Source organism: Coxiella-like endosymbiont, from assembly GCF_030643785.1.
In the GTDB taxonomy this organism is placed as follows: Bacteria; Pseudomonadota; Gammaproteobacteria; order Coxiellales; family Coxiellaceae; genus Coxiella.
Genome location: NZ_CP094378.1, coordinates 692,058 through 749,728, shown reverse-complemented (window position 1 = coordinate 749,728; position 57,671 = coordinate 692,058). Strand labels below are relative to the sequence as shown.

Genomic DNA, 57,671 nt, shown 5'->3' with positions numbered 1-57,671 from the left:
GAAAATAAGGCGCCTCTTTTTTCCATAAACACTTTGGGCTTTTTCTGCTTCATTAATACCTGCAATAAAGGCAAGTTCCATACCAGGGGTTCTACCAATCTGCCAATCGATTCCTAATCCCATAGCACCTACCCCAATAAGGCTAACTCAATAAGTAACTGATGATTCAACGATGATTCAACAAAGTAACATAAAGAGGGAAAAATCATATTTTGACACCAAAAGATCCACTAGTATCTTATCCCACTTATCAGTGAGATTAATACCGTATATTCGATTGCACGGTATCATTACATCTTCTATTGTCATTTTCCCTAAATCTAAAATTCATAATAGCATTTGTTGATAACCCGAAAGATTTTTTCCTATTATTTTTCCTATTACTTTACGAACAATACTTCGCAACTCTTCGGGGCTTAAAGTCTTTGGTAAATGTGCAGCTACCTTGACGATAAAAATATGTAAGAAACCATTAGCAATAGTGTTGATCAACAAAACCAATGGGTAGAGCACACGTAATAAAATTTTAATCGGTAAGGCAGTTGGAAAAGCAACCTGCTGAGAATGTAAAGCGCCTAATGTTTTAGGCGTAGTTTCTGCAAGTATCAAAATCAATAAAGTTAAAATTACTGTCGCAACAATAACTCCCAAATATCCTAAAAAATGAATAGCAATAACGATAACAATCACCGAAAACGGTGGTAATCGCCGAAGCCAAAATATTGGCGAAAGTGTTACCAATCAAAATAACACTAATTAATCGATCCGGCCGTTGTAAAAGCTGCATTACTCGTTACGCCTTGACATTACCTTACCTTTACGGGCCAAATGACGCAAACGATAGCGGTTAATGGCCATCATTCCTGTTTCTGAGCCAGAAAAATCAGATATTAAAATAAATAAGAAGAGCAATACACCAAGGTATTGAACATCAACATGGGTCAATGGAGTCCTACCATAGTCAAAGGTTTCCAAGTAAAGGTCTTAATTAGAATTAATACTCCCGAATTAGAAGACAATAGAGCTCAAGAAAATTACTGAATCACAATTGATTGACTGCTAAAGTATAAAACTATTAATAGTAATCACCTAATAAAGTGCCGTAAATAGCCTTTTGTCCTCTCCAACACCATCTGTGTCGACCAATTAAAAGAACCACAAAAACCAAAACCAGGCTGACAATACTAAAATGGTTTTTCGCCATAAAAAAGTTACGCCCTAACTCTTGGTGAAAAAGTAAATGCTGGAACCTAATAAAATGCTTAAAAATAAAAATCCCAATACAATAGTATGAAAAACTGTTTTTTCCATGGTAATTGAAGGGGGGTAATTTTTAAATAAGTGAAGTGTGCCCGATGGGCGAAGTCGCAACAATCGTTCTTGGAGAGCTAACAATACAGTTTGAAGGCCAGCGACTACCAATATACCCGAAGTGACAATTAAAAGAACTATATGAGCCAAATCATAAATGTTTTCTGCTGTTTCAAGCACCGAACAACGAACGACCTGGAAATATAAAAGCCAAGGCCACCGATAATAAAATAATTGTGGTTGTCAATAATGAAACAACACTTCTATTCATAGAACTAATAAGCATACCAACTAATAAGCATACCATATGATATACTCATCTTCATGTTTAGTACTCTGACTGACCATTTAAACACGACTATTAATAAACTAAGGGGGTTAGGCCGTCTCACCGAAAAAAATATCCAATCTACCCTTGAAGACATTAGCACTACCTTACTAGCAGCGGACGTTGCCCAATCTGTCGTTAAGGAATTTATTGATCAAGTACGCGAAAAAGCGCTCGGCCAAGAAGTAATTGGCAACGTACGACCTGGCGAGGCATTGGTCAAAGTTGTCCAGGATGAATTAATTCATATACTCGGCGATGAACAGGCAGAAATTAATCTGAATGCCAAACCCCCTGTCGTTATTGTGATGGCCGGCCTCCAAGGTTCTGGGAAAACCACTACTGTCATCAAATTGGCACGATGGCTTCAAGAAATAAAGAAAAAATCCGTAATGGTGGTTTCAGCCGACGTTTACCGCCCTGCAGCAATAAAACAACTAGAAACCTTAGCAGGACAGATTAACGCACATTTTTTCCCTCGGAAACTAATAAAAAACCCACTGACATTGCCAAAAGAGCTTTAACTCAAGCTACTAAACAATTTATAGATATCTTGCTCATCGATACTGCGGGTCGTCTCCATGTGGATAAGGAATTAATGGAAGAGATGCAAGCCATTAGCGACACTCTCAATCCCACGGAACTTTTGCTCGTGGTCGACAGCATGATGGGTCAAGATGCAGCGAATGTGGCAAAGTCATTCAATGAAGCACTGCCGCTAACGGGGGTAATTTTAACAAAAGCTGACGGTGATGCTCGAGGGGGTGCCGCACTCTCTATGCGAATGATCACTCAAAAACCCATTAAATTTGTGGGCGTTGGTGAAAAAATTGAGGCCTTAGAACCTTTTGATCCTGATCGGATGGTCTCTCGTATTTTAGGCATGGGAGATATCATCAGCCTAGTGGATGAAGCAAAACGTAAAGTTGACCAAAAGCATGCTGAAAAAATTGCTCAAAATCTCAAAAAAGGCAAGCCTTTCGATTTTGACGATTTCTTAATGCAACTTCATCAAATGAAAAAAATGGGTGGAATGCAATCTCTTCTAGGGAAATTACCGAAGATGAGGCAATTACCTAAAGGAGTGTCCGCTTTCATGGATGATACATTATTAGTTAAAATGCAAGCCATTATTCAGTCGATGACACCTAAGGAACGACGCTTTCCCACTTTGATCAATGGCTCACGCAAACAGCGTATTTCAGGAGGTTCAGGAACTACCTTGCAAGATGTTAACAAACTTCTCAAACAATTCACTCAAATGCAAAAAATGATGAAGCATATGAAAGGTGATAAAATGATGAAGCACTTTAAACAAATGAAAGGCCAACAACTACCTGGTGACTTATTCAATCAACTTCCTCCTGATTGGCGTAATAAATAAGAGTTTCCGGGACTAATACTTGGGCTGGTGATTTTAAATGATTAGCAAAAGTAGAGCGAGGGAGTGGCAGGGCAAGTCTCTAAGTTGTCCTTTGCTCTTGCATATTGTTAGCAATTTCGCATAAAATGTTTGCCTTTCAACGAATACAGGTGCTTACATGGTAGTTATTCGTCTTGCTCGCGGGGGCAGCAAAAAGAACCCGTTCTACCACATCGTAGTAGCTAACAAGCGTATGCCGCGTGATGGTCGGTTTATCGAACGAGTGGGCTATTATAACCCTATCGCCCGAGGACATGATGTGCGATTGCGGGTCGAAAAAGACCGTGTTAACTACTGGCTGAGTCAAGGTGCTGCAGCATCTTTACGAGTAAAACACCTCTTCAAACAGCTTGAAAAATCGCCGGAAAAAGCCCAAAAAGCTGGCCCACGTAAAGGCGAGCTCAAACGGGCCCAAGCAGAGCAATCCGCAAAAACTCAAAAAGCTAAAATAGCGGAAGAAGCGAAGACCGAAGTGAAGACCGAAGCGAAGACCAAAGAAGAAGAAGCATAAGCCTTCTCCATCTTATGCAAAACAAAAAAGTTATTATGGGTCGTTTAGCACGCCCTTACGCCGTCCAGGGCTGGATAAAAGTCGTTTCTTTCACTGATCCTATCGAAAACTTATTAACTTATAAAAACTGGTTCATTCAACATCACGATGAATGGAAACTCTTTTCCCTCCGTACTGGGCAAATCCACGGTCCATTTTTAGTTATAAAGTTAGAAGGGCTCGATGATACCGAAACTGCTAAACAATACACGAATGATTTAATCGCTGTGGAACGAAATACACTTTCTCCTTTGGAAGAAAATGAGTATTACTGGACTGATTTAATAGGAATGCGAATAGTTACTACAAAAGGAGTCGCATTAGGAACCGTGAAATCCCTGTTTGAAACGGGGTCTAATGATGTGCTGATAACATCTAATCAAGGAGATGAACGATTGATTCCATATCTTTCACATGTCGTTAAATCTGTGGATATAGAAAACAAAATTATAGTGGTAAATTGGGATGCTGACTTTTGACACATCACTAAACATTGGCGTTATTACTCTTTTCCAAAAGATGTTCGAAGCACTTAAGTACGGTGTAATCGGACGCGCCCTTAAACACAATCTTTTAACCCTTCACTTTTGGAATCCACGCGACTATGCCACAGATATTCACTGTACCATTGATAATAGACCTTACGGCGGAGGTCCGGGCATGGTCATGAAATTTAAACCTTTAGCTGCCGCTATAAAGGCAGCCAAAGCAAAATTAGGCGAAAGTACCAAAGTCATTTACCTTTCTCCACAAGGCCAATTACTCAATCAGGAAGTAATAAAGAAAAAAGTACAAGATTCAACATCCATCATTCTTCTCGCGGGTCGTTACGAGGGGATAGACGAACGTTTAATCGAAGCTGAAGTAGATGAGGAATGGTCAATTGGGGATTATATTATTAGCGGAGGAGAGTTGCCAGCTATGATCTTGATTGATTCCCTAACTCGACTTTTGCCAGGAGCCCTAGGGCACGAAGATTCTGCCTCTCAAGACTCATTTACCTCCGGACTATTAGATTATCCCCAATATACGCGCCCAGAAAAAATTGACAACCGGCCTGTCCCTGAAGTGCTGCTCAGCGGTGATCATGCCGCAATAGCTCGTTGGCGACTCAAGCAAGCACTTGGTAGAACTTGGCAAAGACGTCAAGATCTGATAAAAAGACGTACCTTAAGCGAAAACGAGCGGCGGTTACTCGACGAATTTATTGAGGAGTCATCATGAATAAGATTATCCAAACCCTTGAGCAAGAACAAATTCAAGATAAAAAAATTCCCGCTTTTCGTGCCGGGGACAGTGTCGTGGTGCAAGTGAAAGTAAAAGAAGGTAATCGTGAACGACTGCAAGCTTTTGAAGGTGTGGTAATCGCTCGTCGCAACCGTGGGTTAAACTCATCTTTCACCGTTCGCAAAGTTTCTCATGGTGAAGGTGTTGAACGCGTTTTCCAACTTTATAGTCCCCTGATCGCTTTAATCAATGTAAAACGTCGAGGCGATGTGCGCCGCGCAAAACTTTATTATTTGCGCAATTTACAAGGCCGCAAAGCAAGAATTAAAGAAAAAATATAATTTTTTATGGTGGACCCCGCCTTAATTTATCAAGCCACCATCTCAACGCCGATCGGAAAAATTGGTATCCGCACCTCGGACAATTATTTATTAGGCATCAACTACCTGGGCGACAGTGAGCTGATTATTAAACCAAAAACCATCATCGCTAAAGAGACAGTCGAACAAGTTCTGTGTTATTTTGCCGATCCTGAATTTTCTTTTAAAATTCCTTTTAGTTTGAATGTAACACCCTTTCAAGAAACAGTATTACAGGCATTGCGAAAAATCCCCGTGGGAGCAGCCCGAAGTTATGCGGAATTAGCTCAACTATTAGAAACAAAACCACGTCCGGTGGGTAATGCCTGTCGTAAAAATCCAGTCCCTATTGTTATTCCTTGCCATCGCATTATCGCTAGCACTGGCATCGGTGGTTACGGCGGCGCTATTAAAGGTCCTCTTCTAGAAATTAAACGTTGGCTCTTGCAGCATGAGGACACACCACCTATTCCTTCTTCCTGAAAGGAATAATATTTATCGCCTTTTTTATTCTAAAGAAATTCACCTTTTCCTCTAACCGGCATCCATTTTGTTAAAATTCCTGCAATTAAAATTAAAATTGGAATTAAGGTTAATGCTTCTTGATAATTATGGATCGAGTAATATTCACCAGCATTTGTTGTAGAACGTGCTGTAAGATGCAAAACAAGACCAATAATCGGTTGCAATAAAGGAGCAGCGCCTACAGATAATGCATTCACTAAACCTAAACTTGTCCCGCGCATGTGGCGAGGGACAATTTCATTAGCAATACCAAACGTGAGTACATAGCCGCTGGCAAAAATGCCTAATAACATCATAACACCCATTGCCATTGGCAAGGGTAATTGCGGCACGTAAATAATAATCCCTATTAATCCTGCTGACACCAAAGAACAAGTCAAGAGAAGCCATCGACGATCCGCAATACGACCATCCAGCCAGCCCACCAGAGGACCCGCCAGCACTACTCCAATGAAAACCAGATTGCATACAACGCTAGCCATAACCAGGCTCAAATGATGCGCTAATTGCATGTAAGGAATAGCCCAAAGAGCGACAAATACCGTAATGATGGAAAACATCAACCCAGAATAAAGACCATTTAACCATATTTTTGGTTTTTTAATGAGTAAATAAAAATCTTGCCTCATGCTCTGAGGACTCTTTTCAGAAGAAGCTGAGATTGGGCTAGGAGACGCGTCACGGACAATCATCCAGACGAGCCCACCAATGACAGCCACAATGGCTGCAGCTCCAATCATCGAGTAACGCCAACCCATGCATTGAACAAAATCCGCCAGAAAAAAACCGCCCACAAGCGTTCCACTCATACCGATGGTTTCAGCTACCGCTGCCATTAGCGCGAATCGTTTAGGAGGAAACCATTTTGCAATAACATTCAAAGATCCAACGAAAGCAAAAGCGGCGCCAAAACCCATTAAAAGACGACCGATTATAGCCCAAATTAAAAGATGAGCAGAACCAAACAATAAACAGCCAAATGCACAAGTCAATGCCCCCAATGAAAGTAACCGTCGCGGCCCGAAACGATCGATTAACAATCCTGCAGGTGTTTGTAACACCACGTAAATATAATAGTAAGTGCTGGCCAACACGCCTCCGCCGAAGGCGCTCAAGGAAAAACTCTTCATCAAGCCATCAATAATCTCCCCTGAAGATAACTGTAAAAAGAACTGAAATAATACAAATAAGGCTGTCGCACCCCACATAAGCCATGCGAGAGCGATACGAGGAGCGCCTTGAACGGGTGGCCAACAGGTAGATGGATGATTGGCTCTGCCTGGAGTTTTCATGGTGGTTAACCTTTGCCCAACGATGAGCTGGCATGATAATGATTTCGGGTTAAAATGCAAGAGATGTTATAATCTTTTAGCATTATGCCAATTTACACTATTCCGCTTAATCATTTCGCAGCTATAGCCATCAACGGTGCAAATGCCACCACCTTTTTACAAGGTCAACTCACCTGTGACGTGCATAAGATTACTGAAACCCATGGATCACTTAGTGCCTGTTGCGATCCCAAAGGTCGAATGATTGCAAATTTTTATATTTTCCGCCAAGGAGAAAATTATTATTTTTTGCTACCAAAATCGATGGTTCCTTTTACCCTCGATCATTTAAAAAAATATGCCGTTTTTTCCAATGTTGAATTAGTAGCTGTCGATGATTTTTTCACAACGACAATTAGACCTCCCGTCGACATCGAAATAACCGAAATTAAGGAAAACGCCTGGCGCGCCCTAAATATCAACGTCGGATTGGCGTGGATTTATCCCCGAACCACAGCGACCTTAATTCCGCAAATGATAAATTTACAAAGGTGGGGAGCTCTTAGTTTTACGAAAGGATGCTATATCGGTCAAGAAATCATTGGGCGCACCCACTACCTGGGAAAGTTAAAACGTCATCTTTATCGCGCCGATGTTATTTGTCAAACTTTACCGGCACCGGGAGATGAATTAAAAAACCAAAACAATCAAAACGTGGGGATTATTATTGAAGCAGCCTCAAAAGGAAATAAAGAACACGAATTGTTAGCCGTCATTCTGGATACTGTTATTAGCAGCAACATTTTTTTTAATCAAGTTGCATTGAAAAAGGTTACTGCTATCCCAGCAAAAGCAGAAAGTTAAAAACTAAAAGGAGCTTCACTCTTAAACTATACACGAAGCGTTTAGAAAATTAAGTCATCGTAATTTTTGGATGTGGTTTCGGCACAGTGTAGCACGTCATCCCGAGCCCGGCGAGGGATCTCCTAAAAATAGCACATATTTGACGTAAAATTACAATAACCTATATTTAAACGCTTTGATTATAGTACGCAATCAATTTTTACTTTCATTTTTAATCCGCAACAGCGGAAATAAAATCACGTCTCGGATGGAAGGTCTATCGGTGAAGAGCATTACCAAGCGATCAATACCAATACCCTCGCCTCCTGTAGGCGGAAGGCCATATTCCAGCGCCGTAATGTAATCTTCGTCAAAGTTCATCGCTTCCAAATCACCTATATCACGAGCTTTTAATTGTTCACGAAAACGAGCTGCTTGATCTTCGGGATCATTTAATTCAGAAAATCCATTCGCAATTTCTCGACCTCCGACATAAAATTCAAAACGATCCGTAACAAAATCGTTAATTTCATTGCTTCGCGATAATGGCGATACTTCCTTAGGAAAATGAGTAATAAAAATAGGTTGTTGAAATTTTTCTTCAACGAGTTTTTCAAATAATTCTGTTTGAATTTTTCCTAAACCATAATGTATCGGGGTGGCAATCTCGTACTGATTAGCTAAGGCGCGTGCTTTATTAAGATCATCAATCTGGCCACTCTTTATTTCAGGATTAAATTTTAAGATTGCTTCACGTAAAGAAAGGCGTAGGAAAGACTTGCTAAGATCAATCTCTACACCTTGATAAGTCATTTGCAATCGACCAAAAATTTTTTCAGCTAAATACCGAATCATCTCTTCAGTAAGTAGCATCATTTCTTGATAAGTCGCATAAGCCTGATAAAATTCCAGCATGGTAAATTCCGGATTATGCCGGGTCGAAATGCCTTCATTACGGAAATTACGATTAATTTCATAAACCTTTTCAAAACCACCAACTACCAATCGCTTCAAATACAATTCGGGAGCAATACGCAAATATAAATCCATATTCATCCCATTATGGTGGGTTTCAAAAGGGCGCGCAGCTGCACCCCTCCTGCTAAGGGATGCATCATAGGGGTTTCGACTTCCATAAAACCACGATTATCTAAAAAATGACGAATTTGCGTCATAATCCGTGAGCGTGTTTGAAATAAATGACGCGATGTTTCATTAACAATTAAATCGAGATAGCGCTGACGAAAACGTTGTTCTTGATCATGTAGCCCATGAAATTTATTCGGTATAGGGCGTAGTGCTTTGGTTAATAATCGGATCTCTTTGGCTTTAACAGATAATTCCCCAGTTTTTGTTTTAAAAAGTTCACCTTCAACGCCAATAATGTCTCCAAGATCCCAATTTTTAAATTTTGAATAAACGCCTTCTGTCAAATTATCTTGGGTAACATAAATTTGCATTTGCCCCGTCATATCCTGAATATGAGCAAAACTGGCCTTTCCCATAAGTCGACGAGTCATCATGCGTCCGGCCATTTTGACAGAAATAGCTTCATACGCTAAAAGTTCCTCTGTATATTGATCATAAGCGGCATGTAAATCAGATGCTAAATGGTCACGTTTAAAATTATTGGGATAGGCCTGACCCATTTCGCGCAATTTCGCAAGCTTTAACTTGCGTTGTACAATTTGCTCATTTTCTTCTTTGATTTGTTCTTTTAATTCCATCTCATCACACTCATTAAAAGGGATTATCATAACGTACTTGAGAAGGGTTAGGAATCTAATGGCAGGATTATTCTGCTTGTTTCAAACACACTTCGATAAAGAAATCGATATCTCCATCTAAAACAGCCTGAGTGTTACTCGTTTCAACTCCAGTTCGCAAATCTTTTACCCGCGAAGCATCTAAAATATAAGAACGAATTTGGCTCCCCCAACTAATGTCTGACTTAGAAGCCTCAAGAGCAGCTTGTTTCTCACGCTGCTTTAGCATTTCCAACTCATAGAGCTTAGCTCGGAGCTGTTTCATTGCTTGATCTTTATTCTTGTGTTGTGATCGATCACTCTGGCATTGGACAACAATACCACTGGGCATATGAGTAATACGCACCGCTGAGTCTGTTCGATTTACGTGCTGACCACCAGCACCGCTAGCACGGTAGGTATCAATTCGCAATTCAGCGGGGTTAATTTCAATATCGATATCTTCTTCTACTTGCGGAGAAACAAATACAGAAGCGAAGGATGTATGCCGACGGTTGCCAGAATCAAAAGGCGATTTCCGAACCAAACGATGGACTCCGGTTTCCGTGCGTAACCATCCGTAAGCATACTCCCCCTGGAACTCAACAGTGGCACTTTTAATGCCAGCTACTTCCGCCGGAGAAACTTCCATTAACATGGTAGTAAATCTGTGTTTATCCCCCCAACGCAAATACATGCGCAAAAGCATTTCTGCCCAATCCTGCGCTTCCGTTCCGCCTGAGCCCGCTTGAATATCTAAATAGGCATTTCGGGAGTCCATTTCTCCAGAAAACATCCGTTGAAATTCCATCTCTCCAATTTTATTTTGCAGACGTTCGACTTCATTATTTAATTCTTTACGCAAATCAACGTCTGGTTCTTCTTTAAGAAGATTGATTAATTCAATAGCATCATTGATTCCTTGTTCAACTTCATCACATCGCCAAATAAGAGTTTCCAATTCAGATCGTTCACGGTTTAAGGATTGAGCTTTTTCAGGATTTCTCCAAAGAGCTGGATTTTCCAATTCACACTGAATTTCTAATAATCGCGTTTTCTTGACGTCAAGGTCAAAGATACTCCGCAAGGCTTGCGCACGAGCTTTGAGGTTATTAAGTTTTTCTACTAAGTAATTAATTTCTAAAATTTTTTTCTCTTAAAAAGAATGTAGCCCTTCCCTATCTTGAGCTAATCGAAGATTAATCGCAATTTTTTCCTCGTCAGATAAAGAATTCCACCGACAAACTTCTTCAAAAGTGCGCCCACAGCCAATACAAATTTCGTCACCCAAGGCCGTCGCACTACAAATACCAATGCAAGGGGAATCCGTAAAGTCGCGATCACCCAATATATTCACATTATTCTCCTTCTCATTTTTTTCACCGGCCACTCCGAACAAGTATATAATTTCTATAGTTGTCCTTCAAAAGGGATGTACAATGAAATTGAAATAAACTTTTAGTCCACTACTTACTACTACTACTACATTACTATTACACTACTACTATTCATATTTCTTATTTCAATTAATGAATGATTAGATCCGCTTGGTTGTTCGGGCCTTATTATGCAGCACAAACCGCAGGACCTGCAGCACTTATTTCATGGTTGATAGGCGGGGGCCCCCGGGGGGCCATGGTGTTAATCATCACTTTTACGTTTGCAGAATTCTCTACCATGTTTCCCGTAGCGGGAGGGAGTAGCACAAATTCCTCAGTACAGCCATGGAATGACTACGAGTTTTGTTAATTAGTTGGATTGCCTGGTAGTTGGATTGCCTGGCTTTCGTGAGTCACAATGCCACCAATTGAAGTTCAAGCCATTTTGCAATATAGCAGTATTTTTTCCTGAGCCTCACCGATCATCCCTAAGGCAACCAACATGGCCTTACGCACATAGGGCTATTTGGGCCACCCTAGATTAATGGTTTTCTTATGTTAGTTGAATATCGCACAAGTGTTTGTCATTTAGTCCGTTCGAATATGTTAATGACTGCTTTTAAAATTAGGATCATAATTAATTAGGATCATAATTCTCATTGCTATCAAACTATTATCAGTGAATTTTCATACCCAAAATTTTTACCTCTATGAAGGATTTGCTCCGCTGATATGGCATGGCATTGTTAATGCGGTTGCGATGGGTGGGATTGCCTTTGCTTTTACTGGGTTCCATCATGACGTCGAACTAGCAGCAGAAACTGAAAATTCTAATGACGCTATTACTCTCTCGTTCAAGTGGTGTTCATTGGGGTCTTCATAGTTTTCTTCCTTAATTTACTGGGTGGGCAAAATTGACTTACCATGGGGACAATGTTGGTCCTTTTTCGGGGTATATGGCTGCTCTATTGGGTTTGGGTTGGCTCGCATGTCTGATTTATGCTAACACTGTGGTTTCATCTTTGGAAAGTGGCTGGTTTATGTAACGTCGTTTATGTAACGTCTATGGAACGAGTAAACACCAATATTTCCCCTTCAATAAAAAATCAATTCCTATTTAGTGTATTGCATTAAATTTTTAGTAGGACTTTTTTTATTTTTGCCCCTTTCTGGGTGGCAGTAAAGCATGATTAATTTTGTGGATAGCAAGCAAAGCATAAAAAAATTATTTATTGCCATTCTAATTGGGATTGTCTTTTTTATATTTTTTCAAAAACTTAAATGGCGATCGCTTCGAGAAATTTAGTTTAAATCCAGTCTATGGTTAATTATCTATATTAAATGGCATAATTTTAAGTGGCATAATTTAATATCTTATAATTTAATATCTTAATTTAGAATCTATCGGAGGAGGTAATCGCTTTCGGTTAACGTTTTTGAATCATTGCATTTTTCAGCGCTATGACCTTACTTCTTGCTGTCAAATTCTTGAACCATCGTCCTTCGTTGGTTAAAGCGCAGATCACTAAAAGCTTACGACATTTGCTAATTCCCTTGCGTTTTTTTCCCTTAAGTTTATTCTCTTTAAAACCTTAATACGGACTTGATCCAATGCAACAGGTACCTCTAAAAAAATCACTCTATTTTCTGAACTTATTTCCCTATTCCTTTCATTTTCGGTGAAGGCCAATGAATACCTATGATTTTCAATTCATGAAAGAAAATAATAAAAAAATTAGTATGGTAACTTGCTACGATCATTGGTCCGCTTATATTATTTCACAGAGCCAAGTCGACTGTATTTTAGTAGGGGACAGTCTCGCTATGGTCATGTATGGTCATTCAACCACTCTCCCAGCAACTGTAGGCATAATGGTGCAACACATCCAAGCTGTGACGAAAGGCGCCTCTAATAAATTTCTCATTGGGGATATGCCTTTTTGCTCCTATCGTAAAGATTTAACTACTAGTATGACAGCCATCGAAAAGCTCATGCAAGCAGGAGCCAACGCTATTAAACTAGAAGGCGCCGACGGCAATTTAAAATTAATCCGCCACGTCGTAAAATCAGGCATCCCCGTTATGGGGCATCTCGGGCTGACCCCTCAATCCATCCATGCTATCAGTGGTTTTAAAGTTCAAGGTAAAAATCAATCGGCGGCTGATAAATTAAAAAAGGATGCTGAAGCACTAGCAAATTCTGGCTGTTTTGCTCTCGTATTGGAATGTATACCTACCAATTTAGCCAAAGACATAACAAATTCTATTGCCATTCCAACAATCGGTATTGGGGCGGGCCCTTATACTTCAGGGCAAGTTCTCGTATTACAAGATCTATTAGGCATGAATAATCAATTCAAACCTAAATATTTGAAAAAATTCTTAGATGGCTTTGAGCTCATTAAAGATGCATTAAATGATTTCAATCAAGAAGTGAAAACCTCTACTTTTCCTAATATTGAAGAACACTGCTATTAAGAAAAAATAACTTATGCTTGAAATAATTAATAGAATGGCTGAGTGGGTATCAATCCGAAAAACTTTACCAAAAGATACTATCGGCTTTATACCAACTATGGGAAACCTGCACGCCGGACATGCAAGCTTATTACAACGATCAAAACAGGAAAATGAGTTAACCATTTTAAGTTTGTTTGTTAACCCTACCCAATTCAATGACCGTAATGATTTTAAAAGTTATCCTCACTCGGTAGACCAAGACATTTCGTTAGCCAAAAACTGTGGCGTCGATTACATTTTAATACCCTCTTATAAGGACCTGTATCCTGACAATTTCGCTTATAAAATAATTAACACTACTCCACCATATCAAGAAGCGATGTTTCGTCCGGGTCATTTCGATGGAGTTTTAACGATTGTGATGAAATTGTTACTTCTGGTAAGACCAACTCGCAGTTATTTTGGCGAAAAAGATTATCAGCAATTGCAGCTCATAAAAGGGTTGGCTGCGGCCTTCTTCCTAGAGACTGAAGTTGTGGGATGTGAGACTGTTCGCACCGAATTTGGTTTGCCTTTAAGCTCACGGAATAACCGTTTGACAAAAGAACAATTTCAATTAGCAACATACTTTTCTAAAATTTTCCACTCGTCCCTTTCCTGTGATCAAATTAAAAATGCATTAATTCAAAAAGGAATAACTGTCGATTACATTGAAGACTATGAAGGACGGCGGTTTATAGCAATTCACATTGGCGATATCCGATTGATTGATAATATTCCTCTTTCAGAAGGAAAATAACCTTATGCTAATTACAATTTTAAAATCTAAAATATCCTACGCCACCCACTATCACTCAAAAAGAACTTTTTTATGTAAGGATTTTTATGTAAGGAATATATTAACTAATCTATTATGGAACAGGCTCATTTCATCGTTAATGAACAGGTGCATGTGGTAAACCTCAATGATGGTGAACGCTTTAAAACATATGTTATTCCTAACGAACGCCATAGCGGTATCATCGCTTTAAACGGGCCCACTGCTCGAAAAAGCGAAATCGGGAATCAAGTGTTTATATTTTATCTCCTGTATTAATCGACCCCCACCAAATTAGTAGATATGAAAAAAAGAGGATAATCCAAATGATCCTGTGCCTGGATGTAGGGAATAATCATCTTTATGGCGGAGTATTCCAAAAAGAACCTGATCCTTCATTTTCGTTATCCGAGCACAGCCACTTGCAATTCAGACTAATTAGGCGTTTTTTTTAAAATCGGTGTTGAGAGAATCAGTAGTCCCCCTCTTTTTTTAAAGCCCAGAGTTAAAACTGGATTAAAATTAAACTATTAAAATTAAACTATAAAAATCCTCAGGAAATTGGAGTGAATCGCATTACGAATTCCGTAACTGCTAGTCATCAATTTCCTCACAATGATATTCATAATGATATTATTATTATTATTATTTTATTGATTTGGGACAACAGCTACCACTTTTGACATTCTTTCTTGCGAAGGAATTATTTAGCTGGAATTATACCCGCAAGCATCGGCTTGGCCATAAAAGCACTCAATGAAAATACCGCAAAGTTACCTCCAGTCCCTATTGTTCAACCAGAAAATATTTTGGGTCAAACGACCATAGCAAATATCCAAGATGGCTTATTCTATGGGAACTTGGGAGCTATCAGAGAGATCATCCAACGAATACAAAACCGATGTGTTTTAAAAACAAAGATCTGATGCTGATCTGCACAGGAGGATTTGCCCACCTCTTTGAAAATGAAAATATATTTACACTTACTATTCCTGATTTAGTGTTACAAGGACTATTATTAGTATTAAGGAAAAGTTTATAAGAGGGTTCTTTTATGTCACCTTGCGATAACATCTAAACGACTTCGGCAAGATCTGTGTCAACATTTCAATAATCCTCGTTATCTCGTTATATTTCTTTGGAAGAAATGCAAATATATCTGGTTAAAGCCACTAATAAAAATCAGAATAGGTTACTAGTTCTCTGTTGAAAAGAAAAATATTGTCAAAAGACATTGCTCGAGAATCTTATTTAAATCCTAAGCATTTCCTTAAAACTATTTTCCCTTTAATGATTAAAGAATTAAATATTACTCCTTCAGATTGGAATTTATTTTGCACCAAATTCCTAGATAGTATCGATAATACTGCTTTACACCTCGCTTATCGAGAGAAATGCCGTCTAAAATTGATCGGGAGAGGAGGCTATTAAAGTGTCTAATCACAAGAGTTTCTGGGGAATTGCTGGAAGCTAACACATCTAACTTTGATCATTTTATTTTTCTAGAACAATTAGGTGCCATCGGTCACTCGGACCACCCAGCACCTAAAAATAAATCATGGCTCTTTTATGAAGAGAGTCTCAAATATTGGCCTGAATTTAATGGCTGTTATGACATTTTTTTATTGCATTACATAAGTCATGTGCTCATCACGAAAGTTTAAATAATGATGAAATAATCAATACACATTTACTCAAAAATATTATTGGCTATTACCCCATCTACCCTTGGCAATATAGAAATGAATTGAATAAATTTAAGCGTTTAATATTAAAAAATAAAATTTTAACTCTTCACTTTCCATCGCTAACCGTTACTCCTACTCTATCCTTTCGCACAGTCATTCCTATCGGAAAATCACCAAAATCACACATTAAACTTCCTATTGGCATTCGCATCACCAGCGCAATGCGCATCGTTTCACCTGGAACCAGTCGGATGAGCCCTCGCGTAGAAAAATTACTAAGTCAGATGATTTTAAAAAGAGAAAATTATTTTTCACAAAGCCTTTATCTTTGCAAAGATATTCTCGGTGTTTATCTGCAAGCACCCGAGTATGATTACAATAACCAACACCATTTCAGAATTTTAATTCACAAAAATCCACTTACTCTAATCAAAAACTCAGAAATAATTACTCTTGTTGCTACACTCTTTAGCCCGTCGCCTCGCCTTATTTAGAGAAAGAAGCTAACCCCCTCCTGGTTTGGGGGGAATGGCTTTAAAGAAGTGTTTAGTTGACGCTGAGCTAGCATGAAAACCACCTATAAGCTGTTCGCAGATTCCTTCATCCGTAAAGGGTTTTTAGAGAAGCATCATATTCTAAATAAATTATATAACTTACACAGAAAGGTGGATAAACAAAGTGCAACTTTTATTTTACGTAGGATCAAGGGAACTTGAAAAGAAGCTCTTCCCCCATTGCCCCGTATAGTTTGTGCTGGGATACCACCACAAGAAGAATCCATATACATAGTCTGCGGAGAATTGTTTTGAATGTCTATTTTAGATCTAATCAACCAATACAGGAGTAAACACAACAAAAAGTCCTGCTAATAACACCATTAGCCAATAAGATTGTAAATAAGATTGTAAATTTTTCATAAATATATAACTCAAAAAATACTTTCTTAAGTATAGAAGTACTTTTAAAACTTTATTATTTATAATTAATAGATTATTTTGATATTTTTTATACTACTAAGAGGATAAAATAACGGGGGTTTGAGGGATAATAATTTGTTAAGATTGGGAGTGTATTAACCCCTATTTTAATAAAAATATGGGGCCACGATTGGTAAACCAGAAATAAGTCGCGAAGAAAGGGATATTAGGAGAAATTTTTTCAGAACAACTTACCGATTCGAACCTAAGGTAGTGTTCAAGGTTCTAAGGCAGTGTTTAGTGATATCAGCCTCGCTATTTTTTGCTTTGAATTAGCTCGATAATTAGAACATCCCACCGCCAGTGTTTTTTTGTCTTCGAATATTCAACGACAGACTCAGACGTGATCGTGAAACAGCAAGGCAATTATTGGATATGGAGCCGATGAGAGATCACCTGGTTAACGGATCAATATGTTTCTAATGAAACCAAAACACGAGCTGCTCTCTCAACATCCTGACTTGCTTGTTGAAAGCTTAGAGAGACATGTAACTCCTAATCAGTTTCAAGAAATAATGAGCAATGAGCGATGAAACGTATTATTCCGATTTTACTAGAAGTCCAAGAAGAACTACTGCAAAGAATAAGAAACTTTGCCGCTGGTATCCCAAAGTCATAAGAGCTAAAAGGCCAACTTATCGACATTCCAGCAGCTCAGTCTCCTAAGCTTGGATTAAGATTTCTATCCAGTGGGTTGGCAAGCTTACCCAGTCATGTAAACTCAACCCCTGGAGATGAAGATGATGAGGAAAAGATGTCATCTCGAATTCAAAAATAGTTTTTAATCGGCTGGAAACATTTTTTTTTGAGCATTGGTTCACCTAAAATCTCAGAAATTCAGGAAATCAAAAGAAAAACCGAGAAAGCACGAATAGGTCATTGTAATTTTTTGAAGTATGTCCGCGGTGCGGTGTAAACACGTCATCCCGAGTCCTACGAGGGATATCCCAAAATTAAACACCGAATAAAATAACTTTTTCATACGCGCTCGGAGGATGACGTGCTTTATAGGGTGTTACTCATCACAACAGTCTTTATTGACGACGTTAGGTATTGCTGGACCGGGATAGAGATTAAATAAATTCCTTCATAAAGCGTTCCACTCTTTCAAGTGCTTCGGGTAAATTAAGTCAACCAAAGCACAATCGAAAGTGGTTATTTGAATTATCGAAAAGTATTCCTGGGAGGAAGATGACTCCTTCTTCATTACGATTAATGGTGGCTTCCTTATTTCTTAAGGCAATCCAACGCCAAAATTTCGCTCGGGGCGCTGCTAGAGATAGTTGTATAATTTTTATAAGAAGCAAGTTCACTGATTAATGATTTGTTTGATGAAGCCAGCCAACCAATGCGTCACCCAGGCAGTCCGTCCAAAAGTCTTAGACATAACGCCCCAAGCTTAAAGCATTCTCATACTCGTAACAATCAATGACGGCTGGCAAACGATCGGCTAAATCGTATTCAGAAAGTCGATAAAACTCATCACTAAATAGAAGAGCCTTATGTCGTTTTATTATAATACTGATAATTTCATTGAAGATCGATTGGGTTAGTTAAATAGCAGTCAGATTATGCGGGAAGTTAATAATGACTAATTTAATATGATCCGTCATCATCTATTCAAATTTTTCTAAATTGAAGGACCAAAACCATTGTTTTTCCAATCTAATTTAAATTCAATTACTTGGCCCCAATCAATTTGAGAATTTTCTTAAGAGATTGATAACAAGGCGTCATTAAAATAACTTGGTTTTCGGCTTTAAAGAGCGCACGTATTGCTACATAAATCGCTTCTTCTGTCACAGAAAAAACTAAAATATGATTCTTAGTTTTATATAATTTTCTAATTTTTTCTCGCAATAAAGGCAGATCGTAGATTTCGGTGTAACCTAAATTCAATTTATCTCATAAGTTTGAACACTCCTTGTCTGCCATTGCTAAAAGATTAGTAAGCCTATGAGATTCTGAATCTGATGATCACATCATATAATGAGCAACAAACTCATATTTTGAAAAGTATTCTTCTAATTTAAACTTAGGTAATGACATGATTTTTATTCTTGAATATTTGATAGACGAATATTTGATAGACGATTATAAAGAGTGCACCAACTTGGCCGAGCTAAATTTTTAGCCTGTAAGAAATTTTTCAAGAGTGCTATTCTTCACTACTTACTGACGCTGACATAAACCCAGGCAGGAGTTCCTGAACGAAAATTAACGCAAATTCGTTTATAATCCCGCAACTTCATATCGATCAGCAGCCTCAAATTCTTTGAAGGAGATTTGAAAAACCATACCTTGCACGAACGTCTGATAGATTCTCCATGTACATCAATACCGAATGAATCACTTTCTCGCTGAGGGTAATAACATTAGCGTCTTTTATAACTAATCTTATAATTGATAGCCTACCAACTCATCCATAATCTCGTTTAATTTCGGCCCAAATGTACAAAGCTGAATATCCTCTTGTTATAAGGTACCGTAAGAAAATAATTTTTCTAAGAAATATTAACTATTTTTTAATGTTAACTGTTAGTGTCTTGCATTGTGAATTGATTTTATATGTTTTTATTGTCATCGCAAGTTTTAGTTGAATACCCATGAGTCTACGATCACGTTGATAGGAATGGTTCAGCCTTTGGTGAAAACCAGGTGCTATGCTAATTGTTTAGGCATTATTTTCAGCATATATAATATAATAAAAGATAAGGAAGTTTTTATACCCTATACTTTTGAAGAAGAAGAACGCATCACCGCCCTCATTAATCCCCCATTTTAAATTGCTTGATATCTCTGATTGCTTCAGAAAAAGAAATAGAACTTGCTGTTATGGTCTTAGAAAGTGCGTTAAAATCTCAAAAACATTTAGATAGTCTAGAAAAAGTCAAAGGTGTAGCGATAGATCTAAATGAATTATTTAATACTAGATTTACTACTTATTTACATTTTCCAAAATTAAGTCGCAAGAAACAGTAAAGCGACGTCAAAGAAGAATTTAAAGCGATTATCGAGGGACGCAATTGAAGAAAAGCGAATAACCCTTAAAAATATTTCTTCTGGAGAATGGCATGAACTTATTGAAGGTAACACGTCGCCAATATAACCAATTGGTCATTTCAGGCAAATTAAGTTATTTTAAAATTAATAAAAGACCCCGTCCGGAAAATTTTTTATCCCTAAAAATATCCTTCTTCGCTTCCCTTTCTCATTATTTCTTTTGGTCAGAATTTCTGTCGGCGATAGCAAATCATTCTAGAACTTTCACTTTTCGGGAATGCTTTTTTACTAAGCATGGGGTTGGGCTTTTGAAGGGATTTTTACAATCTCGATTCCCTCATTTTTTCTCTACCTACGATGAATCGGAAGAGGATGAAATTTTTTACGACGAATTCTAAGAAAACTTCCTCAGAAGAATAGCCTCATACACAAACTAGCTCGTCAATAAAGTTAAAATATTATTTTTTCTGAGGCTAATTCAATTATTTCTTCTCAGAATGAATCTTCCAATAATCAGGACAAGCCCACTTTTATTATTGGGCCGTATAGGATTTGAACCTATGACCAACGGATTAAAAGTCCGCTGCTCTACCAGCTGAGCTAACGGCCCACAAAGGTCTTTAAGACTAGAAATAATAACGATTTTTGATAAAATAACAAGTCATCAAGGGCCTTAGAAGGTTTCTTTCTAAACTCTACTATAGCACACACCCCCGGGGTCCCCCTCCTCTTGGATAGTTCAAGGAAATGTGAGCGCCACACGCGGCCACGGTAGTGGATTTTACCCCCATTCATTCACAATGAAGCATGGATATGTAAGGATATGGATATGTAAGGATTTAGTTTATTGGAACTTATAGTAGCTATGGGCCATCCTAATGATTTTAGACGTTATCGCCTACCCTTCCTACTATTATCACGTTTTCACTTCTCACCCCTATGCGACTGAAATTGAGCTAATGGAAATGACGAGTCGACCTCGAAGCCTTTTATAATCAGCATACTTCCTACCGAGGTGCTAAGCTCCCTGAACTAGAAATCGGACATGAGTCCAAAAGTTATCATTTCTAACTCACTCATCTCACTGACGAAAGTTATTCAATTAAAGCCATTCCGCAAGGACATCAAAAATAAAGACCTTTGCGGCAATCTCTCTGGTTAGATGAGACAGGACATCGAGGCGCGAGGAAAGCGGCTTTTTGGTAAGCTGTTATGATGACCGCCGCTCGAAAATCGTTGCTATTATCAATAAAAAGACTCCTACGCAAATAGCACTGTCAGCGATATTGAAGGTGGCATAGTGCCAGTCCTTAATATGGAAATCGATAAAATCAATCACATACCCTAAGCGAACTCGATCAATAAAATTACCCAATGCACCGCCAACAACCAATGAAAGACCAACAGCCTTCCACTTATCAGAACGCTGTATGCGGCTTAGCCATATGATAAGAAATACGCTAACTATCAACGAAATTAGGGCGAAAAGATAAATCTGCCATCCACCCTCCTCAGTACCCAAAAAACTAAAGGCAGCGCCGATATTGTAATTCAATGCTAAATTCAACCAAAGAAAAATTTTAATGGGCCGGCCAAATGCCAAATGATGAACTATTAAGTATTTCGTCCATTGATCTACCGCAATAATAAAAACACTCAACCTTAACCAAGGTAATGCTTTTTTTTTCGAAGTCATTTTCACTTTTTTAAACTCACTATTTTTCCAATGAAATTCTTGGATCGGCAAAGTTAACGTTTTTTTATCAGGCGAATCGCCGTTCTTCCCCATCTCCAAAGGCATTGCTCACACAGCGCTCACACAAATCGGGATGTTCCTCAATTTGACCCACACTGGACTGACGTTGCCAACAACGAACACATTTTTCGAATTCAGAAATGCGAATTTCTAAAACTAACTCGGGAAGATTCGTACTGAAGGCTTCTTTGGTTTTTTCTTTGATCGGGAAAACTTTTGCTTCGGAGGTAATTAATACAAAACGTAATTCATTACCCAACTTGGCAAGAATCGGATACAAATTTTCATCGGCATACAATAAAATTTCCGCTGCCAACGCAGATCCAATCTTGCCCTCATTACGGTAGCTTTCTAAAGCTTTATTAACCTCATCGCGAACTTGCAACAGCATCTGCCACTCCTGATCCTCTTCTTCACGCAGTTTAATTGCCGGAAAATCCGAAAACCATTGCGTTAAGAAGACAGATGCTTCGCGATCACTCGGCATAAATTGCCAAATTTCATCCGCAGTGAAGCTGGTAATAGGAGCAATCCAGCATACAAAAGCCTCTGCAATATAATATAACGCCGTTTGTGCCGAGCGTCTAGCTAAGCCTGTTTTTTTACTGGTATATAGACGATCTTTCAGAATATCCAAATAAAAACTGCCCATCTCAACAGTACAAAAATTATGAATTGCTTGATAAATTGCAGGAAACCGATAGTGATCGTAAGCGGTTATGATTTTTTCCTGTAAACGCTCGGTCACAACGATAGCCCATCGATCCAATGCAACTAATTGTTCTGTCGCGACAGAGTCTTTTCTCGGATTAAAATCATATAAATTTGATAATAAAAATCGTGCGGTATTGCGAATTCGTCGATAAGCATCTGAAGCGCGTTTTAAAATTTCATCGGATACATTCACTTCAGCAGTATAATCCATAGAAGCAGCCCATAATCGCAGCACATCAGCGCCTAAATTTTTTACTACATCAGCAGGTAAAATAACATTGCCCAGAGATTTGGACATCTTTCTGCCTTGACTGTCAACCACAAAACCATATGTCAATACGACTTTGTAAGGTGCTTTATTTCGAATGGCCAAAGCAGTCAATAAAGATGATTGAAACCAGCCTCGATGCTGATCTGAACCTTCTAAATAAAGTTCAGCAGGTACATGTAGTTCCGGTCGCTCTTCCAAAACACCAAAATGAGTTACGCCGGAGTCAAACCATACATCCAACACATCCGTTACTTTCTCGTAGAGTTCAGCTTCATCACCTAATAATGTTTTTGGCTCTAAATCAAACCAAGCATCGACACTATTTTTTTCAATTAATTGTGCCACCTTTTCCATTAAAGCAGGCGTGTTGCGATGCAAATCTCCTGATTGTTTTTCTATAAACAAAGGAATTGGAATTCCCCATAACCGTTGCCGCGAAATACACCAATCGGGGCGATCGGCAATCATCTTTCCAATACGCGCTTGACCCCAAATAGGAACCCATTTTACTTTTTCAATCTCTACTAATGCGAGATTACGCAATCCTTTTTTGTCCATACCAATAAACCATTGCGGGGTTGTCCGAAAAATTAAGGGGGTTTTATGGCGCCAACAATGCGGATAACTATGTTGAATAGTTTCGGTATGCAATAAATGTCCACTATCCGCTAACAAAACAATGATAGGCTCATTCGCTTTAAAGACGGATTGTCCACCAACCAAAAACGTTCCTTCAACGAAACGACCGCGCGCATCGACGGGATTATCGATTGGCAAATTATATTTTTCTGCAACAAAATAATCCTCCAATCCATGTGCAGGCGCAGTGTGGACATTTCCAGTTCCCATCTCGGTAGTAACGTGTTCGCCCAGAATAATCGGCACAATTCGATCAAGAAACGGATGTTGTAACTGGATGCCTTCTAACTTTTCACCTTTTAAATTGCCATGCACTTCATAATCGTCAATACGATAACGTTGCATCGTCTTGTCGACTAAATCTTTAGCTACCACCAGATAAGTGGGTTGGCCACGCAATTCACTTTTTACCAGGGCGTAATACAAATCAGAATGAACACTGATCGCTTCATTAGCCGACAATGTCCAAGGTGTCGTGGTCCAGATGGGTATTATTACCAGGGTCTTTTGATTTTTAACTCCAAAACGCCGACGCACCTCTTCATAATCAACCGCTTCAAAAGCCACATCAATGGAAGGCGACGCTTTATCGCGATATTCCACTTCCGCTTCAGCCAATGCAGAACTACAAGCTATACACCAATGGACTGGTTTTTGTCCCCGAAGCAAATGGTCGTTCGCCACGATTTTAGACAATGCGCGAACTGTATCTGCTTCATAATGAAAATCCATAGTCAAATATGGATTTTGCCAATCTCCAATTACTCCCAACCGTTTAAAATCTTCTCGCTGTAACTCTATTTGCGAGGCTGCATAATCACGACAAGCCTGGCGAAACTCATTTGCAGATAAGTTTTCTTTACCCATATTTTTTTCAACGTTCAGTTCAATTGGCAAACCATGACAATCCCAACCGGGTACAAAAGGAGAGTCGAATCCGCTCAATGTTTTTGATTTCACAACAATATCTTTGAGAATTTTATTAAAAGCAGTTCCTAAATGAGCACGACCGTTGGCGTAGGGGGGCCGTCATGCAAAATAAATTTCGGCCGACCGTTACAGGTTTCACGAATTTTTTGGTAAAGATCCAATTCTTGCCAGCGCGCTAATATTTCTGGCTCCCGATGAGGTAAATTAGCTCGCATGGGAAAGTCAGTTTGTAGAAGATTTAAGGTGTCTTTGTAATCAGTCATTCTCAGAGATGCCTTTTTCCACTTTACCTTTGCCAAAGATATATTGATTTAAGAGCGCAAGATTACCAAAATAAACGACTTCACCGTTGCCCGCAACACGAACATTCAATTTCCGATTAACATGAACTGCAAACCAAGCTGATCCTTCCAAATATAAATCCATCGTTTCCGTAATCAAACGACGCGCATCAACACACACTCGCTTGTCTCACAATGTTAATTGATGCTTTATCTACCTCCCCTTCTAAAAATAATTGGCTGCTGCCACTAACATGAACACCCAAACTATCGCTATCAATAGACGTAGCATTTACTTGTATGGTACTAGCAGTACCCAAATTTTCCATTTTCTTCATGCTAATTTCTACTATAATTGGATGGGTGGGAATCAATTGATAACCATTTTTAGGTGAAATTTCTAAAGTATCGTCTTTTATACTCGTAATAATATAAGGTTGAATATTATTAAGGTCGAATATTATCTCGTTGGTTTTTACTACCACTTGTTACAATTCCCACGTGGCGCGAATATATTCAAACGAAGGCACATTTCACAAGCCTGAGCAATATAATCGTGCCGCTTCCCTTTATAGTATTCCGATCGCAAGCCGCCAATACCATTGCCACAACAATCATAATCAATAACCTAAGAAAAGATTTCATCCGTTTCACTCCTGTCAGTTTTTAATGGAAAATATCATACTGGATCATTTCACTTTCGTCATTCATCAAAATGAGCAGGCCTCCAGGCGAAGTCATAACTGGCAGATAGAATCATTCATTTGAAAAATAATTTTTTGCCTCTGATACGTCTTGATGCATTTGCTTCACTAAAGCATCCACCGACGGAAAACGCTCTTCAGATCGCAATTTATGTAAAAACTCGATTCGCAAATAGTTACCATAGATATCGCGAGAGAAATTAAACAGATACAATTCTAATAACATCCGGGTTCCTCCAAAAGTAGGACGTACTCCTAAACTGGCGACCCCTTGAAAGACTTTCTCCTCTAAATAAGCCCGGATTACAAAAATACCTGTCAATGGCACTTTGACTCTATGCAAATCAATATTAGCTGTCGGAAACCCTAATACACGTCCGCGTTTTTCCCCAGCAATGACTTTACCACAAAGCCAATAAGGATGACCCAACAAATTCCGTGCCAAATCCATATTTCCCTTTTCCAACGCATGACGTATTCGAGTGCTGCTAATTCGTTGTTCTTCATAAAGAACGGACGCCATTTCTATGGCTTCAAAACCATAATGTTTCCCTAATTTTTTAAGTAGCTGATAATCGCCCGCGCGTTTAACACCAAATCGACAGTCGTCTCCCACAACAAGGGCTTCCACTTCTAGTTGATCCACCAAAATTTCTTTAACAAAGTTTTCAGGGGGTAGATTTGCTAAGACTTGATTAAAGCGAAAGCATACAAGGAAATTGATTTCCCATTCTTGAAATGCCATCCATTTTTCCCGAAATCGCATCAATCGCGAATCCGATTGGATTTTCGCAAAAAATTCTTTAGGTTGAGGTTCAAAAATAATAACTGCCGTGGGTAAATTTAATTTCTGTCCTAAGGATTTTAATTTTGTAAGAAGTGATTGATGACCCAAATGCATCCCATCAAAATTTCCTAGTGTGACAACGCAACCACCTATTTTTTTTTAAAAGCGTATTTACCACGTATTAATTCCATGATGTTAATCAATCACAACCGGAGATCGTAGATCAGAAAGTTTTAGTCCTAAAATCCACAACGTCACTAAATAAGTAAAAAATCCTAACAAAATAACAATTAGCAAATGCCAAATCCGTTCTTCCACAGACCAAACCAACCATCGCCCAATATTCCCAGAAAACCAAACAATGACAAAACCCATTACAAAATTAGCCACTACTAATCGGAAAATTAATTTTGACCAGTTTGGAGCGGGTCTATAAATCGAACGCCGCAATAAAAAATATAAAAGAAGGCCTGCATTAAAAGCAGAGGCTAACGAGGTGGCTAAAGCCAGCCCCGCATGGGCAAGAGGATGGATAAGTAATACGTTTAAAATAAGATTAGCACCCATCGCAGTTGCCGCAATTTTTACAGGAGTTTTTATATTCTGGCGGGAATAAAAAGCAGATGCCAAAATTTTAACGAGCATGAATCCCGGCAAACCTATCGAAAATACCCACAGACTTTTTCGAGTCATAAGAACATCGTGTGCCGTAAAAGCACCGTGGTAAATCAATGTCGCTAACAAAGGGCCAGCTAAAATAAATAAAGCTACAGCAGCAGGAATACCAATTAATATTGCCATTCTCAAAGCCCAATCGAGCGTAGCGGAATAAGCGTTTGCAGACTGTGAACTATGATGGCGTGACAAATTGGGCAGCACTACAGTCGCTAAGGCAACGCCAATAACCCCCAGGGGCAAATACGTTAATCGATCGGAATAATACAACCACGAAATACTCCCAGCGGCTAAAAAGGAGGCGAAAAAATTATCGATTAATAAACTAATTTGAGCGACAGAAACACCAAACAATGCCGGTACCATCAATTTTAGAACCCGAATTACTCCGGGATCACACCACCGCCATTTAGGGATAGGAAGAAATCCTAAACGATATAAAAAAGGGAGTTGGGTAGCTAATTGTAAAAGACCCCCGATTAGTACCCCCAAGCTAAAACGTAAATGGGGGTTGAGACATGAGGCGCCCACAACCATGCTACCGCAATCATGGCAATGTTTAATAACACAGGAGTAAATGCCGGTACGGCAAATCGGTTGAACGTATTTAATGTAGCTCCGGAAAAGGCAGTTAAAGCAATTAATAATAAATAGGGAGAGGTAATTCGCAACATGTGGGTAGCGTAAGTCAGGCGAACAGGATCGCGCACGAATCCCGGCACGAATACCATAATCACCAAGGGAGCAATAATTTCAGCAAGTACCACAATGACCAGCAAAGCCATACCTAAACTTCCAGCAATTGCATTGATAAATTGATGGACTTCTTTCTGCGAGCGATAGGTTCGATATTCCGCCAATACCGGCACAAAAGCCTGAGCAAAAGCCCCTTCACCAAATAATCGGCGCATGAAATTAGGGATTTTGAATGCAACTACAAAGGCATCAAACGCAGGTCCAGCGCCAAAAATCACAGCAAGCACCACATCTCGCGCAAATCCCACCAAACGGGAAATGAGTGTCATATTAGAAACAATCAATGTGGATTTGAATAACTTACGGCTCATAGAGCACTTCTGTTATTGAGAGCAAGGTGGTAAGGATATCGCAGGCTTATTCTATTGACAAACGCCGCGCAAAACGGCATATTGTTGTGCTCAGATAAAAGATTTTGGAAAGATATTCCCGTGGCTAACACTCCCCAAGCAAAAAAGCGTACGCGACAAAATCAGAAGCGACAACTACACAATGCAAGTCAACGTTCGGCCGTTCGAACGGTCGTGAAAAAAACATTAAAAAGCCTCCAAGCCAATGATCATTCTGCTGCACAAAGTGCTTTCCAACAGGCTGTCCAATTACTTGATAAGGCCGCGGGCAAACGCATTATCCATCCAAATAAAGCAGCTCGCTTGAAAAGCCGATTAAACCAAAAATTAAAAGCGTTAAAATACTAAATTAGAATGATCTAAAATAAGAAAGATTAGGTTTAAGCCTCCACCTCGCCCCGATTTTTCTTTTCAATAAATTCCATCAAATCGTAGCATAGCTTCTGAGTCCCTTCGTGTTTGAGTGCTGAAATTTTATAGACTGGTCCATCCCAATTAAGTTCCTTAATAACTGCGTTGCAACACGGCTCAATCTCCTCTGGAGGCAATAAATCCGTTTTGTTAAATATTAACCACCTTGGTTTTTCTAAAAGCTGTCTGCTAAATCCTTTAAGTTCATCTGCAATTGCTTTCACAGCTTGAACCACGGAATCCAGTCCCTTTACCGGATCTGTATCGACGATATGTAATAGAATTTGAGTTCGTTCGAGATGCCTTAAAAATTGGATACCCAGTCCTGCTCCCGCGGTGGCCCCTTCAATAATACCGGGTATGTCCGCAATGACAAAGCTTTGATATTCTCCAATCCACACTACCCCGAGATGAGGGTAAAGAGTGGTGAACGGATAGTCGGCAATTTTGGGGGTAGCCTTTGAAACCGCGCGGATGAAGCTGGATTTTCCTGCGTTAGGCAAGCCTAATAAACCCACGTCAGCTAATAATTTCAATTCTAATTTTAATTGGCGTTTTTCACCCTCTTCGCCGGAAGTTGTTTTCCGCGAGGTTCGATTCGTGCTGCTCTTAAAATGAGCATTCCCTAAACCATACCGTCCTCCTTGAGCCACACAGAGCTTCTGGCCTTCCTGCATTAAATCGCCAATCAGTTCTTCCGTTTCTTTGTCATAAACCCTAGTCCCTAAGGGGACAAACACTACCAAGTCTTCCCCCTTTTTTCCACTACGAAGCTTGCCCATGCCCGGTTGGCCATTTTGTGCTCGTAATAATGGTTGATACCAAAATTCTACTAAGGTATTAACAGATTTATCGGCAATAAAATAAACGCTCCCACCCTGTCCACCATCACCACCATCAGGCCCCCCTCGGGGAATAAACTTCTCTCGACGAAAACTTAAGCAGCCGTATCCACCATTTCCGCCTTTTACCTGCACGAATACTTCATCTACAAATTTTATGATTGCAATTACCCTCATCACCAATTCTCGTGGAGTAGAGAATAAAAATGTAATGCTAGCAATAGAAGCGCTATTTAGTAAATTAAATAAAGAATACTATTGCTTCCATCTTGAAGAGACATCTTAAAGACTGGCAAGTGAGGTATCTTGAAAAGACTAAACCTCTTCCATAGTTTCGATAGAAACGTAATTACGTTGCTTGATTCCTTTACGCGTAAATTGAACCTTTCCATCAACTAAGGCATACAAAGTATGATCTCGACCCATACCCACATTTTCTCCCGGGTGATAATGGGTGCCCCGCTGCCGAATAACGATATTGCCAGCCACTACTCGTTCGCCTCCAAAACGTTTTACACCCAACATCTTTGGATTAGAGTCACGACCGTTTCGTGTGCTACCACCCGCTTTCTTATGAGCCATTCTCTAATTCCTCTTTTTTCTTTTCTCCAAGACTGATATAATACTTGATACCAGTAAATTTTACTGTAGTAAAATCTTGTCGATGTCCCATACGTTTCATATGATGCTTACGCCGTTTAAATTTGATGATATTAATTTTAGAAACTCGGCCCTGATGGACAATTTCCGATGTTACTTGGGCGCCTTTTACTTGAGGAGATCCAATGTGTAGCTCATTGCCTTCCCCGATTAGCAATATATCGTCAAACTTCACAGAAGTACCAATATCTTGAGCTAATTTCTCTATTTTTAATGTTTGACCTTCGGTAACCCAATATTGTTTACCACCGGTTTTAATGATTGCATACATTGCAAATCCCCATCGAACAATGAAGAGAATGCATTTTACGGAATCTTTCAGTCCCTGACAAGCCATAAATACAATGCCAATGCCCCAATAGTTCTGGATAAGATTCTGGGCTTGACACAACTGCCACCACCCTCCTAACATAGAATGACATGAAAGCCATTGAAATCATTTCAGATATATCTCCTTCTCTGGAATCTCTTCGATTTCCCATAAAAAAGGATCTGGAGGCTGTCGACGCTCTTATTCTTAACAAGCTTTCCTCTCATATACCCCTGATACAAACGATTACCCATCATATTATTCGAAGTGGAGGGAAACGTTTGCGACCGTTGGTCGTGCTCCTATCTGCTCGAGCCTGTGATTACGATCAAAACACCGAGCATCACGAATTAGCAACCGTCATTGAATTCATTCATACTGCTACTCTGCTGCATGATGATGTCATCGATAAATCTAATCAACGTCACGGCCAACAAACCGCTAATGCAAGGTGGGGAAATTCCGCGAGTGTATTGGTAGGGGACTTTCTCTATTCCCGTGCTTTCCAGATTTTGGCCAAACGCAACAATATTCCCGTCATGAAAGTATTGGCTAATACGGCCAACGAAATTGCGGAAGGAGAAGTCTGGCAGCTTATGAATCAAAACGACCCTAACATTGAAGAGTCTACTTATTATGAAGTGATTCGCTGCAAAACAGCCCAATTGTTTTCCGCCGCCGCCGAAATTGGCGCAATTATTGGAACGAAAAATGAGCCCCTACGAAAGGCCATGGCTTCCTTCGGCTTACATGTGGGAATGGCCTATCAAATTATTGATGACCTTCTCGACTACAGCGAGGATTCTTCTAAGTTAGATAAAAATATCGGCGATGATTTAGCAGAAGGAAAAGCGACACTACCATTAATTTATGCCAAACAAAAAGCTAATCTTCGAGAAGTCGAGCTTATTCGTGAAGCTATTAAAATAGGAGGCTTGAAGAATCTATCCTCCATTATGCAAATTATCTCTGATACTAAAGCTCGAGAATATACCCGACAATGCGCTGTCCAAGAGATTGAAAAAGCACAAATCCAATTACAAAAATTACCCCCTTCTCCTTTTCGCTACAGTTTGGAAGAGTTAGCAAAATTCGTCGTAAGCCGCCAATATTAACAATTTGCGATACGGCTACTCACCCAGTAAACTCTCTGCGAAAGACAAGTTTTCTTACACTTCATCCCTAAAATTTCTAAAAGATAAAATTAGGCGAGCTTAGTTTAGGTGAAACGGAAAAGGGTGTCCAACGAATTGCGGGGTGTAGCTCAGCTTGGTAGAGCACTGCCTTCGGGAGGCAGACGCCGGAGGTTCGAATCCTCTCACCCCGATTAAATCGGGTCTTTGGGTAGGATTCAAAACGTCTCTAGCGAGAATTGTTTTGCGATAAAAGAGCAATCTCGCCGATTACTTTTATTTCAACCTCAAAAAAATGACTTTTTAACATAATTTCTAATCCTACTCTATCATCTTGCCAATTATGAAAAATATCTTTTTGTTATAAACGGTAAGTAATTTAGCCAACCAATTGGATTTCTGATCTTGGCTATTCTTGTTTAAGTCTTCAAGTTGAGTAATTAGGTTTGCAACTTGGCAATCGATAAATTTCTATGAAATAACTGGCGCCCCAATCCAAGCGCCACCTAGATAATGGTCGTTATAGCTGCAGAACAAAAAATTTACTAAATTTAAAAAAATTGAGAAATTTAACTTACACTCAACTGTATATGAAGGATATTCTACAAATAGTCAGATGTTTTGTATCTTTGAAGTGCTGCGAACTTTTCTTTTGCTGATAATTCAGTAACCATACAAATCAACAAGTCTGTGTGCTTATTCAAGACTAAACGGGCATAAAACACCATTTAGGGGGGTTGTAATTGCATAGAGGGGGTCCATATGCCACTTGCAAATCTACAGACAGACACTAAGGTTGTCAAATTTTCTATGAAATTAGCAAGATATGAAATTAGCAAGAATTGTTACGTGGTTTGTCAAACGAAAAGCTCTCTTCCTTTACAAAGAGAGATTGTTATATCTTCGGATTCCCCCTAAAATATTGTACTTTTAATGGCACACCTGTATCCAGCGGCGGAGAATGCAAACACTAAAATCGACAAAAAAGAAAATCTACAGCCACAACCTTAGAATTCTAAGGTATTAGTTTTTATATTTTTTTTGATGATTCCTCAGAAGATTCACCCTTTAAATTTTCTAAAAATTTCCCCAAAGGTCTATCAGGAATAATCTTATTATCGAAACTCATCCATTTTAAATTTTTCAATGCCTGTTTCGTGCGATAACCTCGAGAAAAATAACCATTAAATATCTTTAAAGATTCATAACAAGGTTTTCCATTGGATTCATTTCCAATACCACTCTTCCGTTAACTATGAAAAGCCTTACCAGGATCAGATTGTTGATTGAATATTTTATTATATTCGCTCAAAAATTGACTGATCAAATTAGCTTCTTGTAGATCCGAGACAATAACACGTTTAGCATCGTCATCAACCTTAATAGTAAATTTTATTTAATTTACTCATAACCTCTAAGGCTAAGTAATGATGTAATAAAGATATCGAGTATACCCCATTCCAGAACATATAACCATCAGCACGATAAATACCCCTTCATTTTTAAAAAGTTCAATAGAACAATCGTTATTTTCCTGACTAAATCTATTAACCCCTTCTTTTGATAGGAAATTGAAATATTCAACTACTTCTATTCCCTTTTTTCGTTGTTACTCAGTTCGTTCTTTTTGGTAACGAGTTGTTTTAGCCAAATCAGCGATATTAAACAATATAAAATTCTTATATCCCAATTTTGTTAATTTTTTCAGGCTTTTTATTCTAGATTTTACAGCATTTTCTGTTGCCATCATCGTAGGTTCTTTATTAACAATAAGAAGATCGTTAGACTCCGACCATTTAAAAATCAAAGTCTCACTTTTAATTTCCTCCGTAACACCTTTTTCCTCTGCTAAGAATGTATTTCGTTGTGCTTTAAGCTTGGTAACAGTACCTTGGACTGCTAAGGCTTCAATTTCTGCTTTCGCGTCCTTCCAAGAAACTTTTTTGATAGATCGAATAGGATTTTTAACAATGTAATATAACCCCAGCTTCGTAAACTTCGCATTAGCGAATAGTGCGCAGCTGTTGTTCCACCAGTAGTATAATTTACAGACCTGCCCCTTCCTGAAAAGTGAATATTGATTTCTTGGTGAGCTATTCGATAATGATTGAATTGCTCAAATTCTCTTTTAGCCACATTATCGAGGCCGAACGAATCATAATAGTCAGCTATTGCTAAGTAAGTCTGTGCCAAAAACAGAAAAAATAAAAAAGATGCTTGTGATCCATTCTTCCTTAATCTGTCATACTATCGTCCAATCCTATCAATCGGGATATTTTAATTTACATTTTTTCGATTTATCCTAAAAAAGGAAACACTCATATTTTTCTTTCTATAAATAAAAAATTTCTATCAAATTAATAATGCGATAAAAATGTTTTTATAAAAAATTAAAGTTAAATTAATTAAAATTTATTTTTTAGAATTGGATAATTTTTTCAAATCTAATCCGGGTAAAGAAAAACAAAATTATTCTAAAGAATTCTTAAAAATCGCTTCTAATTTGCATTTAGTTTTTTCGAGGTTTAATAAAACATTGCTATAAACTATTAAAGGATTAACTCTATGAAAATGACTTTCATAAAATTAATTGTTGTTGGTGGCTTGTTGAGCTTCTTAATTCTGGGCTTGTCGGTTTTTGATCGTCGTACGGTAGACGCAACCGGTGCTACGCTAGGTGGCACAACGGGCGCTCTGTTGTGGGTGGAGTTGCGAGGAGCCACCGTAGGTAGCACAACCGTTACTCAATAGTAAGCATCTATTACTCAATAGTAAGCATCTATTAGTCAGCCTTAAAAATAATCAGCCTTAAAAAGTTTGATAGTTTAGCTACCAACCGCTTTTTTGACCTTTTCCACAAACACCAGGACTTTTAATTTGTTTTTGTAATTCCCCTAGGCAGTTCCGCTTTACAACGTAACCCAGGCGGGATATTACTGGCACTACCCACAAAAACAACGCGTTGTCCACGTCGATTCACACAAGTAAATCTTCTACTCCCAGCTCTTCCTGGCGAAATTGTTTTTATCTTTTTGCTTAATCACTTGGTCAGGCCTATTTTTTATTCGCGGGCCGGGTCCTTTTGGTCCATTGCCAGGCAGTTGAGCAAATACCACACTAGTTGCAAAAATCACCAAAATAACAAATTTATTGAAAAGAGATCCCATAATGCCTCCTAACAGATAAAGAGACTTTTACGCTAAACCTCTTAAAAGACGAAGGCCAAGTCATGATTTCAGTCCGCCCTCAGTCGGCCAACAAATTGATCTGGAAAATAATGACTTAATTTTTTAGTTTTTAAATTGAATTCATACAAGCTTTTGTCACGTAAGCCGCTAAAATAAAGCCTGTCATTTATTATCGCTGCGCCGGCTGGCGCCCATGTGATAGAGAATTAAGATCCTGGACTAATTTTTCTTCTTAGGCATATCCCCCCAGGTACTGATATACAAATTCCCACATCATCATAGTTTTTAGCTCCTGGCATTTTCTCCAATAAGATTTATGGCTTTATTAACTGATCATTTATTAATTCATAACGGACTAGCTTATTATAAAAATTATTTTTATGGCGATAGGTATAGTATAAATAGATAAACTCAATAGTTTTCTTTAAAATTGGGACGAATAGCAATCCTCAGTACTCCCCACCGCTACCTCATTAATTCGGGCGATGATTTTTGCTTCCGTTCTTTTTTGATTTAAGCCGATTAGGCGGACGGTACCCTTCCTTTCTGTAACTAAAAGCCACCCATCCGGCAAGAACCCCATGCCCCAGGGTACTTCGAGGCCGGTAGCTAGACTAGTATCGATACTTGAGTTTGATTGGGTGGATTCTCCCTGTTTAAGGGACACCACCAACCGAACACCATAGCAATACCCGCAAAGACAACTAAAATAATTATTAGAATTTTTGACCTTTTTATAATTCCATTATAGAAGTATTCTCCAAAATCGTAAGCCCAGAACTTCGTCAAAACTCCTGAGATCTTAATTTTATCCGGGAACGCCTGCTAAAAATTCGTTATACTAAGTATCCTAAAAATAAATGTATCCTAAAAATAAATAGAAGATCTCACTTAGAAATGAAAAAAACAACCTTACTTATTATTGAAGACGAAGGGGCCATTCGGGACATGATTCGCTTTTCTCTTCCTACGGAATTCCGGTTAATCGATGCCGAAGATGTAACAAAAGCCAAAAAACAGCTCACAAATCAACTGCCTGATCTTATTCTACTCGATTGGATGTTACCCGGAAAAAATGGTATCGAATTTATCGAATGGATTAAAAAACAAGCTGATTTTCAAGATATTCCTATAATTATGCTCACTGCTAAAGCTGAAGAAGAAAACAAAGTTAAAGGATTGATGACGGGCGCTGATGATTATATTACAAAACCCTTTTCTCCTGATGAATTAACAGCAAGAATAAAAACAGTTCTACGTCGAGGACCTTTACTTTCTCTATCCCACGAAATCAAACATCAAAATATCGTCATCAATACCGCTAAGCACCAAATTACCAGCAATAAAGAGCTTCTGGTCCTTTCACCTATCGAATATAAAATGCTTTATTTTTTTATGAAGCATCCCAATAAAACATATACTCGGGACCAGCTTATCACTTATATTTGGGGTGGAAATGTTTATTTAGATGATCGCACAGTCGATGTTCATATTCGTCGTCTTCGAAATAAACTAAAAAAACATGATTGCCATCATCTGATTAAAACAATTAGAGGAACTGGATATCAGTTTACAACTAATGACGCAGAAAAGTAATAAATTAAATTTAAAAACTTTACCTAAGGCAGTAAGAGAACACATCAATCAATTAGAACGAATCCGGCGTGATTTTGTCGCCAATGTCTCCCATGAACTCCGAACACCCTTAACCGTTATTCGGGGTTATTTGGAAACTTTACTTAAGAAAAAAAACCTAGAAATTAAACGCTATCAAAAAATTCTCAGTCAAATGTATCAATATAGCGCCCGGATGGAGGCGATCATTGATGATCTCTTGTTACTCTCCCGTCTCGAAAGCGATGACCATCCCCCCGAAGAAAAGGTTAACGTCTCCGTCTCTGAAATTCTAAAAATACTTTGCGCCGATGCCAAAAGAATCAGCGGAGAAAAGCAACATAGAATTAAACTCAAAACAGATACCAATTTATACATCAGTGGATCAGAAGAAGAACTAAAAAGTCTGTTTTCAAATATCATCATTAACGCAGTGAAATATACGTCGGCAAAAGGCAGTATACACGTAAAATGGTATTCAGACGATGGTCATGCTGTATTTAGCGTGTCTGATACTGGCATCGGAATTGCTACAGAACATATTCCACGCATCACCGAACGATTTTATCGCGTAGACAAAGCGCGCTCCCGCGAGAGCGGCGGAACGGGTCTCGGGTTAGCCATTGTCAAACATGTGCTCATGCGCCATCAAGGTGATTTGCATATTGAAAGTGAGCTAGGCAAAGGAAGTACGTTCACTTGCCGCTTTCCTCACCAGAAAAGAACGATTCCCTCGGCAGAAAAAAGTGGATCCCAATCCCCTCTGAACACGAAGTTGTCATCAAATCGTCATAATCAACTGCTATGGTTCTTGTTAGAATCACAACATGAGGGCAACATGAGGGCATGAATGAATATTGACAAGGCTAAGAGCCTAGCACTGGAATTAGATGAACAAAAATTTAACCGTCTTCATTGGCGGATGGTCGTCACTGCAGGGATGGGATTTTTTACAGATGCTTACGATTTGTTTGTCATCGGAGTCGCTACTGCTTTACTAATGCCTTTATGGCACCTCACCGCTAATCAAATTGCTTTACTTAATGGTGCTTCCTTAGCTTCAGCAGCTTTCGGCGCTGTAATTTTTGGCTGGTTCGCTGACAAATGGGGACGTAAGAAAATGTATGGCGTCGAAGTATTTATTTTATTTGTCGGCGCATTACTTTCTGCTTTCTCGTCTTCTTTTACCTGGCTTTTAATCTCACGAATTTTAGTCGGTATTGGAATCGGTGGAGATTATCCCACTAGTGCTGTAGTAGCAAGCGAATATGCTAATCGAAAAAACCGGGGCTTTTTAGTGCTGCTCGTTTTTGCCATGCAAGCTATCGGGTTAATTGTAGGGCCACTTTTCGCCTCTCTACTAATGATTTACCATATTCCTCATCCCTACATCTGGCGTATCTTACTGGCTTTTGGTGCACTCCCGGCGGCCTCTGTATTTTATTTACGAAGAAAAATAGCAGAAACTCCCCGATTTTTGCTTAGCAAGCAAATTCCTCTAGAAGTAAGTCGAATTGTTAGTGATTTAGCAGGCCATACAAACGAAATTAGGGTTACCGCTGCTGTTCCTATACCCGAAAAATTATTTTCCTCCAAATGGCTCAAATGCCTACTTGGAACAGCTGGCGCCTGGTTTCTATTGGACATAGCCCTCTATGGAAATGGCGTATCCTCTGTTCTCATCATGAATGCCATTAGTCCACATGCATCGCTTTTAAAGCACACTTTGTTATCAGCACTCATTTTTTTGTGTTTCGCCGTTCCGGGATATTTTTTCGCAGCCACCTACGTGGATAAAATTGGGCGAAAATCCTTACAAATAATGGGTTTTGCGATCATGGCCTTGTGTTATTTGCTAATCGCAGGTATTCCCAATATCCGACAAATTTTGCCTCTATTTATTGGACTATTTGGCATCAGCTTCTTTTTCATTAACTTCGGTCCTAATGCGACTACATTTTTAATTCCTTCAGAAATATACCCCATCCATATACGTGCCAGAGCTCATGGTCTCTCTGCTGCTATTGGCAAGACTGGTGCTTTTATTGGCGCTTTCTTTTTACCCCTAATTTTAAAAAGCATAGGATTACCCTTCACCATGATTTTTGTGGCTATTGCTTCTTTGCTTGGTATTTTTGCTAGCTTTTTAGTACCTGAAATGAAAGGGATTTCCCTAGAAGCAAGATTTGCCCAAAATGCTTCTCGTGATCAATAAAGATTCTTTGCTTGGATCAATTCCAGAGTTTCTGCAGGCAATTCACCCAAGTCACACCATAAAGCCAAACTAAAAATTATTGCACTGAAAAATGCAATTACTCCAAAATCTCACCCGAATGTAAACTATTTTTACTACCAAACGAGCCATAATAGGAAATAAAAGAGTAATTCCGATAAATATATAAAAAACCCCACCAAAATTGGCGATACTGCCAATTAAATTGCGTTTAAAAATTGCGTTTAAAAAGTAAATATAAGTCAAGCCAGATATAGCCTATTAAAATAGTAACCACCATTTTCGAAACAACTTCCCAGTCTGACCAATAAAAAATTAAATTACAAACATAAAAAGCGAAAAAACTGGGTGTTTTAGGCATTAGAAGGCGAAATGGGCGAGCCTGGCTGAGGCAGAGTTTTTCGCAAAACGATTAATGATAAGGATCATACTGCATAAGTAAATACTAGTAGATACTAATAGAGATACTAAAAAAACCCATCATATTTTGCCATGTAGGAAACGGCAAAAATAAAAAGAGTCCAATGATAAAATTGACTATAATCATTCGATGATGAACACTAAAAGCGATTTAATTTCATTAAAAATTAGAGTAAATAGTCATTTTGACCTAAAGTATAACTCATTCGTCCTATGGACGCTGTGTAAATTAACGCTGTTTTAAATGGAGAAACAGTAGCATCCAAATAAAGCAATTTGGGGAAGCCACACCATACCTAAAGCACCATACCTAAAGCAACGGCAATTCTGGCAAAAGGACCCGCGTCACCTTGAAAAGGTAAAGCAGATTATCCTTCTTGGTGGAAAGAATTAGGATTTAAAGGCCCAATAAAAGCAATTTGCAATAGCGTATATAAAATAATACAAATAATTAGAGCACCAATAATAGCTCATGGAATTGTAATAGCTTATGGAATTGAGCGCTGCGGATTTTTTGCTTCTCCAGCGAGTTGGATAACAGGACTGTAGCCAATGAATGAAAAAATAACACCGGCCATTGGCAAATCGGTTAAAATTCCTTTTATCCCCCCGGAGCAAAACCGGTAGCCACAAAATTCTGAATATAAAAAATCGGAGAGCAATAAAATTAGCGCAGTAAGAATTGGAACAGCTAATTTAGCGGCTACAATAAATGCATTCGCTCGGGTTAAGTAACTCACGCTAGTAGTTTATGACACTTAATATCAACAATAAGACGGTTGCCGCCACATCCCTAATCCCGGCAAGGTCAAAACTGCTTTCCCTTCCCCCGAGCGCATCAACCAAAGTAAATAATTACTGGCATAATGCAATAATGCGAGCGCTTCAATTGGAAGCTACCGCGATTGAAGAAACCCAAGCTACTCAAGCCATTCCAAAGCTGACAAGCGGTCCGTGACTAAGTTGCAAATAACGCACTGTTCTACCAGTAATCCCCAAATGTTAGCGCAATGAGCATCATCAAACCGGCCCCCCAATTACCCATTCGAGAATTGCAGAAGAGCCGGACAAACGTGCCACGAAATAAGGACCAAATAACCAACCTGAGCCCACCATCCCACCTACATCCGTAAATAGTAAGGCACCTACAGTACGTTTCATTATCACTATTCTCTAACTCGAAAATTTTTTGAATTAGGTATTAAGTTATGTGAATGAAGATAACCTTACTGCCGAAGGCAGTAAGGTTACGGGGTCATCATAAGATAAAAATAGAGTGAGATAATTATTAACTATGACTTTAATTGACTCAAATTAGAGGAAATTTGTCAAGAAAAATCAACCATTTCCATATATCATTTCCATATATTTCGATATAAAGCAACGTGGCGCCCATCACTGCCGCTAGCATTACAAAGAAATTAACAACAGAAATCATCGTGGCCAACATAACAGTAGTACCAAAACTTAAATTTATCGAGCATTTTTGATTGCATTGATAATACATTTCTCGAAACAATACGTGATGACTATCCCATTGGGTAGTCCATATATTGCATGGTCATCATTCAAAAATTTAATAAAAACCATAATAGCGCTACAATAACTTACATTAACGGAATAAAAAATAAAATTAATACCAAAATATGGCTCGAGGAAAAATATAGCTCGAGGAAGATAATAAAAGATAAACTGAACTTGTCGTTTAAAGGTTATCGGAATGTCTTTTAAAATGGACTCACCACTGCTTGGCGGATCTTTTCCCGTTTCTATTTTTTCTGTTAGAAAACCATTAAAAGAAGCGCTAATAATATTCGTAACCAGGGTAAAAGTATAAACCACAACAATAAAAAATGAGATAGCAAATAAAATCCAGAGCAGCCAATTTAACCATCGTAGCCATTGCGATAATAAATTTTCAATCCAATGCGTGAATACAGAAAAAATGAATTCCTAAACATAAAAAAGCAAATAAGAAGCAAATAAGAGAAGGTTAATTAAAAGAGATAAGAATAAATCGTCGAACTCCTCGGCGATTCAACATTAAGGAGCATCGCGAGGTCGTGGACATTGAACAGGTAGCCACCCGGCGAGCATTGATGTGTTTTCCAAGCCATCAATTTACGACTAGTCGATGAACTAAAAATAAGCGACGATTACCTGTTAACAGCGAACTAAATGTGCGATCTCTACGAAAAATTTGCTATAGAATAAAAATCCTCTACTAGGCAAGCGACTTGCGCACACTCTTAGCCCAGAGGCTTATTACCAGTTCTTCCTTAAGATCTCCCCCCTAATGTCCCCCAAACACCATTAACACGTCTTTTCCCCTCCCACGTAGGGAAGAGAGCCGATTAGACGTCAACAAATGTGGGGAGTGTGAGCGATTAGCAAAATTGGTGTAGAATAGCAAAATGGTGTAAAATATAGAATCATGCATTATAACCATCATCACTCTCACAGTTCACCTGCCACTCACCAGATCTTAATCCTGGTGATCTTTCTTACAGTGAGTTTTGCTCTAGTTGAAGCAGTTAGCGGTTATTTTGCTAATTCTTTAGCTCTCTTAGGTGATGCTGCCCATATGGCTTCTGATGCTGTTGCATTAGGAATTGCGGCCTTTGCTTCCTGGGTTGGCTTGCGGCCTCCTTCTCCCCGTCATAGCTATGGTTTCGGTCGAGCAGAAGTAATCACGGCTTGGGTTTCCAGCATACTAATGTTTATTATTTCCCTAGCAGTTATTATTGAAGCTATCAAACGTATTCACCATCCTTTATCGGTCCAAAGTTTTCCTGTAATGATTATTGCCACGACCGGAATTCTCCTCAATCTTTTAGTTGTTAAGCTTTTGTTGGGCAGCGAAAAATCGTTAAATATTCGAGCTGCTTTATTGCATGTGATCAGTGATCTTATTGGCACAGGAGCTGCACTCATTTCAGGTATCGTTATTTTCTTTGCTCATTGGACCTTAATCGATCCCGCCCTCTCTATTTTCATTGGTGTTTTAATAATGATTTCCAGCGCTCGGCTATTGCGCGAATCTATGACGGTTCTTATGGAAGGCGTTCCTCACCATTTAAACATTCGTCAAGTGTCGCAAACTATTGGTCGATTTGATGGCGTAAAATCGGTACACGACATTCACATTTGGACACTTTCCTCTGGAATGACAGCGCTTTCCGCTCACGTTAATATTAAAAACTTGACAGCTTGGGATGATCTTTTGCTAGGTTTAAAGGCCGTTTTAAAACAAAAATATCACATTAATCATGTTACCCTACAACCGGAAGTAGATATCGAAGATTGTAACCCTTGTTACAAACTCTAGATTTCTCTTAAAAAAGAGAATAGTTAAAATGACAAACAAACCTATTATTAACTGACAAGCTCTGTTAAAATTAACTAACAATAGGGTCTCAACTTGCTAGAGAACTGCTTAAAATGTTTGCCATGGAATTGCCACAATTTCGTCATGCTATCGATGAAGTACATAATAAAAGTGATTGGAAAGAAATGAAAAAAGTCCAGGTACATAAATTTCACGGTTCTTGCTGTTTATACGGCCTTGCCTGATTTAAAAAATTTGTCCCAGCAACTGGAAGATGGAAGAATCTTTAAAGTTAGACAATCGTAATTCTCTGCAAGTAACTTTGAATCAGTTAAATTCTGAAATTGATCGGGTTCTCCATGCCATTCAAGAAGACATTTATGACAACAACTACTAGTGAAAAAAAGAATATCAATCCTCAAGAAGTCGTCAAATTCTCTGAAATGGCTGAGGAATGGTGGAATCCAGAAGGCCACATGAAGCCTCTGCATTTAATTAACCCTATACGAGTACAATATATTCAACAGCATGTAGTTTTAAATGATAAACAAATCCTTGATGTAGGCTGCGGAGGAGGACTGTTAAGCGAAGCTTTGGCCAAACACGGTTCCCAAGTTACCGCCATTGATATGAGTGATGCTTTAATAAGCATCGCTAAGGATCATGCCCAGCAACAGAAATTAAATATCGATTACCAATGTCAAGACGTAGAAATTTTAGCAAACACCACCGAACGTTTTGATATTGTAACCTGCATGGAATTACTGGAGCATATTCCTGATCCTGCGCGGATGGTAAAAACCTGTACGCTGCTTACGAAGCCCGGCGGTAAACTTTTCTTCTCAACCATTAACCGCAATCTTAAAGCTTATCTTTTTACCATTGTTGGCGCAGAATATCTTTTAAATTGGTTACCCAAAGGCACCCACGACTATGCTCAATTCATTCGCCCTTCGGAATTAATTCGATGGACGGAGAGTGTTCAATTGCATTTAGTGGACATGAGCGGCTTCAATTACCATCCTTTTAAAAAGGAATTTGATTTAAGCGCGGATGTGTCAGTCAATTATCTCACCTGCTTTTCAAAATATGTTTAGAAAATCACTATCGGCTATTTTTTTTGATCTGGATGGAACTCTGTTAGATACAGCACCTGATTTGGCGGATGCTTTAAACCAATTGCTAATTAAATATGGTGAGGAGTCCCCTCTTGCTTTAGAAATCATTCGTCCCACCATAGCGCTAGGAACGACAGGTATTTTAAGTAATGGGTTTCATATCGATGCCACTCATCCTCGTTTTTCAGAACTACGAAAAGAATTTTTAACGACTTATCATCATTGCATGATGAACAAAACCACTTACTTTGATGGGATATCAGAAGTATTGGATTATTTAGACCATCATCACATTACGTGGGGCATTGTCACAAATAAACCCGGCTGGTTAGCGAAACCTTTACTAGATCATTTCCAGCTGGCTCATCGATACTGCTGTCTCGTATCAGGCGATCAATTAACAAAACGCAAACCCGATCCTGAACCTTTACTCTATGCTTGTAAAACTGCAAATGTTCTTCCCCAGAAAGCTTTGTACGTTGGTGATGCTCAAGGAGATGTTCAGGCCGCCAAAGCAGCCGGTATGATGGCGATGGTTGCTCTTTATGGCTACCTTACTGCAGATAGTCAACCCCTATGTTGGGAAGCGGATGCTTTAATTAATTCTCCGCGTCAATTGATTGATTGGATTAAAACGTTATAATTGTCGTTAATGAAATTAACTGAACCATCTCTTCCTCTAAAGAAGAGTCGCTTCTATTGGAGCATTGATTTTATTGATTGCTGCGTTCCGCTGGCATTCTCTGCGGTTATGTATAATACATAAGTGTTTGTTTTAACTGGAGCATTCAAGTTCTCTTGTTAGTGGTCGGTTTAGCTGACTACATCGGTCGAAAACGTTTAATTGACCCTTTAATTTTTATTATTGGTACGACTTTTCCAATATGGCTACTTCAGTTGGCTGGCTGGTAATTAGTCGTATTATTGGGTGTCGGTATAGGAATTTCCTCGTATATTGCGCCATTTATATATTTTGGAAATCTCTCCACCTCATCGTCGAAGAGCTTTAGTTTCACTCAACCAATTAGCCATTACGATCGGTATTTTTCTTTCCTATGTGATGGATTGCTACTTTGTGCTCCTCATTCCGCTTGGCGCTACATGTTCGTAGCCGGAATTATTTCCACTGAATCGCCACCTTTGGAAGTTTATTAATCTATGTAGCAGGATTTGCCATCAGCCTTAGCCCCATTATGTGGTTAATATTATCCGAAATTTTTCTGCTTAGAGTCTGTGGGTTAGGTTCCAGTATTGTACAGGCATCAATTGAGCCTCTAATTAGCTGGGTTATACCCAATTACGTTTTTAATTTTAATTCAATATTTGTCCCCCACAGTGGTATACTTTTTAATCTTTTTTATTATCAGTATCATCGCTTTATTGTCGTTGCTGAAGCAGACGGCTGAATCAGACGGACGCACCTAGTCATAGTTTTAAGCTCGCTGAACAAATTAAGGAAAAACTAATATCGATTATCGAGTTTGTATTTTAGGCCATACCCAAAATGGCGAAACTCCTACTTCCTACTGTCAAGAATCGCCCTTGTTGCTTCCCTCAATTGAGGCTTTAGTAAGGGTAAAGGAAAGACTTACCGAAAAAATGAAACTTACAAAAATGGCGAAGTAATCCCTGTGCCCACACCCAAGCCTAAAGCATTGCTGCATGTGAATGATAGACATTATCTGTGAAGTGTAGCTCTACTTCATGAAATTACGTCAAACTCTTTGTAACAATTTCATAAACATCTGTTGATAATCGTCGAGCTTCTGCAATCCGATTGAGTTCTGCTTTCATTAATCCTTGACGTTTTTCATCCATGATCTGCCAATGGGACAGTGGTTGTAATACTCGTGCAGCCACTTGTGGATTCATTGGATCAATTTTAAGTACGTGATTGGCAATTAAACGATAACCCTCTCCACTCTTATCGTGAAAACAAACGACATTCATACCAAAGGTCACTAATAACGCACACACATTATTAGGGTTTTTGATATCAAAAGCAGGGTGCTGAATTAATTTTTTCACAGTTTCCACAGTTGACGATAATTGCGACGATGCTTGTAATGCCATCCATTTATTAATTATTAGAGGCTGATTCTTCCATTGTTGATAGAATTCATCTAATGCGCGTTGGCGTTCTTCACATTCATGATTGATTAAGGCAAATAAAGCACCTACAATATCTGTCATATTATCGCTATTTTTAAACTGTTTGTAAGCCAATACGTATTGATCTCCTCCATTTTCAGTTAAATAGCCTAAACAACCATTTTTCAAGGCACGTTTACCAACATCTGCCCAACTATATTCGTAGACAGGTAGTTGATGATTTTCATAGGTTGTTGTTAACTCTGATATCAAGGCTGCTGACAATTCTTTTTTTACAAATTGACGAATGGCGTGAAATGCTTCGATATCCATATTTTTCATAAACTGCATTAAATAAGCTTCCGTAGGCAAAAGCAGGAGGGTAGCCTCGTATCCATGATCTTTATGCGGTCCTTGAATAATTTTTCGGAAGCTTTCTATAAATCGATTATCGAGTTTTAGTGGTTTTTGTTGTTGATAATCTGCAACTAAATTGAACATCAACCGCTTCGCAAACACTTGGCCTGCTTCCCAGCGAGCAAAAAGATCACTGTCATATTGAAACAGCCACAAGAGTTCCTCATCACCATAGGGATAATTTAAGTGCACTGGAGCCGAAAAATCCCGTAGAAGCGACAGTACCGGTTTGTGTTTCACATTGATAAATCTAAATATTTCCTCTGGTTTTTTAATCTCTAAAATACGCGTGCCTTGAATAACTTCATCTTCTCCCATTAATTGGGTCGGTATATCTTGGCATTCCGGACCTACAAAACCCAGTGCTAAGGGAATGTGCAACGGTAATTTTTCAGATTGTCCCGGAGTGGGAGGACAGGATTGCTTCACTTTCAAGGTCAGCGTCTCTTCATTTTCGTTATATTCACTCTCTAGATCGAGTACCGGCGTCCCAGCTTGATCGTACCACCGTTTAAATTGATCGAAATTGTTGTCCGAAGCATCTGCCATCGCTTGAATAAAATCTTCAGTGGTTACCGCTTCCCCATCATAACGCCAAAAATAAAGATCCATTGCTTCACGAAAAACTTCAGGCCCTAATAAGGTTTGCACCATACGGATAACTTCTGCGCCCTTATTGTAAACTGTGCTCGTATAAAAATTATTAACTTCAATGTACGAACGAGGGCGAATAGGATGGGCCATTGGACCCGCATCCTCGGCAAACTGCACGTTACGCAAATAATTAACACTTCCGATACGAGCTACACCTTTTGAAGTCACATCCTCAATAAATAATTGATCCCTCAAAACAGTTAATCCCTCTTTTAAAGTAATTTGAAACCAATCACGGCAAGTTACACGATTACCAGACCAATTATGGAAATATTCATGTCCGATCACATTTTCGATACGGATGTAATCTTCGTCAGTAGCCGTTTTTGAGTTAGCTAAAATATTTTTGGTATTAAAAATATTAAGCCCTTTATTTTCCATCGCTCCCATATTGAAATCACTTACTGCAACAATCATATAAATATCAAGATCGTATTCGCGGCCAAACTTTTTTCATCCCACTTCATTGCTTTCTTTAAAGCTTGCAAAGCAAAAGGCCCTTGATCTTTGAATCCTTTTTCTAAATAAAGACGTAATGCTACTTCTCTACCCGATTGAGTGACAAAAGTATCTTCCAATAAATCGAAATTTCCTGCTACTAAGGCAAATAAATAAGAAGGCTTTTTCGAAGGATCTTCCCAATGTACCCACTGTCGATTACCCTCCAACATTTTTGTTTCAATCAAATTTCCATTTGATAATAAAAAAGGATATTTATCTTTATCGGCTGTAATCGTCGTGGTATAACGCGCTAACACGTCTGGACGATCTAGAAAATAAGTAATTCGACGAAATCCATGCGGCTCACATTGAGTGCAAAAATTACCCCGCGATTTATAGAGGCCGCTTAATTGTGTATTTTCTTGCGGTTTAATTATTACTTTGGTCTCTAGAATAAATTCTTCCGGAACATCGGGAATTGTTAAGGAAAAATCATTCATTTCATAATCAATAGACGACAATTCCTGCCCATTAAGTGCTATTCGTTTCAATGTCATCGCTTCGCCATTGAGTATTAATGGCGGTGATATTTTTATTTTTGGATTACGTTGTAAATTTAAAACAGTCTTGATGCTGGTTTCTTCTTCATAAAGATCTATGTGCATATGTACAGTATCAATCAAGAATGAAGGAGAACGATAATATTTAAGATATATAGTTTGTGGTTTTTTATCACTCATTATTAACCTCACATTAACCAGATTGGAATTTTATCTCTGAATAAGCACAGCATATCAATAGTTGAATATTTTAAAATGAATCTCTAGCACTAACCCATTGATTAAACACTACTCACTAAAAGACTGCTAAAAAATGTGATAATCTACTACATTCTAGTTAAATTTCCTAGTTAAATTTCCCTCTTGAGCTTATAAATTTCGATGTTATAATGAGCAGCTTGTGGTTTAATGGAAAATATTTTTCCATTTTGGTTTTAATCTATAAACAACTAAATCTATAAACAACTAGGAGTAAGACTTTGGAAGGAATTCCAACTATGGAAGCCGATATTTTAGTTCAAAAACCCGAAGCGAAACCCGTCACAACCGGTCAATCGTTTGCGTCGAGTGTCCAACAATCATTGCAAAATTATTTTGCGCACCTTGATGGTCACGATCCTGCCAATCTCTACAACATGGTTTTAGCTGAAATGGAAGTGCCCTTGCTAAAAGTGGTAATGCGCTATACCAACGGTAATCAAAGCAAAGCAGCTAAAATTTTAGGAATTAGCCGAGGAACTTTGCGTAAAAAACTCGCTATTTATCAGATTGATAAGCCACGTCGTTGATCCCCAACAAGCAATTAAACGTGCTATTGAGATAATAGCAAGCGGCGGAACTGTACACATCTATTAAGAGAACACAAATTTCGGTTATCGATGTCCCTGGCCTAAAATTTTGGACGTTCGTTTAAAAAAATTGTATCCTAAAATTCACGGTAGCCTTCTAGTCAGGTGGGGGCTCGATGATGATGTTTTTAAGCAACATACCATTCTCACAAACCATAGCGTCTCCGAACTGTACGCTTGAGAAAGCCACAGAACAGATCGATGTCGGGGGGCCTACCCATGCTTCGAGCAGAGGTAAAGAATTTCAGTCCGGTTACCGTGGTGATCAACCCCAACGATTATTCATTGGTTTTACATGAATTAGATGGCCATCAAAATTCAACCACATTATCTACATAATTATCTACGCGTAGATTTTTAGCTCACAAAACCTTTGAACACCTCTCCCATTACGATGAGAACATTGCAACCTATTTAGCGCACGACGAGATCCCTTCTCCTTTTACACCAGTATTGCCACCGATAACTTTACCGAATCTCAGCAACTACAAGGAAAACAATTTCGTTTAATAATTTACTTGACAGCGATTGTGCTTATCCTTCCGTATCGGAAGACTTACAAATAATCCACCACGTGCGTTATTGTCAAACACGGCTACCCCTTGCGGGGCTGCTCAAGTAGAAGATCAGTTAGGAGCCTATGAAAAAGCTTTACGCTACCGATCCTCTTTTCTACCTTTGGCAGGATCATCGCTTTTAATTCAACACTAGAAGCGGAAACCACACTAAAAGTACTGTAATAAAAGCACAAGGGTTGGCCTCTCTCCCCCTAAAAAATACCGTAATGGCTTCCGATGCGTTTTTTCCCTTTAGTGACGTATGGAAGTAGCAGCAAAATCTGGAATTAGTGTCGTAGAAAAAGCTCCGTTAAGAGCTATGAAGCTTAAGGAATAAAATACATACAATTGGGGCAAAATTTATAATAAATCAAATCACTACACCCCCCAGCAAGATCACTCTATTTAAAACAATATCGTGCCTTCTATTGCTTTTTATTGCGTTTTTTATGCGTTTTTTTATAGGAAATGACTGATGTTAAGTGATAGTTATTAGGTTTCATATAAAGATGCGCCTACTTTGTATATCCAGCATCTTTCAAATTCTTTATGGTGGGGTGTACTCGATGATTCTCATAGCGCCCCGTCAAAAAAAACAGCAACATTATTTTTAGCAACATTATGTTTAATGACCTAATTATAGAGTTCAAACGTGAGTACAATTACTGAATTATTAATAGGATAAAAACTCAATTCACCACAACTTAAAAAAGAAGCTAAAGAAAAATTTCCTTGTCGTACCACCGCGACGGTAAGTTAAGCGAAAGTTGAGGAAAACTCCGCCGCCCTGATAAGATATTGTTGTTAATTTCAAAATTCTCACGAATTGCTTGTTGGATATACATTTTTCCTAAAATAGGAGAATCTTTTAATTGAATATCTTCAAGCCAAAGCAAAACTAACCGCTGAGCTTAAACTACAACCCTTTCCGTGAGCACAGACCTTTCCTTAATTCTGGAATTAATTAACCAGAATTCCCGCTCGCCATTTGTAAAAAAATCACAGGTCTTTTCAGAATTTAAATGTCCGCCCTTTAATAATACTAACTTCACTCCTAATTCTAAAAATCCTACGCTGCCATTGCCATATCCTCTAGCAAGTGCATTTTTTTCTGAAGTAAAATTTCAGCTTCAGGAATATTATGAGTTAACAAATACATAGTAAAAAACAAGATCTTTTAAAGCACTGTGTTCGGTAAACGAGAAACCAGATGTTGATTTTAAGATTGGATCACAAATGACAAAACCTTTATAATTTTGTAAATAAGAATTGATCGTAGCCAAAATTGATTTACCTAAAAGTCCAAGCTTAATGACGGACGGCACAAATGCTTTTTCTAAACTCGTAATTTGCATTTGGATAAAATGAGAATCGCAATAAAGAATTTCCACGAACAACTAGTGCGTATTCTATGCTGTGAGAGCAGTGATAATAGAATAGTATCAATAGTATCTGCATGAACATCAAAATCATGGCACCTGAGCAAATTAGCTTGGTAACCTGCGCCGCTTGAGCAAGCCTGAGCAATCAGAACTACCTATTATACCCAAACAACGGCTTTTTTCATTTTGGAAAGTCCAAAAAAAGCGTTTATCGATTAAAAATATTGTATCTTTAGCGATATTACGTTTTTCAATCATGCGGCTTCATACATTCCGACTTCATAGCCCAATCGGCCAATTTTAATCGCATGGACAAACGCCTGAGCCATGGAAATAGGATCATTAGATAATAGCTCGCCAAATTTATAAGACAGCATCAAACCCATTTCCATAACTCACACCGCATGTAAGGGCCTTCCAATGCCGCGTCGATAATCAATGTGATATCGGGAAATCTTTCTTGTAAGAAGCCTAACACATAGGGGTTCATTAATCCTCCTCCGTTCCCGAAGTAGCAAAACCCAAGACATTAAAATACGACAGCCAACATCGATTAAACACTGGCATAAAATCAAGTCTTCCATACAATAAGACCACAGCTCAAACTCTTTTTTAATTAACGTTTCAGAGGCTTTCACCAGGACGAAAGGATTGGGCTGTAGGGTGGGGTTCTCATCCACAGTGATTTCCAATTTACCAATGCGTATTAAATTTCTCGATCTAGTTACGATGTTATTACAGCTTCTTTAACGGTACAGCATCCCGTTGTGTTCGGTAAGATGTGACAACCCAGTGGTGATTATATTAACTCCCAAAAATAATTCTTTTTTTGCGTTGGTAATTATTGCCGTAATGACATGGTAATGATTTCGACTTCGGACGAGTTAATTGCTTCGCAAAGAATTTATGGAGAAGGGTATTGCACCGTTCCTAATAATAATCGTGAATTAATTTGCGTATCAGAGACAGTCCACATTCACTTGGTTGAAGAATGATTTTTGCATAATTGAGATGATTTAATTACTACTTCGTTAATCACCGCGGCAAAAACTTCTGAAAAGCATTTATTAACTAGTAACTTTTTCAATGTGGTTTGAGGTGAAATTATCAGAGGTTCGCCATTTAAATAGATTTTGAGCATTTAATTACCCTTCCCATCCTTTCCATCTTTTCTCCAAGCAGGAGAGGAAAAACAATTTTTCCAAGATTTCATTAATCAAGGCCAGTGCTAACAAAAAACCATGTTGATAAAGACCATTGATAGCGATTAAACCGCGTTTCCAATTAATGCAAGATAGATTATCGAATAAAGCAGATCGTAAGGCTATCACTGTTTCTATAATTCGGACCTCGGCAAATCCTCGATGAACGGCTATAAGCTACTGATAATAATTCCAAACAAGTGCACATAGAAATGGACGAAGTATCTTCTAATTCAATTTCGCTTGAACCAACCAGGTAAATCTGGTTAGGCCTGCGGAACGATGCAAACTCTATAACGAGGATGTAGCAATCGAATAAGACGACTTAAATATACATCAGGGGCGTGCAAGTAAATTAATTCCCTTTGAACAGTACGTAAATCATTAAATTGATCGCTTCCACCCATTCCTCGACAATCAAATACACAATCAGGTTCACGCAATCGAGGCAATTCTTACGAGGCTTGGAGGGCAATACCCTTATCCGAGTAGGAGGTACCCTGAGGTATCATAAAGAATTAAGGCATCCCCATTCGTCAATTGAATTTCTCCGCATCCCTACGTGAAGATTTCGAAGCAGGATAAGAAATCATAGTTCTCCTTCAGGCATATGCAGAGAAGGAAAAGCATGGAAAACAATCATTTCTTTTCTCTTCGTAAGGATTACCTTGTGCAGGTTCAAAGGGTCTGATTAAATCGTCTCAGATTTCGCTCCCAGAGAGATAATGAAAGAATATCGGATTAACGGCTCAAATAGCAAGAAGAGCACCATAGGCAATGGTCCTATCGAGGTGGATCCGAAAACACTACGAAAACACTAGGAAAAAATAAAAATATTCCTGAAATAAAGATAAGAGTTTCACTACCTCCAAATTGAATCTCCATAGGATTTCTTAGACAACGCTGAGTAAAATTACGTAGAATTAAATTTAAACTACAACCACCCACCCAACTTCCAAAATACAAAAGTATTTTTAATATAAAAGTTATTTTTGCCCCTATCACCTCTCATTCATATTATTCTATACCTCATCTCAAGCTGCTCGAGCGATAACTTGGTTTGGATCGTACAAGTTTCAGGGTGTTATTCCACCCTATAACTGGGAGCTGGAAAAATGAGTTTAAAGACAGCATTCCTGTATTCACAAACTCGGGATGGGCCCTTGCATTTACTTAATCGAAAGCAGGAGAACGCATCACAGTGGCTTCCCATTGACGAATATTATCCTCATATCCTTCAATAATTGTGGATGTGAACTCATTAAATTTACAACACTTTCGTAAGGAGGAGCCAATCCTGACATCTTGATTACTCATCAGACGACCCACAATGCGAATATATATATATTTCTTCCGCATAAGTTTTGATGGACCACGGCAATTGCGCACGAAACTAAAAAGTAACCCTGACCATGACGGCGAATTTGCTCTCATACTCAACCAACCAACTATCTGAATACCAATGCTTTCTCGCCAAGATTCGAAACCAACTTGATAATTTCCGATTTAAAAGAAGGGAAGATGCGCCATAAATTCTCCTAAAATTACTGTTTGCTATCTCATTATAATGTTTTTATCAATCATATTGCTCTCTCTAAAAAAATCCTATCATGCCATTCTATCAACATTTTTATTGTCGGAAACAGAAGAGGGAGCACACTTTAGCATAGAAAGTAGCCCAATCAGCTCAGATTGAAAAGATCTGGGTTGTTCCCGGTAACGCCTGAACCGCTCTGGAAAATAAAGTTAAAAATATTTCTATCGATATTTACAACATCAATGCATTAATTAAATTCGCATAAAAAAATAAAATATATCTCACCCTTATGGGTCGCAAAGTGGCCCTAGCTCACCCTTATGGGTCGCAAAGTGGCCCTAGTCGATGGAATTATCGATCAATTTCATCAAGCAAATTTAACTATCTTTGGACAAACACAAGCAGCTGCTCAATTAGAAACCTCTAAAAGTTTTTGTAAAGCGTTTTTGAATCGTCACAATATTCCTACTGCAAATTTTGTAACTTTTAAAAATCAAAATAATGCTTTGGCACATCTTTTCTATCAATCTTTTCTTATCGTTATTAAGGTGAGCGGCCTTGCAGCTGGAAAAGGAAGGAGTCTTTATCGTGCAATCGTTAACAGAAGCAAAAGCCGCTGTTATTTCGATGATGGAGGAAAAACAATTCGGTATAGCAGGACAAGAAATCGCAGTTAAAGAATTTTTATCCGGCGAGGCATTAAGCTTTATTGCAACGGTCGATGGCGAACATATTTTACCCCTCGCTGGCTCATAAGATCACAAACAGCTCTTGAATGGAGATCGAGGTCCGAATAACCGGGTGGTATGGGTGCTTATTCATTCGTTCCATGGTTATTGTGGATACCTTAGAAGAAAAAATAATGGCTAAAATTATGTACCCAAATATTGCCGGCTTAAAAAAAGTGGGATTCTTATATTATGCGGGATTGATGATCACGCCAGATAATGAGCCAAAAGTATTAGAATTTAACGTACGCTTAGGCGATCCCGAAATCCAACCCCTTATGATGCTTACGTTCCAATTTAATTGAATTAATTTTAGCCGCTCTGTAGGGTAAATTAAATCAAGCAAATAGTGTTTGAGATCTGTGGGAGCCGCCTTGACCGTAGTCATGACTGCTGGTGGGTTACCCTATGAATTATGAAAAGAGCCATATTATCGAAGAATTAGACCATCCACTAATTTCCGATGTTAAAATTTTTCACGCAGGCACGTGAAAAAATCACAACGGTATCGTCACTGACGGCGGATGTGTTCTTTCTATCACCGTCTTAGGTATCGATTTACGCGATCCGCAGCAAAAAGCTTATCGGGTAGTTAATCAAACTAGCTGACCAAATTGTCATTATCGGAATGATATTGATTACCGAGCTATTACTTGATTCTTATTTAAAGAATTAAAGTTATTACCAAATCATAATTTGGTCGAAACGGTCACAGGAAGCCAATCGAATTAATTTATTATCTCTATAGATATCTCTATAGGCTGCTCGACAGATTTGTCGTTATATTTTGCCATTCATAGTTTTAGGTAAAGTTTTAGAACGAATACAAACAATTTCATAAGTTTTAATACCAAAATTTTTTAAAATTTTTTTGATATGTATTCATGGATATTTTCAAATGGAGGGTGCCATTCATTTTCGTTCTTAACTCCTTTTATTTCGGGAACCATAATTAATTGCTCTTGGCTCTCTCCCGTTCAACAGAAAAATCGGCAACGCCAGATAATCCGACACTTGGATTACTTTCGCTGACTGCCCATTCAATATCATCGGGTGAATAACTTTTGCCTCGAATAATGATTAAATCCTTTAATCAAGCATAAAAAAATAATTCCCAATCAACTACGACACCTAAATCCTTAATACAAGGATAAGGCCTCTTCTTTCTTTGGTGTAGACGTTAAAAACGCCATTGGTCAAAGTTTCGTTTTTCCAATAACCCCCGGATCACGCTTGGTCCGAGTAACCATATTTCTCCAATTGCATTTCACCCGCTATCAAAACATACATAAATTTAAGGTCAACAATTATTAATTCGTGATCCTCGAAACATCTTCATCTTCCCACAATCAAAAACGACCGATAAATAACAGAAACCCAATTAATCACACCGGCCAGTAGCATATAAATTAGATTCCGCCAATCCATAGCACGGATAAAACTTATTATTGCTAAACTCACACTCCGAAAATTTCGATACGTTTTGAGGTGGTTTATTTCCAAGCCAGCAAAAGCTACTCGCCAATGAGTTAAGTTGAGTGTTTTTGATTGTTTTTCCGTAACATGTTGCATACATAATTCATACGCAAAATTTGGTCCACCACCAATTGCATCGGAAATCTGGGAGATAAGCTCAAGCCAAATTAGGGGACGTTGCAAAAAACCCATTGGTGATAAGAGCACGCCGGGAATACCATCGAACCAAGGCAAAAATAATTCCCATGTCATGAGTTAAAGTGTCATGAGTTAAAGGCAACCAGCTAACGGCGGTGGACTGCAAAAAACCAAGTGCCTCCAATTTAAAAGTATTCTGTACATTATTCAAAATATTTTCATGGGTAATCATAACCCCTTTGGGATCACTGGTTGAGCCAGAGGTATATTGCGATAGAGCGATTTTAGAGGCGGTGGGAAGAAAATTTATTTCTTTCCCTTTCAAGTTCAATCGATCTATTGCTATTTTTTAAAATTGAATATTTTCTTCAGCTAAAAATCACCACGGTTGACTATTTTTCTGTTACTCTTTCTTGTTTAATCTGGCATAAGTAATTTCCTGCTTCATGCAGCTCTGACTATCAACCAAACGATAAACAATGGAGTTTGGTTTTTCTAACGCTTGGCGCTGTAAACAAGAAGCATAATTAAAATGTGTCATCAAGTTTTTTCATTAATTTTTTTATGGATACAATACAATCAATTAATTCGCTAACTGTTTCTATTTTAAGAATATCGTTTTCCATGATAATGAGACCTTATTCCATATTAATCGCACTGATTAAATTCACTACATCTTTCACTACATCTAAGGAATCGAACCCTAAATTAGCGTGAAATTTCGAGGCATCATAAATATTTTCTATGGGTATTTGAGTCTGTATGGAAATAATTTCTTTAATCCGATGTTTAATTTCTATTTTCATAAACTACCTGTATATGTTTCTGAAAATAAGAAGTCCAATACTTATCCCATCTTGTATAAGATCACGATCATCAATTTCCCACGGATGGAATTCGGATTTTCTTGGATTTTCTGTAAGCTTCATATAAGCTGTCAGGAGCAAAAATACCTGAAGCTCTAAAAAACTCTTCGCGCAATTTATCTTTATCGATAGTAATTGGTTTACCTGCTATAAGCTAATCAATTGCCATAAAATATAAAAAGCTTTTATATAAACCTTCTAAAACTGTTTCGTTAAACGTCTTCCATTTGTTTTCATGCGCAGAGTTTTCGGTGGGCATATGGCCTACCAACATATCGGTATAACAATCAAAACAAATATCTTTATGCTCCAATTCTTTCGTGGTGTGATAGTCGAATAAATAGGCCATCATAATCTCTTGATATTTTTTCTAAAATAAGGATAAACCGTCGAAGCACATAAGGAGAAAGATTTTCCAATAAACAACCTACCCGAAAAGCCACTCGGAAATCGCGATCGGGGTCTAAATGTTTAAAAAATTCATCGTACTATGTGCTTTAAATAATTGTAGGGATTCGCACATACCCTCCCGAAGATTTCAACGCTTCATTAAGTTCGTGGTGCAGACGAGACGATGATTGTCTTCCTGTTGTTTAATAAACTCTTTTGCATTAACCAAAAGGTGGAGTTTTTAATTAGCGGTAAGGCTTGTTGCATCGCTCGCATAACATATGCCTCTGTAGCATGGGTATTTACCGAAAATAAATTCAGGAAATGGGATTTTAGGGGATCATCAGCAAGCCAAATTTGAGTGAATTTCGAAGGACAATCAAAGCTAGTCTGGCGACATTGGAACTTGATCTTAGGTGGTGAAAAGAGGGGTTGAGACATTAATCATTTTCACGAAATTAGAATATTGGATCGATAACTTGCCCATTGATAAAACACTTTTAGCAGACATCTATATTTACTAGTAATCAAAAAAGTGGCACATACGTAAATATATTTAACTCAAGCTATTGCCCAATCGTTTGTGCTTTCTAATATTTCTTCTCAGCTAACATATTACCGCTCAAAACATTACTTCGTTTAAAGGATGTTCGATAAACAGCTACCATCAGAATCTGAAAATTATCAATGCGGCTAAAACTTTATTACCCATCCTCACGAACAAACACTAATTCGCTTTCTTACCTTGAGCAGCTGCAAGAAACCTTGACGGCTCTTAGTGACAAAAAAATTTGTGACAAGAAAATTTCTAAGATTGGATTTAACCAAGCCGCCAAATTACAGAATCACCACGCAAAATAGGTATTCGCAATTAATTCGCAATTATTTTGTTCTTTATTTAGATAGAATTTTAACTACAGAGATTCATGAAATGATCAATCATAACGAATTTGCTCTATACCAAGCTTTTCAAACCTATCTCATGTTTACGGAGTCATTGCATCATAACGATGACGTTATCCGAAATTGGTTCAGTCAATATTGGAAAAAAAATACCCGACCAACCCAAAAAAACAATAACAATTATATTGCCATTTAAATAATGTCTTACAATTACTTTCCTTATTACAAAAGCTCGAACAGATTTACAGAAAAGCCCATGATTCAAAATTGTATTTGCCATGGTGGACAAAACAGCCAATATGAACAAAATCAAATCCCGCTCTCCTTTTGAGGAATGGATCTGTCGAATACAAACATTCCGATGTTTGATCAAGCGGATTATTGTAAACGAATTTATTATAATAAAATTCCTAAATTAGCAAAGCTAGTTAGCCACGGTGACTGGGTTTATAGGT

General features: G+C 38.4%; 65 protein-coding genes, 2 tRNA genes and 9 pseudogenes (1 of these 76 only partly in view). 36 read left to right on the top strand and 40 right to left on the bottom strand.

Annotated elements, in window-relative coordinates:
• The 4 genes from MRH55_RS03930 to MRH55_RS03915 all read right to left on the bottom strand — a co-directional run.
• Nucleotides 1-123, bottom strand: partial view of a hypothetical protein gene (locus MRH55_RS03930; protein WP_304984999.1) — the 5' portion only. 33 nt of this gene lie to the left of the window's left edge; only the first 123 of its 156 coding nucleotides appear in the window; it begins with the start codon at nt 121-123; its stop codon lies off the left edge, out of view.
• A 204-nt stretch (nt 124-327) separates the two neighbouring features.
• Complete coding sequence (locus MRH55_RS03925) at nt 328-741, bottom strand: CNNM domain-containing protein (protein WP_304984998.1); 414 nt, start codon at nt 739-741, stop codon at nt 328-330.
• A gap of 45 nt (nt 742-786) precedes the next feature.
• Nucleotides 787-945 carry a hypothetical protein gene (locus MRH55_RS03920; RefSeq protein ID WP_304984997.1) on the bottom strand — a complete coding sequence of 53 codons (159 nt, stop codon included), beginning with the start codon at nt 943-945 and terminating at the stop codon, nt 787-789.
• A 273-nt stretch (nt 946-1,218) separates the two neighbouring features.
• Nucleotides 1,219-1,461, bottom strand: a complete 243-nt coding sequence (locus MRH55_RS03915; protein WP_304984996.1) for a hypothetical protein — start codon at nt 1,459-1,461, stop codon at nt 1,219-1,221.
• A 174-nt stretch (nt 1,462-1,635) separates the two neighbouring features.
• Here MRH55_RS03915 and MRH55_RS07730 point away from each other — a divergent pair.
• From MRH55_RS07730 to MRH55_RS03885, 7 genes and pseudogenes are all read left to right on the top strand, one after another.
• Nucleotides 1,636-2,462: pseudogene (locus MRH55_RS07730) on the top strand (signal recognition particle protein); the annotation flags it as partial.
• A 39-nt stretch (nt 2,463-2,501) separates the two neighbouring features.
• Nucleotides 2,502-3,023 (top strand): hypothetical protein, encoded by a 522-nt coding sequence (locus MRH55_RS07725; RefSeq protein WP_369421507.1) that lies wholly within the window; start codon nt 2,502-2,504, stop codon nt 3,021-3,023.
• Between the two features lie 157 nt (nt 3,024-3,180).
• Nucleotides 3,181-3,435 (top strand): annotated as a pseudogene (gene rpsP, locus MRH55_RS07720) (30S ribosomal protein S16); the annotation flags it as partial.
• 152 nt (nt 3,436-3,587) lie between these two features.
• Nucleotides 3,588-4,091 (top strand): ribosome maturation factor RimM, encoded by a 504-nt coding sequence (gene rimM, locus MRH55_RS03900; protein ID WP_304984994.1) that lies wholly within the window; start codon nt 3,588-3,590, stop codon nt 4,089-4,091.
• The gene (gene trmD, locus MRH55_RS03895) at nt 4,078-4,836 is read left to right on the top strand and encodes a tRNA (guanosine(37)-N1)-methyltransferase TrmD (protein ID WP_304984993.1); all 759 of its coding nucleotides are present in this window, start codon (nt 4,078-4,080) and stop codon (nt 4,834-4,836) included. Before rimM ends, trmD begins: the two co-directional genes overlap by 14 nt.
• The gene (gene rplS, locus MRH55_RS03890) at nt 4,833-5,180 is read left to right on the top strand and encodes a 50S ribosomal protein L19 (RefSeq protein WP_304984992.1); all 348 of its coding nucleotides are present in this window, start codon (nt 4,833-4,835) and stop codon (nt 5,178-5,180) included. The genes trmD and rplS overlap by 4 nt, the downstream gene beginning before the upstream one ends.
• A gap of 6 nt (nt 5,181-5,186) precedes the next feature.
• Nucleotides 5,187-5,681, top strand: a complete 495-nt coding sequence (locus MRH55_RS03885) for a methylated-DNA--[protein]-cysteine S-methyltransferase (protein WP_304984991.1) — start codon at nt 5,187-5,189, stop codon at nt 5,679-5,681.
• A gap of 29 nt (nt 5,682-5,710) precedes the next feature.
• Here MRH55_RS03885 and MRH55_RS03880 read toward each other — a convergent pair whose 3' ends face one another.
• Nucleotides 5,711-7,015, bottom strand: a complete 1,305-nt coding sequence (locus MRH55_RS03880; RefSeq protein WP_304984990.1) for an MFS transporter — start codon at nt 7,013-7,015, stop codon at nt 5,711-5,713.
• Between the two features lie 84 nt (nt 7,016-7,099).
• Between MRH55_RS03880 and ygfZ the strand changes: the two genes are divergently transcribed.
• Nucleotides 7,100-7,858, top strand: coding sequence for a CAF17-like 4Fe-4S cluster assembly/insertion protein YgfZ (gene ygfZ, locus MRH55_RS03875; RefSeq protein ID WP_304984989.1), 759 nt, complete (start codon nt 7,100-7,102; stop codon nt 7,856-7,858).
• Nucleotides 7,859-8,050: 192 nt separating this feature from the next.
• Here the strand turns inward: ygfZ and lysS are convergent.
• From lysS to MRH55_RS03860, 3 genes and pseudogenes are all read right to left on the bottom strand, one after another.
• Nucleotides 8,051-9,564 (bottom strand): annotated as a pseudogene (lysS, locus tag MRH55_RS03870) (lysine--tRNA ligase).
• 67 nt (nt 9,565-9,631) lie between these two features.
• A complete protein-coding gene (gene prfB, locus MRH55_RS03865; protein ID WP_304986118.1) occupies nt 9,632-10,729 on the bottom strand; it encodes a peptide chain release factor 2 in 1,098 nt (365 codons plus the stop codon).
• Nucleotides 10,730-10,738: 9 nt separating this feature from the next.
• A complete protein-coding gene (locus MRH55_RS03860) occupies nt 10,739-10,939 on the bottom strand; it encodes a DUF1289 domain-containing protein (protein ID WP_304984988.1) in 201 nt (66 codons plus the stop codon).
• Between the two features lie 701 nt (nt 10,940-11,640).
• Between MRH55_RS03860 and MRH55_RS03855 the strand changes: the two genes are divergently transcribed.
• The 9 genes and pseudogenes from MRH55_RS03855 to MRH55_RS03825 all read left to right on the top strand — a co-directional run bounded on the left by MRH55_RS03855 (nt 11,641) and on the right by MRH55_RS03825 (nt 16,420).
• Nucleotides 11,641-11,844 carry a hypothetical protein gene (locus MRH55_RS03855; RefSeq protein ID WP_304984987.1) on the top strand — a complete coding sequence of 68 codons (204 nt, stop codon included), beginning with the start codon at nt 11,641-11,643 and terminating at the stop codon, nt 11,842-11,844.
• 31 nt (nt 11,845-11,875) lie between these two features.
• The gene (locus MRH55_RS03850; RefSeq protein WP_304984986.1) at nt 11,876-12,007 is read left to right on the top strand and encodes a hypothetical protein; all 132 of its coding nucleotides are present in this window, start codon (nt 11,876-11,878) and stop codon (nt 12,005-12,007) included.
• A gap of 643 nt (nt 12,008-12,650) precedes the next feature.
• A complete protein-coding gene (gene panB, locus MRH55_RS03845) occupies nt 12,651-13,439 on the top strand; it encodes a 3-methyl-2-oxobutanoate hydroxymethyltransferase (RefSeq protein WP_304984985.1) in 789 nt (262 codons plus the stop codon).
• A 13-nt stretch (nt 13,440-13,452) separates the two neighbouring features.
• Nucleotides 13,453-14,220: a 4-phosphopantoate--beta-alanine ligase gene (locus tag MRH55_RS03840; protein ID WP_304984984.1), complete on the top strand. Its 768-nt coding sequence runs from the start codon at nt 13,453-13,455 to the stop codon at nt 14,218-14,220.
• A 4-nt stretch (nt 14,221-14,224) separates the two neighbouring features.
• A pseudogene (locus MRH55_RS03835) lies at nt 14,225-14,531 on the top strand (aspartate 1-decarboxylase); the annotation flags it as partial.
• Nucleotides 14,532-14,930: 399 nt separating this feature from the next.
• Nucleotides 14,931-15,164, top strand: a complete 234-nt coding sequence (locus tag MRH55_RS07715; protein WP_369420951.1) for a type III pantothenate kinase — start codon at nt 14,931-14,933, stop codon at nt 15,162-15,164.
• Between the two features lie 295 nt (nt 15,165-15,459).
• Complete coding sequence (locus MRH55_RS03830) at nt 15,460-15,669, top strand: hypothetical protein (protein WP_304984983.1); 210 nt, start codon at nt 15,460-15,462, stop codon at nt 15,667-15,669.
• Nucleotides 15,633-15,902: an IucA/IucC family protein gene (locus tag MRH55_RS07710; RefSeq protein WP_369420949.1), complete on the top strand. Its 270-nt coding sequence runs from the start codon at nt 15,633-15,635 to the stop codon at nt 15,900-15,902. Before MRH55_RS03830 ends, MRH55_RS07710 begins: the two co-directional genes overlap by 37 nt.
• Entirely contained in the window at nt 15,863-16,420 is a 558-nt protein-coding gene (locus tag MRH55_RS03825) for an IucA/IucC family protein (RefSeq protein WP_369421505.1), read from the top strand. The genes MRH55_RS07710 and MRH55_RS03825 overlap by 40 nt, the downstream gene beginning before the upstream one ends.
• A 2,163-nt stretch (nt 16,421-18,583) precedes the next feature.
• Here MRH55_RS03825 and MRH55_RS03820 read toward each other — a convergent pair.
• The 8 genes and pseudogenes from MRH55_RS03820 to murJ all read right to left on the bottom strand — a co-directional run bounded on the left by MRH55_RS03820 (nt 18,584) and on the right by murJ (nt 27,730).
• On the bottom strand, nt 18,584-18,802 hold the full coding sequence (locus MRH55_RS03820; protein WP_304984982.1) for an aminotransferase class I/II-fold pyridoxal phosphate-dependent enzyme: 219 nt from the start codon (nt 18,800-18,802) through the stop codon (nt 18,584-18,586).
• Between the two features lie 1,641 nt (nt 18,803-20,443).
• Nucleotides 20,444-20,516: transfer RNA gene (locus MRH55_RS03815), tRNA-Lys, on the bottom strand.
• A gap of 600 nt (nt 20,517-21,116) precedes the next feature.
• Nucleotides 21,117-21,707 (bottom strand): signal peptidase II, encoded by a 591-nt coding sequence (lspA, locus tag MRH55_RS03810; protein ID WP_439647869.1) that lies wholly within the window; start codon nt 21,705-21,707, stop codon nt 21,117-21,119.
• Nucleotides 21,670-24,479, bottom strand: a pseudogene (gene ileS / locus MRH55_RS03805) (isoleucine--tRNA ligase). Before ileS ends, lspA begins: the two are co-directional and overlap by 38 nt.
• Nucleotides 24,472-24,678 (bottom strand): GIN domain-containing protein, encoded by a 207-nt coding sequence (locus MRH55_RS03800; protein WP_304984981.1) that lies wholly within the window; start codon nt 24,676-24,678, stop codon nt 24,472-24,474. The pseudogene ileS and the gene MRH55_RS03800 overlap by 8 nt, the downstream one beginning before the upstream one ends.
• Complete coding sequence (locus tag MRH55_RS03795; RefSeq protein WP_304984980.1) at nt 24,668-24,982, bottom strand: GIN domain-containing protein; 315 nt, start codon at nt 24,980-24,982, stop codon at nt 24,668-24,670. Before MRH55_RS03795 ends, MRH55_RS03800 begins: the two co-directional genes overlap by 11 nt.
• A 271-nt stretch (nt 24,983-25,253) precedes the next feature.
• Nucleotides 25,254-26,102 (bottom strand): bifunctional riboflavin kinase/FAD synthetase, encoded by an 849-nt coding sequence (ribF, locus tag MRH55_RS03790; RefSeq protein WP_304986080.1) that lies wholly within the window; start codon nt 26,100-26,102, stop codon nt 25,254-25,256.
• 81 nt (nt 26,103-26,183) lie between these two features.
• Nucleotides 26,184-27,730: pseudogene (gene murJ, locus MRH55_RS03785) on the bottom strand (murein biosynthesis integral membrane protein MurJ).
• Nucleotides 27,731-27,850: 120 nt separating this feature from the next.
• Between murJ and rpsT the strand changes: the two are divergent.
• Nucleotides 27,851-28,117 carry a 30S ribosomal protein S20 gene (gene rpsT, locus MRH55_RS03780; RefSeq protein ID WP_304986079.1) on the top strand — a complete coding sequence of 89 codons (267 nt, stop codon included), beginning with the start codon at nt 27,851-27,853 and terminating at the stop codon, nt 28,115-28,117.
• Nucleotides 28,118-28,149: 32 nt separating this feature from the next.
• Here rpsT and cgtA read toward each other — a convergent pair whose 3' ends face one another.
• From cgtA to rplU, 3 genes are all read right to left on the bottom strand, one after another.
• Nucleotides 28,150-29,181: an Obg family GTPase CgtA gene (cgtA, locus tag MRH55_RS03775; protein ID WP_304986115.1), complete on the bottom strand. Its 1,032-nt coding sequence runs from the start codon at nt 29,179-29,181 to the stop codon at nt 28,150-28,152.
• A gap of 156 nt (nt 29,182-29,337) precedes the next feature.
• Nucleotides 29,338-29,604 (bottom strand): 50S ribosomal protein L27, encoded by a 267-nt coding sequence (gene rpmA, locus MRH55_RS03770; protein ID WP_304986078.1) that lies wholly within the window; start codon nt 29,602-29,604, stop codon nt 29,338-29,340.
• Entirely contained in the window at nt 29,594-29,953 is a 360-nt protein-coding gene (gene rplU, locus MRH55_RS03765; protein ID WP_304986114.1) for a 50S ribosomal protein L21, read from the bottom strand. The genes rpmA and rplU overlap by 11 nt, the downstream gene beginning before the upstream one ends.
• A gap of 149 nt (nt 29,954-30,102) precedes the next feature.
• Here rplU and MRH55_RS03760 point away from each other — a divergent pair, with 149 nt between their 5' ends.
• Both MRH55_RS03760 and MRH55_RS03755 read left to right on the top strand, forming a co-directional pair.
• Nucleotides 30,103-31,107, top strand: a complete 1,005-nt coding sequence (locus tag MRH55_RS03760; protein ID WP_304986077.1) for a polyprenyl synthetase family protein — start codon at nt 30,103-30,105, stop codon at nt 31,105-31,107.
• A 138-nt stretch (nt 31,108-31,245) separates the two neighbouring features.
• A tRNA-Pro gene (locus MRH55_RS03755) sits at nt 31,246-31,319 on the top strand.
• A 1,415-nt stretch (nt 31,320-32,734) separates the two neighbouring features.
• Here MRH55_RS03755 and MRH55_RS03750 read toward each other — a convergent pair.
• Nucleotides 32,735-32,932 (bottom strand): SGNH/GDSL hydrolase family protein, encoded by a 198-nt coding sequence (locus MRH55_RS03750; protein ID WP_304986076.1) that lies wholly within the window; start codon nt 32,930-32,932, stop codon nt 32,735-32,737.
• Nucleotides 32,933-33,690: 758 nt separating this feature from the next.
• Between MRH55_RS03750 and MRH55_RS03745 the strand changes: the two genes are divergently transcribed.
• Nucleotides 33,691-33,876 carry a hypothetical protein gene (locus MRH55_RS03745; RefSeq protein WP_304986075.1) on the top strand — a complete coding sequence of 62 codons (186 nt, stop codon included), beginning with the start codon at nt 33,691-33,693 and terminating at the stop codon, nt 33,874-33,876.
• Nucleotides 33,877-34,737: 861 nt separating this feature from the next.
• Here MRH55_RS03745 and MRH55_RS03740 read toward each other — a convergent pair.
• On the bottom strand, nt 34,738-34,980 hold the full coding sequence (locus MRH55_RS03740) for a PQQ-dependent sugar dehydrogenase (protein ID WP_304986074.1): 243 nt from the start codon (nt 34,978-34,980) through the stop codon (nt 34,738-34,740).
• Between the two features lie 230 nt (nt 34,981-35,210).
• On the opposite strand from MRH55_RS03740, the gene MRH55_RS03735 reads away from it, so the two are divergent.
• The 3 genes and pseudogenes from MRH55_RS03735 (at nt 35,211) to MRH55_RS03725 (ending at nt 38,142) form a co-directional block, all read left to right on the top strand.
• Nucleotides 35,211-35,909, top strand: coding sequence for a response regulator (locus MRH55_RS03735; RefSeq protein WP_304986073.1), 699 nt, complete (start codon nt 35,211-35,213; stop codon nt 35,907-35,909).
• Nucleotides 35,893-36,639 (top strand): annotated as a pseudogene (gene phoR / locus MRH55_RS03730) (phosphate regulon sensor histidine kinase PhoR); the annotation flags it as partial. The gene MRH55_RS03735 and the pseudogene phoR, both read left to right, overlap by 17 nt.
• 138 nt (nt 36,640-36,777) lie before the next feature.
• Nucleotides 36,778-38,142 carry an MFS transporter gene (locus tag MRH55_RS03725; protein WP_304986072.1) on the top strand — a complete coding sequence of 455 codons (1,365 nt, stop codon included), beginning with the start codon at nt 36,778-36,780 and terminating at the stop codon, nt 38,140-38,142.
• A gap of 926 nt (nt 38,143-39,068) precedes the next feature.
• Here MRH55_RS03725 and MRH55_RS03720 read toward each other — a convergent pair.
• From MRH55_RS03720 to MRH55_RS07705, 4 genes are all read right to left on the bottom strand, one after another.
• Nucleotides 39,069-39,320, bottom strand: a complete 252-nt coding sequence (locus tag MRH55_RS03720; RefSeq protein WP_304986071.1) for a hypothetical protein — start codon at nt 39,318-39,320, stop codon at nt 39,069-39,071.
• A gap of 280 nt (nt 39,321-39,600) precedes the next feature.
• On the bottom strand, nt 39,601-39,741 hold the full coding sequence (locus MRH55_RS03715; protein ID WP_304986070.1) for a hypothetical protein: 141 nt from the start codon (nt 39,739-39,741) through the stop codon (nt 39,601-39,603).
• Between the two features lie 148 nt (nt 39,742-39,889).
• The gene (locus MRH55_RS03710; protein WP_304986069.1) at nt 39,890-40,099 is read right to left on the bottom strand and encodes a hypothetical protein; all 210 of its coding nucleotides are present in this window, start codon (nt 40,097-40,099) and stop codon (nt 39,890-39,892) included.
• Nucleotides 40,054-40,452 (bottom strand): EI24 domain-containing protein, encoded by a 399-nt coding sequence (locus MRH55_RS07705; RefSeq protein ID WP_500784517.1) that lies wholly within the window; start codon nt 40,450-40,452, stop codon nt 40,054-40,056. The genes MRH55_RS03710 and MRH55_RS07705 overlap by 46 nt, the downstream gene beginning before the upstream one ends.
• A gap of 622 nt (nt 40,453-41,074) precedes the next feature.
• Here MRH55_RS07705 and MRH55_RS03705 point away from each other — a divergent pair.
• The 5 genes and pseudogenes from MRH55_RS03705 to MRH55_RS08025 form a co-directional block, all read left to right on the top strand.
• Nucleotides 41,075-41,908 (top strand): cation diffusion facilitator family transporter, encoded by an 834-nt coding sequence (locus MRH55_RS03705; protein ID WP_304986068.1) that lies wholly within the window; start codon nt 41,075-41,077, stop codon nt 41,906-41,908.
• 122 nt (nt 41,909-42,030) lie between these two features.
• Entirely contained in the window at nt 42,031-42,153 is a 123-nt protein-coding gene (locus MRH55_RS03700; protein ID WP_304986067.1) for a hypothetical protein, read from the top strand.
• 114 nt (nt 42,154-42,267) lie between these two features.
• On the top strand, nt 42,268-43,005 hold the full coding sequence (ubiG, locus tag MRH55_RS03695; protein ID WP_304986066.1) for a bifunctional 2-polyprenyl-6-hydroxyphenol methylase/3-demethylubiquinol 3-O-methyltransferase UbiG: 738 nt from the start codon (nt 42,268-42,270) through the stop codon (nt 43,003-43,005).
• A complete protein-coding gene (locus MRH55_RS03690) occupies nt 42,998-43,669 on the top strand; it encodes an HAD family hydrolase (RefSeq protein ID WP_304986065.1) in 672 nt (223 codons plus the stop codon). The genes ubiG and MRH55_RS03690 overlap by 8 nt, the downstream gene beginning before the upstream one ends.
• 167 nt (nt 43,670-43,836) lie before the next feature.
• A pseudogene (locus tag MRH55_RS08025) lies at nt 43,837-44,148 on the top strand (MFS transporter); the annotation flags it as partial.
• 588 nt (nt 44,149-44,736) lie between these two features.
• Here the strand turns inward: MRH55_RS08025 and pepN are convergent.
• Together pepN and MRH55_RS03680 are read right to left on the bottom strand one after the other, a co-directional pair.
• A complete protein-coding gene (pepN, locus tag MRH55_RS03685; protein WP_304986064.1) occupies nt 44,737-46,605 on the bottom strand; it encodes an aminopeptidase N in 1,869 nt (622 codons plus the stop codon).
• Nucleotides 46,602-47,369: a gluzincin family metallopeptidase gene (locus MRH55_RS03680; protein WP_304986063.1), complete on the bottom strand. Its 768-nt coding sequence runs from the start codon at nt 47,367-47,369 to the stop codon at nt 46,602-46,604. The genes pepN and MRH55_RS03680 overlap by 4 nt, the downstream gene beginning before the upstream one ends.
• A gap of 299 nt (nt 47,370-47,668) precedes the next feature.
• On the opposite strand from MRH55_RS03680, the gene fis reads away from it, so the two are divergent.
• From fis to MRH55_RS03665, 3 genes are all read left to right on the top strand, one after another.
• On the top strand, nt 47,669-47,977 hold the full coding sequence (gene fis, locus MRH55_RS03675) for a DNA-binding transcriptional regulator Fis (protein ID WP_304986062.1): 309 nt from the start codon (nt 47,669-47,671) through the stop codon (nt 47,975-47,977).
• Between the two features lie 176 nt (nt 47,978-48,153).
• A complete protein-coding gene (locus tag MRH55_RS03670) occupies nt 48,154-48,336 on the top strand; it encodes a hypothetical protein (protein WP_304986061.1) in 183 nt (60 codons plus the stop codon).
• Between the two features lie 283 nt (nt 48,337-48,619).
• Nucleotides 48,620-48,748, top strand: coding sequence for a hypothetical protein (locus tag MRH55_RS03665; RefSeq protein ID WP_304986060.1), 129 nt, complete (start codon nt 48,620-48,622; stop codon nt 48,746-48,748).
• 562 nt (nt 48,749-49,310) lie between these two features.
• Here the strand turns inward: MRH55_RS03665 and MRH55_RS03660 are convergent.
• From MRH55_RS03660 to MRH55_RS03640, 7 genes are all read right to left on the bottom strand, one after another.
• Nucleotides 49,311-49,490 carry a hypothetical protein gene (locus MRH55_RS03660; RefSeq protein ID WP_304986059.1) on the bottom strand — a complete coding sequence of 60 codons (180 nt, stop codon included), beginning with the start codon at nt 49,488-49,490 and terminating at the stop codon, nt 49,311-49,313.
• A 243-nt stretch (nt 49,491-49,733) separates the two neighbouring features.
• Entirely contained in the window at nt 49,734-49,949 is a 216-nt protein-coding gene (locus tag MRH55_RS07695) for a bifunctional hydroxymethylpyrimidine kinase/phosphomethylpyrimidine kinase (protein ID WP_369421499.1), read from the bottom strand.
• A 281-nt stretch (nt 49,950-50,230) separates the two neighbouring features.
• Nucleotides 50,231-50,368 (bottom strand): hypothetical protein, encoded by a 138-nt coding sequence (locus MRH55_RS03655; RefSeq protein WP_304986058.1) that lies wholly within the window; start codon nt 50,366-50,368, stop codon nt 50,231-50,233.
• A gap of 3 nt (nt 50,369-50,371) precedes the next feature.
• Nucleotides 50,372-50,656, bottom strand: coding sequence for a beta/alpha barrel domain-containing protein (locus MRH55_RS07690; RefSeq protein ID WP_369421447.1), 285 nt, complete (start codon nt 50,654-50,656; stop codon nt 50,372-50,374).
• A 465-nt stretch (nt 50,657-51,121) separates the two neighbouring features.
• Nucleotides 51,122-51,307: a hypothetical protein gene (locus MRH55_RS03650; protein ID WP_304986057.1), complete on the bottom strand. Its 186-nt coding sequence runs from the start codon at nt 51,305-51,307 to the stop codon at nt 51,122-51,124.
• Nucleotides 51,308-51,444: 137 nt separating this feature from the next.
• Nucleotides 51,445-51,630, bottom strand: a complete 186-nt coding sequence (locus tag MRH55_RS03645; RefSeq protein WP_304986056.1) for a hypothetical protein — start codon at nt 51,628-51,630, stop codon at nt 51,445-51,447.
• Nucleotides 51,631-52,351: 721 nt separating this feature from the next.
• Nucleotides 52,352-52,537: a hypothetical protein gene (locus MRH55_RS03640; RefSeq protein WP_304986055.1), complete on the bottom strand. Its 186-nt coding sequence runs from the start codon at nt 52,535-52,537 to the stop codon at nt 52,352-52,354.
• Between the two features lie 498 nt (nt 52,538-53,035).
• Between MRH55_RS03640 and MRH55_RS03635 the strand changes: the two are divergent.
• The 3 genes and pseudogenes from MRH55_RS03635 to MRH55_RS03625 all read left to right on the top strand — a co-directional run.
• Nucleotides 53,036-53,239 (top strand): annotated as a pseudogene (locus MRH55_RS03635) (phosphoribosylamine--glycine ligase); the annotation flags it as partial.
• A gap of 34 nt (nt 53,240-53,273) precedes the next feature.
• The gene (locus tag MRH55_RS03630; RefSeq protein WP_304986054.1) at nt 53,274-53,471 is read left to right on the top strand and encodes a hypothetical protein; all 198 of its coding nucleotides are present in this window, start codon (nt 53,274-53,276) and stop codon (nt 53,469-53,471) included.
• Between the two features lie 19 nt (nt 53,472-53,490).
• Nucleotides 53,491-53,748: a hypothetical protein gene (locus MRH55_RS03625; RefSeq protein ID WP_304986053.1), complete on the top strand. Its 258-nt coding sequence runs from the start codon at nt 53,491-53,493 to the stop codon at nt 53,746-53,748.
• A gap of 1,030 nt (nt 53,749-54,778) precedes the next feature.
• Here the strand turns inward: MRH55_RS03625 and MRH55_RS03620 are convergent.
• The 6 genes from MRH55_RS03620 to MRH55_RS03595 all read right to left on the bottom strand — a co-directional run bounded on the left by MRH55_RS03620 (nt 54,779) and on the right by MRH55_RS03595 (nt 56,754).
• On the bottom strand, nt 54,779-55,153 hold the full coding sequence (locus MRH55_RS03620) for a hypothetical protein (RefSeq protein WP_304986052.1): 375 nt from the start codon (nt 55,151-55,153) through the stop codon (nt 54,779-54,781).
• Nucleotides 55,077-55,388 carry an AMP-binding protein gene (locus MRH55_RS03615; protein ID WP_304986051.1) on the bottom strand — a complete coding sequence of 104 codons (312 nt, stop codon included), beginning with the start codon at nt 55,386-55,388 and terminating at the stop codon, nt 55,077-55,079. The genes MRH55_RS03620 and MRH55_RS03615 overlap by 77 nt, the downstream gene beginning before the upstream one ends.
• A 72-nt stretch (nt 55,389-55,460) precedes the next feature.
• On the bottom strand, nt 55,461-55,598 hold the full coding sequence (locus MRH55_RS03610; RefSeq protein ID WP_304986050.1) for a hypothetical protein: 138 nt from the start codon (nt 55,596-55,598) through the stop codon (nt 55,461-55,463).
• 97 nt (nt 55,599-55,695) lie between these two features.
• Complete coding sequence (locus MRH55_RS03605; protein WP_304986049.1) at nt 55,696-55,863, bottom strand: acyl carrier protein; 168 nt, start codon at nt 55,861-55,863, stop codon at nt 55,696-55,698.
• A gap of 214 nt (nt 55,864-56,077) precedes the next feature.
• Nucleotides 56,078-56,275 (bottom strand): hypothetical protein, encoded by a 198-nt coding sequence (locus MRH55_RS03600; protein ID WP_304986048.1) that lies wholly within the window; start codon nt 56,273-56,275, stop codon nt 56,078-56,080.
• A 197-nt stretch (nt 56,276-56,472) separates the two neighbouring features.
• On the bottom strand, nt 56,473-56,754 hold the full coding sequence (locus tag MRH55_RS03595) for a metal-dependent hydrolase (protein ID WP_304986047.1): 282 nt from the start codon (nt 56,752-56,754) through the stop codon (nt 56,473-56,475).
• 337 nt (nt 56,755-57,091) lie between these two features.
• Here MRH55_RS03595 and MRH55_RS07685 point away from each other — a divergent pair, with 337 nt between their 5' ends.
• Nucleotides 57,092-57,412 carry an ImcF-related family protein gene (locus MRH55_RS07685; RefSeq protein ID WP_369421441.1) on the top strand — a complete coding sequence of 107 codons (321 nt, stop codon included), beginning with the start codon at nt 57,092-57,094 and terminating at the stop codon, nt 57,410-57,412.
• Nucleotides 57,413-57,671 lie beyond the last annotated feature (259 nt).

Coding starts and splice junctions, on each gene's coding strand:
- MRH55_RS07725 (WP_369421507.1), top strand. CDS start 2,502: ATGGTCTCTCGTATTTTAGGCATGGGAGATATCATCAGCCTAGTGGAT.
- rimM (WP_304984994.1), top strand. CDS start 3,588: ATGCAAAACAAAAAAGTTATTATGGGTCGTTTAGCACGCCCTTACGCC.
- trmD (WP_304984993.1), top strand. CDS start 4,078: ATGCTGACTTTTGACACATCACTAAACATTGGCGTTATTACTCTTTTC.
- rplS (WP_304984992.1), top strand. CDS start 4,833: ATGAATAAGATTATCCAAACCCTTGAGCAAGAACAAATTCAAGATAAA.
- MRH55_RS03885 (WP_304984991.1), top strand. CDS start 5,187: ATGGTGGACCCCGCCTTAATTTATCAAGCCACCATCTCAACGCCGATC.
- MRH55_RS03880 (WP_304984990.1), bottom strand. CDS start 7,015: ATGAAAACTCCAGGCAGAGCCAATCATCCATCTACCTGTTGGCCACCC.
- ygfZ (WP_304984989.1), top strand. CDS start 7,100: ATGCCAATTTACACTATTCCGCTTAATCATTTCGCAGCTATAGCCATC.
- panB (WP_304984985.1), top strand. CDS start 12,651: ATGAATACCTATGATTTTCAATTCATGAAAGAAAATAATAAAAAAATT.
- MRH55_RS03840 (WP_304984984.1), top strand. CDS start 13,453: ATGCTTGAAATAATTAATAGAATGGCTGAGTGGGTATCAATCCGAAAA.
- MRH55_RS07710 (WP_369420949.1), top strand. CDS start 15,633: ATGCCGTCTAAAATTGATCGGGAGAGGAGGCTATTAAAGTGTCTAATC.
- lspA (WP_439647869.1), bottom strand. CDS start 21,707: ATGCCTTTGGAGATGGGGAAGAACGGCGATTCGCCTGATAAAAAAACG.
- ribF (WP_304986080.1), bottom strand. CDS start 26,102: ATGCATTTGGGTCATCAATCACTTCTTACAAAATTAAAATCCTTAGGA.
- rpmA (WP_304986078.1), bottom strand. CDS start 29,604: ATGGCTCATAAGAAAGCGGGTGGTAGCACACGAAACGGTCGTGACTCT.
- rplU (WP_304986114.1), bottom strand. CDS start 29,953: ATGTATGCAATCATTAAAACCGGTGGTAAACAATATTGGGTTACCGAA.
- MRH55_RS03760 (WP_304986077.1), top strand. CDS start 30,103: ATGAAAGCCATTGAAATCATTTCAGATATATCTCCTTCTCTGGAATCT.
- MRH55_RS03745 (WP_304986075.1), top strand. CDS start 33,691: ATGAAAATGACTTTCATAAAATTAATTGTTGTTGGTGGCTTGTTGAGC.
- MRH55_RS03735 (WP_304986073.1), top strand. CDS start 35,211: ATGAAAAAAACAACCTTACTTATTATTGAAGACGAAGGGGCCATTCGG.
- MRH55_RS03725 (WP_304986072.1), top strand. CDS start 36,778: ATGAATATTGACAAGGCTAAGAGCCTAGCACTGGAATTAGATGAACAA.
- MRH55_RS03715 (WP_304986070.1), bottom strand. CDS start 39,741: ATGAAACGTACTGTAGGTGCCTTACTATTTACGGATGTAGGTGGGATG.
- MRH55_RS03700 (WP_304986067.1), top strand. CDS start 42,031: ATGGAATTGCCACAATTTCGTCATGCTATCGATGAAGTACATAATAAA.
- ubiG (WP_304986066.1), top strand. CDS start 42,268: ATGCCATTCAAGAAGACATTTATGACAACAACTACTAGTGAAAAAAAG.
- MRH55_RS03690 (WP_304986065.1), top strand. CDS start 42,998: ATGTTTAGAAAATCACTATCGGCTATTTTTTTTGATCTGGATGGAACT.
- pepN (WP_304986064.1), bottom strand. CDS start 46,605: ATGATTGTTGCAGTAAGTGATTTCAATATGGGAGCGATGGAAAATAAA.
- MRH55_RS03680 (WP_304986063.1), bottom strand. CDS start 47,369: ATGAGTGATAAAAAACCACAAACTATATATCTTAAATATTATCGTTCT.
- MRH55_RS03670 (WP_304986061.1), top strand. CDS start 48,154: ATGATGATGTTTTTAAGCAACATACCATTCTCACAAACCATAGCGTCT.
- MRH55_RS07695 (WP_369421499.1), bottom strand. CDS start 49,949: ATGCAAATTACGAGTTTAGAAAAAGCATTTGTGCCGTCCGTCATTAAG.
- MRH55_RS03655 (WP_304986058.1), bottom strand. CDS start 50,368: ATGGAAATGGGTTTGATGCTGTCTTATAAATTTGGCGAGCTATTATCT.
- MRH55_RS03640 (WP_304986055.1), bottom strand. CDS start 52,537: ATGCGGAAGAAATATATATATATTCGCATTGTGGGTCGTCTGATGAGT.
- MRH55_RS03625 (WP_304986053.1), top strand. CDS start 53,491: ATGGAGATCGAGGTCCGAATAACCGGGTGGTATGGGTGCTTATTCATT.
- MRH55_RS03610 (WP_304986050.1), bottom strand. CDS start 55,598: ATGACACATTTTAATTATGCTTCTTGTTTACAGCGCCAAGCGTTAGAA.
- MRH55_RS03605 (WP_304986049.1), bottom strand. CDS start 55,863: ATGAAAATAGAAATTAAACATCGGATTAAAGAAATTATTTCCATACAG.
- MRH55_RS03600 (WP_304986048.1), bottom strand. CDS start 56,275: ATGATGGCCTATTTATTCGACTATCACACCACGAAAGAATTGGAGCAT.
- MRH55_RS03595 (WP_304986047.1), bottom strand. CDS start 56,754: ATGTCTCAACCCCTCTTTTCACCACCTAAGATCAAGTTCCAATGTCGC.